This window comes from Edwardsiella tarda ATCC 15947 = NBRC 105688 (assembly GCF_003113495.2).
Taxonomy (GTDB): Bacteria; Pseudomonadota; Gammaproteobacteria; order Enterobacterales; family Enterobacteriaceae; genus Edwardsiella; species Edwardsiella tarda.
The window spans coordinates 2,935,125-2,992,795 of record NZ_CP084506.1 but is presented as its reverse complement, the minus strand read 5'-3'; the positions used below and the strand labels follow the sequence as shown (position 1 = coordinate 2,992,795).

General features: G+C 52.8%; 45 protein-coding genes, 1 tRNA gene, 3 rRNA genes, 2 pseudogenes and 1 other annotated feature (2 of these 52 cut by a window edge). Of the genes and pseudogenes, 31 read left to right on the top strand and 20 right to left on the bottom strand.

The window, feature by feature from the left end:
* Positions 1-319, bottom strand: partial view of a methionine ABC transporter permease MetI gene (locus DCL27_RS13835; protein WP_005281812.1) — the 5' portion only. 335 nt of this gene lie to the left of the window's left edge; only the first 319 of its 654 coding nucleotides appear in the window; the start codon lies at positions 317-319; its stop codon lies beyond the left edge, outside the window.
* Positions 312-1,343 (bottom strand): methionine ABC transporter ATP-binding protein MetN, encoded by a 1,032-nt coding sequence (metN, locus tag DCL27_RS13830; protein ID WP_005281814.1) that lies wholly within the window; start codon positions 1,341-1,343, stop codon positions 312-314. Before metN ends, DCL27_RS13835 begins: the two co-directional genes overlap by 8 nt.
* A gap of 190 nt (positions 1,344-1,533) precedes the next feature.
* On the opposite strand from metN, the gene gmhB reads away from it, so the two are divergent.
* The 5 genes from gmhB to rrf all read left to right on the top strand — a co-directional run bounded on the left by gmhB (position 1,534) and on the right by rrf (position 7,484).
* On the top strand, positions 1,534-2,097 hold the full coding sequence (gene gmhB / locus DCL27_RS13825) for a D-glycero-beta-D-manno-heptose 1,7-bisphosphate 7-phosphatase (protein WP_005281816.1): 564 nt from the start codon (positions 1,534-1,536) through the stop codon (positions 2,095-2,097).
* A 382-nt stretch (positions 2,098-2,479) separates the two neighbouring features.
* Positions 2,480-4,021 (top strand): 16S ribosomal RNA (locus tag DCL27_RS13820).
* A gap of 83 nt (positions 4,022-4,104) precedes the next feature.
* Positions 4,105-4,180 (top strand) — tRNA-Glu (locus DCL27_RS13815).
* A gap of 190 nt (positions 4,181-4,370) precedes the next feature.
* Positions 4,371-7,278, top strand: a 23S ribosomal RNA gene (locus DCL27_RS13810).
* Between the two features lie 90 nt (positions 7,279-7,368).
* Positions 7,369-7,484 (top strand): 5S ribosomal RNA (gene rrf, locus DCL27_RS13805).
* Together the 16S, 23S and 5S rRNA genes with 1 tRNA gene alongside form the textbook arrangement of a ribosomal RNA operon.
* A gap of 82 nt (positions 7,485-7,566) precedes the next feature.
* Here rrf and DCL27_RS13800 read toward each other — a convergent pair.
* The 5 genes from DCL27_RS13800 to trxC all read right to left on the bottom strand — a co-directional run bounded on the left by DCL27_RS13800 (position 7,567) and on the right by trxC (position 14,791).
* Complete coding sequence (locus tag DCL27_RS13800; protein ID WP_035597819.1) at positions 7,567-9,228, bottom strand: mechanosensitive ion channel family protein; 1,662 nt, start codon at positions 9,226-9,228, stop codon at positions 7,567-7,569.
* A gap of 109 nt (positions 9,229-9,337) precedes the next feature.
* Entirely contained in the window at positions 9,338-10,693 is a 1,356-nt protein-coding gene (pssA, locus tag DCL27_RS13795; protein WP_005282390.1) for a CDP-diacylglycerol--serine O-phosphatidyltransferase, read from the bottom strand.
* 133 nt (positions 10,694-10,826) lie between these two features.
* The gene (locus DCL27_RS13790) at positions 10,827-13,499 is read right to left on the bottom strand and encodes a bifunctional acetate--CoA ligase family protein/GNAT family N-acetyltransferase (RefSeq protein WP_035597822.1); all 2,673 of its coding nucleotides are present in this window, start codon (positions 13,497-13,499) and stop codon (positions 10,827-10,829) included.
* Between the two features lie 71 nt (positions 13,500-13,570).
* Positions 13,571-14,263: a tRNA-uridine aminocarboxypropyltransferase gene (locus DCL27_RS13785; protein ID WP_005294789.1), complete on the bottom strand. Its 693-nt coding sequence runs from the start codon at positions 14,261-14,263 to the stop codon at positions 13,571-13,573.
* Positions 14,264-14,359: 96 nt separating this feature from the next.
* Positions 14,360-14,791 carry a thioredoxin TrxC gene (gene trxC, locus DCL27_RS13780; protein WP_005294791.1) on the bottom strand — a complete coding sequence of 144 codons (432 nt, stop codon included), beginning with the start codon at positions 14,789-14,791 and terminating at the stop codon, positions 14,360-14,362.
* Positions 14,792-14,997: 206 nt separating this feature from the next.
* Here trxC and DCL27_RS13775 point away from each other — a divergent pair, with 206 nt between their 5' ends.
* Positions 14,998-16,089, top strand: coding sequence for a tRNA/rRNA methyltransferase (locus DCL27_RS13775; protein ID WP_005294794.1), 1,092 nt, complete (start codon positions 14,998-15,000; stop codon positions 16,087-16,089).
* Between the two features lie 80 nt (positions 16,090-16,169).
* Here the strand turns inward: DCL27_RS13775 and tnpA are convergent, their stop codons facing one another.
* Both tnpA and arcA read right to left on the bottom strand, forming a co-directional pair.
* Complete coding sequence (gene tnpA / locus DCL27_RS13770; RefSeq protein ID WP_109728684.1) at positions 16,170-16,607, bottom strand: IS200/IS605 family transposase; 438 nt, start codon at positions 16,605-16,607, stop codon at positions 16,170-16,172.
* A gap of 179 nt (positions 16,608-16,786) precedes the next feature.
* Positions 16,787-17,503 (bottom strand): two-component system response regulator ArcA, encoded by a 717-nt coding sequence (gene arcA, locus DCL27_RS13765; RefSeq protein ID WP_005282404.1) that lies wholly within the window; start codon positions 17,501-17,503, stop codon positions 16,787-16,789.
* A gap of 102 nt (positions 17,504-17,605) precedes the next feature.
* Between arcA and yjjY the strand changes: the two are divergent.
* The 6 genes and pseudogenes from yjjY to thrC all read left to right on the top strand — a co-directional run bounded on the left by yjjY (position 17,606) and on the right by thrC (position 23,907).
* Positions 17,606-17,748, top strand: a pseudogene (gene yjjY, locus DCL27_RS13760) (YjjY family protein).
* A gap of 403 nt (positions 17,749-18,151) precedes the next feature.
* Positions 18,152-18,868, top strand: coding sequence for a tRNA/rRNA methyltransferase (locus tag DCL27_RS13755; protein ID WP_005282408.1), 717 nt, complete (start codon positions 18,152-18,154; stop codon positions 18,866-18,868).
* 206 nt (positions 18,869-19,074) lie between these two features.
* Complete coding sequence (thrL, locus tag DCL27_RS17800; RefSeq protein WP_071523905.1) at positions 19,075-19,146, top strand: thr operon leader peptide; 72 nt, start codon at positions 19,075-19,077, stop codon at positions 19,144-19,146.
* Positions 19,082-19,204: a sequence feature (Thr leader region), on the top strand. Its footprint overlaps the gene before it by 65 nt.
* Positions 19,205-19,226: 22 nt before the next feature.
* Positions 19,227-21,686, top strand: a complete 2,460-nt coding sequence (gene thrA / locus DCL27_RS13750; protein WP_035598815.1) for a bifunctional aspartate kinase/homoserine dehydrogenase I — start codon at positions 19,227-19,229, stop codon at positions 21,684-21,686.
* 1 nt (position 21,687) lies between these two features.
* Complete coding sequence (thrB, locus tag DCL27_RS13745) at positions 21,688-22,617, top strand: homoserine kinase (RefSeq protein ID WP_005282415.1); 930 nt, start codon at positions 21,688-21,690, stop codon at positions 22,615-22,617.
* A gap of 3 nt (positions 22,618-22,620) precedes the next feature.
* Positions 22,621-23,907 (top strand): threonine synthase, encoded by a 1,287-nt coding sequence (thrC, locus tag DCL27_RS13740; RefSeq protein ID WP_035598818.1) that lies wholly within the window; start codon positions 22,621-22,623, stop codon positions 23,905-23,907.
* A gap of 47 nt (positions 23,908-23,954) precedes the next feature.
* Here thrC and yaaA read toward each other — a convergent pair whose 3' ends face one another.
* Both yaaA and DCL27_RS13730 read right to left on the bottom strand, forming a co-directional pair.
* The gene (gene yaaA, locus DCL27_RS13735) at positions 23,955-24,731 is read right to left on the bottom strand and encodes a peroxide stress protein YaaA (RefSeq protein WP_035598821.1); all 777 of its coding nucleotides are present in this window, start codon (positions 24,729-24,731) and stop codon (positions 23,955-23,957) included.
* A gap of 115 nt (positions 24,732-24,846) precedes the next feature.
* The gene (locus DCL27_RS13730) at positions 24,847-26,280 is read right to left on the bottom strand and encodes an alanine/glycine:cation symporter family protein (protein ID WP_005294798.1); all 1,434 of its coding nucleotides are present in this window, start codon (positions 26,278-26,280) and stop codon (positions 24,847-24,849) included.
* A gap of 431 nt (positions 26,281-26,711) precedes the next feature.
* Between DCL27_RS13730 and tal the strand changes: the two genes are divergently transcribed.
* From tal to DCL27_RS13705, 5 genes are all read left to right on the top strand, one after another.
* Positions 26,712-27,665, top strand: a complete 954-nt coding sequence (tal, locus tag DCL27_RS13725) for a transaldolase (RefSeq protein ID WP_035594308.1) — start codon at positions 26,712-26,714, stop codon at positions 27,663-27,665.
* 128 nt (positions 27,666-27,793) lie between these two features.
* A complete protein-coding gene (gene gabD, locus DCL27_RS13720) occupies positions 27,794-29,242 on the top strand; it encodes an NADP-dependent succinate-semialdehyde dehydrogenase (RefSeq protein WP_035594763.1) in 1,449 nt (482 codons plus the stop codon).
* A 161-nt stretch (positions 29,243-29,403) separates the two neighbouring features.
* Positions 29,404-30,060, top strand: a complete 657-nt coding sequence (locus DCL27_RS13715; protein ID WP_005282440.1) for an HAD-IA family hydrolase — start codon at positions 29,404-29,406, stop codon at positions 30,058-30,060.
* Positions 30,057-30,644 (top strand): molybdopterin adenylyltransferase, encoded by a 588-nt coding sequence (gene mog / locus DCL27_RS13710; protein ID WP_035598824.1) that lies wholly within the window; start codon positions 30,057-30,059, stop codon positions 30,642-30,644. The genes DCL27_RS13715 and mog overlap by 4 nt, the downstream gene beginning before the upstream one ends.
* Positions 30,645-30,764: 120 nt before the next feature.
* Complete coding sequence (locus tag DCL27_RS13705) at positions 30,765-32,075, top strand: MFS transporter (protein ID WP_035598827.1); 1,311 nt, start codon at positions 30,765-30,767, stop codon at positions 32,073-32,075.
* Positions 32,076-32,151: 76 nt separating this feature from the next.
* Here DCL27_RS13705 and satP read toward each other — a convergent pair whose 3' ends face one another.
* Positions 32,152-32,739, bottom strand: a complete 588-nt coding sequence (gene satP, locus DCL27_RS13700) for an acetate uptake transporter (protein ID WP_035598830.1) — start codon at positions 32,737-32,739, stop codon at positions 32,152-32,154.
* A gap of 440 nt (positions 32,740-33,179) precedes the next feature.
* Here satP and DCL27_RS13695 point away from each other — a divergent pair, with 440 nt between their 5' ends.
* On the top strand, positions 33,180-33,494 hold the full coding sequence (locus DCL27_RS13695; protein ID WP_035598833.1) for a zinc ribbon domain-containing protein: 315 nt from the start codon (positions 33,180-33,182) through the stop codon (positions 33,492-33,494).
* 32 nt (positions 33,495-33,526) lie between these two features.
* On the top strand, positions 33,527-33,973 hold the full coding sequence (locus tag DCL27_RS13690) for a lysozyme inhibitor LprI family protein (protein ID WP_109691481.1): 447 nt from the start codon (positions 33,527-33,529) through the stop codon (positions 33,971-33,973).
* 183 nt (positions 33,974-34,156) lie between these two features.
* On the opposite strand, the gene DCL27_RS13685 is transcribed toward DCL27_RS13690, so the two are convergent.
* Entirely contained in the window at positions 34,157-34,762 is a 606-nt protein-coding gene (locus tag DCL27_RS13685; protein ID WP_035601157.1) for a recombinase family protein, read from the bottom strand.
* Positions 34,763-35,280: 518 nt separating this feature from the next.
* Between DCL27_RS13685 and DCL27_RS13680 the strand changes: the two genes are divergently transcribed.
* Together DCL27_RS13680 and DCL27_RS13675 are read left to right on the top strand one after the other, a co-directional pair.
* The gene (locus tag DCL27_RS13680; RefSeq protein WP_071526418.1) at positions 35,281-36,093 is read left to right on the top strand and encodes a hypothetical protein; all 813 of its coding nucleotides are present in this window, start codon (positions 35,281-35,283) and stop codon (positions 36,091-36,093) included.
* Entirely contained in the window at positions 36,093-38,207 is a 2,115-nt protein-coding gene (locus tag DCL27_RS13675; protein WP_035601154.1) for a DNA methyltransferase, read from the top strand. The genes DCL27_RS13680 and DCL27_RS13675 overlap by 1 nt, the downstream gene beginning before the upstream one ends.
* Positions 38,208-38,317: 110 nt before the next feature.
* On the opposite strand, the pseudogene DCL27_RS13670 reads toward DCL27_RS13675, so the two are convergent.
* A pseudogene (locus DCL27_RS13670) lies at positions 38,318-38,572 on the bottom strand (IS1 family transposase); the annotation flags it as partial.
* A 1,070-nt stretch (positions 38,573-39,642) separates the two neighbouring features.
* Here DCL27_RS13670 and DCL27_RS13665 point away from each other — a divergent pair.
* Positions 39,643-40,995, top strand: a complete 1,353-nt coding sequence (locus DCL27_RS13665; protein WP_109691483.1) for a hypothetical protein — start codon at positions 39,643-39,645, stop codon at positions 40,993-40,995.
* Between the two features lie 96 nt (positions 40,996-41,091).
* On the opposite strand, the gene DCL27_RS13660 is transcribed toward DCL27_RS13665, so the two are convergent.
* Positions 41,092-42,864 (bottom strand): recombinase family protein, encoded by a 1,773-nt coding sequence (locus tag DCL27_RS13660; protein WP_170114857.1) that lies wholly within the window; start codon positions 42,862-42,864, stop codon positions 41,092-41,094.
* Between the two features lie 380 nt (positions 42,865-43,244).
* Between DCL27_RS13660 and dnaK the strand changes: the two genes are divergently transcribed.
* The 4 genes from dnaK (at position 43,245) to nhaR (ending at position 48,899) form a co-directional block, all read left to right on the top strand.
* The gene (dnaK, locus tag DCL27_RS13655) at positions 43,245-45,152 is read left to right on the top strand and encodes a molecular chaperone DnaK (RefSeq protein ID WP_005282457.1); all 1,908 of its coding nucleotides are present in this window, start codon (positions 43,245-43,247) and stop codon (positions 45,150-45,152) included.
* A 110-nt stretch (positions 45,153-45,262) separates the two neighbouring features.
* Positions 45,263-46,396: a molecular chaperone DnaJ gene (dnaJ, locus tag DCL27_RS13650; protein ID WP_035596100.1), complete on the top strand. Its 1,134-nt coding sequence runs from the start codon at positions 45,263-45,265 to the stop codon at positions 46,394-46,396.
* Between the two features lie 220 nt (positions 46,397-46,616).
* On the top strand, positions 46,617-47,792 hold the full coding sequence (gene nhaA / locus DCL27_RS13645; RefSeq protein ID WP_228594502.1) for a Na+/H+ antiporter NhaA: 1,176 nt from the start codon (positions 46,617-46,619) through the stop codon (positions 47,790-47,792).
* A gap of 204 nt (positions 47,793-47,996) precedes the next feature.
* A complete protein-coding gene (nhaR, locus tag DCL27_RS13640) occupies positions 47,997-48,899 on the top strand; it encodes a transcriptional activator NhaR (protein ID WP_005294807.1) in 903 nt (300 codons plus the stop codon).
* A 71-nt stretch (positions 48,900-48,970) separates the two neighbouring features.
* On the opposite strand, the gene rpsT is transcribed toward nhaR, so the two are convergent.
* Positions 48,971-49,234, bottom strand: a complete 264-nt coding sequence (rpsT, locus tag DCL27_RS13635) for a 30S ribosomal protein S20 (protein ID WP_005294808.1) — start codon at positions 49,232-49,234, stop codon at positions 48,971-48,973.
* A gap of 391 nt (positions 49,235-49,625) precedes the next feature.
* Between rpsT and ribF the strand changes: the two genes are divergently transcribed.
* From ribF to ispH, 5 genes are read left to right on the top strand one after another with little or no spacing between them, the layout of a single operon-like run.
* Positions 49,626-50,588: a bifunctional riboflavin kinase/FAD synthetase gene (gene ribF / locus DCL27_RS13630; protein WP_005282475.1), complete on the top strand. Its 963-nt coding sequence runs from the start codon at positions 49,626-49,628 to the stop codon at positions 50,586-50,588.
* 24 nt (positions 50,589-50,612) lie between these two features.
* On the top strand, positions 50,613-53,459 hold the full coding sequence (ileS, locus tag DCL27_RS13625; protein WP_228594438.1) for an isoleucine--tRNA ligase: 2,847 nt from the start codon (positions 50,613-50,615) through the stop codon (positions 53,457-53,459).
* Positions 53,459-53,956: a signal peptidase II gene (lspA, locus tag DCL27_RS13620; RefSeq protein WP_035594766.1), complete on the top strand. Its 498-nt coding sequence runs from the start codon at positions 53,459-53,461 to the stop codon at positions 53,954-53,956. Before ileS ends, lspA begins: the two co-directional genes overlap by 1 nt.
* Positions 53,956-54,417, top strand: coding sequence for an FKBP-type peptidyl-prolyl cis-trans isomerase (fkpB, locus tag DCL27_RS13615; RefSeq protein WP_005282484.1), 462 nt, complete (start codon positions 53,956-53,958; stop codon positions 54,415-54,417). The genes lspA and fkpB overlap by 1 nt, the downstream gene beginning before the upstream one ends.
* Positions 54,398-55,351, top strand: coding sequence for a 4-hydroxy-3-methylbut-2-enyl diphosphate reductase (ispH, locus tag DCL27_RS13610; protein WP_005282487.1), 954 nt, complete (start codon positions 54,398-54,400; stop codon positions 55,349-55,351). Before fkpB ends, ispH begins: the two co-directional genes overlap by 20 nt.
* A 137-nt stretch (positions 55,352-55,488) precedes the next feature.
* Here ispH and DCL27_RS13605 read toward each other — a convergent pair whose 3' ends face one another.
* From DCL27_RS13605 to xdhA, 4 genes are all read right to left on the bottom strand, one after another.
* Positions 55,489-56,043 (bottom strand): YbhB/YbcL family Raf kinase inhibitor-like protein, encoded by a 555-nt coding sequence (locus tag DCL27_RS13605; protein WP_035596094.1) that lies wholly within the window; start codon positions 56,041-56,043, stop codon positions 55,489-55,491.
* Between the two features lie 164 nt (positions 56,044-56,207).
* The gene (gene xdhC / locus DCL27_RS13600) at positions 56,208-56,702 is read right to left on the bottom strand and encodes a xanthine dehydrogenase iron sulfur-binding subunit XdhC (RefSeq protein ID WP_035596091.1); all 495 of its coding nucleotides are present in this window, start codon (positions 56,700-56,702) and stop codon (positions 56,208-56,210) included.
* Positions 56,699-57,577, bottom strand: coding sequence for a xanthine dehydrogenase FAD-binding subunit XdhB (gene xdhB, locus DCL27_RS13595; RefSeq protein ID WP_005282495.1), 879 nt, complete (start codon positions 57,575-57,577; stop codon positions 56,699-56,701). The genes xdhC and xdhB overlap by 4 nt, the downstream gene beginning before the upstream one ends.
* A gap of 6 nt (positions 57,578-57,583) precedes the next feature.
* On the bottom strand, positions 57,584-57,671 hold the end of the coding sequence (gene xdhA, locus DCL27_RS13590) for a xanthine dehydrogenase molybdenum-binding subunit XdhA (protein WP_035596088.1). Its footprint extends 2,204 nt past the window's final position; the window shows 88 of its 2,292 coding nt (coding positions 2,205-2,292); its start codon lies off the right edge, out of view — the gene reads right to left on this strand; the stop codon is at positions 57,584-57,586.

Sequence of the window (57,671 nt, the reverse complement as noted above, 5' to 3'; positions counted from 1 at the left end):
TGCGGGCGATGAAGGGAGCCGCACCGATCGTCAGCGGAACCAGTGCCGCCTGTAGTCCGATGGAGGTCCCGACGATCAGGCGCGTGAAGGGGATCATCCATACCAGCAGGATAATAAAGGGGATGGAGCGGAAGATGTTGACCAGTGCCGACAGCAGCTTATATAGCTTGGCATTCTCCAAGATTTGTCCCGGGCGCGAGGTATACAGCAGTACACCAACCGGTAAACCGATGACGAAGCCGAAAAAGCCGGATACTAGGGTCATGACCACGGTTTCCCAGATCCCGCGCACCATTAACCACATCATTGCCTCAGACATAACCCAGTACCTCAACTTTCACGTGATGCTGTTCAAAAAACTCGATGGCGGAACGGGCATCGCCATCGTCGCCGTGCAACTCCGCCAACATGACCCCGAATTTCACTCCGCCGGCATAATCCATCTGCGAGCTGAGAATGCTGATATCGACGTTAAAGCGTCGTACCGCCTGTGAGATCAGCGGGGCGTCGACCGACTGACCGGTAAACTCCAGACGTAGCAGTGGCTGGCTATCGGGACGTCGCTCCGGCGTCATTCGTTCGGCGAAATCATCCGGGATATCCAGGTGCAACGTGGCATGGATGAACTGTTGCGCCAACGGCGTCTTCGGGTGGGAGAAGACTTCGCCGACACTCCCTTGCTCGATCAGCTTGCCCTGGCTGATCACGGCAACCTGATCACAGATGCGCTTCACCACATCCATCTCGTGCGTGATCAGCAGGATGGTGAGCCCTAGGCGGCGATTAATATCCTTCAACAACTCCAGGATGGAGCGAGTCGTGGCCGGGTCGAGCGCACTGGTGGCTTCATCGCACAGCAGTACTTTGGGGTTACTGGCCAGGGCGCGCGCGATGGCAACACGCTGCTTCTGTCCACCGGACAGATTGGCGGGATAAGCATCGTGCTTATCGGCCAGGCCAACCAGCGATAACAACTCACTGACACGGCGCTTGATCTCATCGCGTGGGACGCGATCCAGCTCCAGCGGTAGGGCCACGTTACCGAATACGGTACGCGAAGAGAGCAGATTGAAGTGCTGGAAGATCATGCCGATCTGGCGACGTGCGCGGGTCAGTTGCCCGGTACTCATCGCGGTGAGATCCTGGTTATCGACCAACACCTGGCCCTGCGTCGGGCGCTCTAACAGGTTGACGCAACGGATCAGGGTGCTCTTACCCGCGCCAGAGGAGCCAATGACGCCATAGATCTGGCCAGCGGGGACGTGTAGCGACACATCGTCCAACGCCGTGATATGGCGTTGTCCCTGCTGGAATACTTTGGTGATATGAGAGAGTTTAATCATTTTTATATTTAGGTTTCGTCGTTGCCTGGAGCGTCATCATCAGTGACATGAGTCACGTTATAAATTGAACTGGATGTTAAGGCGTCTAGACGTCTAAGTCAACTAATCAACGACCAGGATGATGCGCTCTTTTTTGGTCTAAAACGTGCGATACTGTGTACCGATTTCAGTTTTGAGGAGTAATACCCAAGTGGCTCAGCAGATCCCTGCCATTTTTCTCGACCGTGATGGCACCATTAATGTCGATCATGGTTATGTACACGATAGCGATAACTTTCAGTTTATTGATGGGGTGATTGAGGCCCTGCGGGAGCTGAAGGCGATGGGGTACGCCCTGGTGCTGGTCACCAATCAGTCAGGCATTGCGCGTGGTATGTTTAGCGAAGAACAGTTTATGCATCTGACCGAGTGGATGGATTGGTCATTGGCCGATCGCGGGGTGGATCTGGATGGTATCTATTATTGCCCGCACCACCCCGAGGGAACGGTGGCGGAGTATCGCCAGCAGTGTGACTGCCGTAAGCCACAGCCGGGGATGCTACTGGATGCACAGCGTTTCCTACATATTGATATGGCGGCCTCATATATGGTTGGCGATAAGCTTGAGGATCTCCAGGCCGCCCAGGCGGCGGGTGTCGGTAGCAAGGTGCTGGTGCGTAGTGGCAAGCCACTGACTGCTGATGGGGAAGCGTTAGCCGATTTGGTGCTGGATAGCCTGGCACAGTTGCCACAGGCGATTAAAGCTCGCCAATAGTCGCTTATTTCTCCGCTTTGGTCGAAAATGGCGCAGGTGATAAAAAAGTTGAAATTAAGACTTGTCACCTCGCGAGAAGTCCCTATAATGCGCCACCACTGACCGGGAACAACGACAACAATGTCGCCCAGTCAGGCAGAGAAAGCAAAAATAAATGCTTGACTCTGCGGGCGAAAAGCGTAATATACGCAGCCCACGCCGACGACAACTTAACGAGTTCTCGCGGCGATGCTCTTTAACAAATTATCAGACAATCTGTGTGGGCACTCGCAAGATTCGTATTAAGCATTCCTCGGAATGCCAAAATATTTAAAGTCTTGAAGAGTGACAGCAGTTAATTCATTACGAATAAACAGTTTAATTTCTTTGAGCATCAAGCTTTTAATTGAAGAGTTTGATCATGGCTCAGATTGAACGCTGGCGGCAGGCTTAACACATGCAAGTCGAGCGGTAGCGGGAGGAAGCTTGCTTCCTCGCCGACGAGCGGCGGACGGGTGAGTAATGTCTGGGGATCTGCCTGATGGAGGGGGATAACTACTGGAAACGGTAGCTAATACCGCATAACGTCGCAAGACCAAAGTGGGGGACCTTCGGGCCTCATGCCATCAGATGAACCCAGATGGGATTAGCTAGTAGGTGAGGTAATGGCTCACCTAGGCGACGATCCCTAGCTGGTCTGAGAGGATGACCAGCCACACTGGAACTGAGACACGGTCCAGACTCCTACGGGAGGCAGCAGTGGGGAATATTGCACAATGGGCGCAAGCCTGATGCAGCCATGCCGCGTGTATGAAGAAGGCCTTCGGGTTGTAAAGTACTTTCAGTAGGGAGGAAGGTGTGCGTGTTAATAGCACGTGCAATTGACGTTACCTACAGAAGAAGCACCGGCTAACTCCGTGCCAGCAGCCGCGGTAATACGGAGGGTGCAAGCGTTAATCGGAATTACTGGGCGTAAAGCGCACGCAGGCGGTTTGTTAAGTTGGATGTGAAATCCCCGGGCTTAACCTGGGAACTGCATCCAAGACTGGCAAGCTAGAGTCTCGTAGAGGGAGGTAGAATTCCAGGTGTAGCGGTGAAATGCGTAGAGATCTGGAGGAATACCGGTGGCGAAGGCGGCCTCCTGGACGAAGACTGACGCTCAGGTGCGAAAGCGTGGGGAGCAAACAGGATTAGATACCCTGGTAGTCCACGCTGTAAACGATGTCGATTTGGAGGTTGTGCCCTTGAGGCGTGGCTTCCGAAGCTAACGCGTTAAATCGACCGCCTGGGGAGTACGGCCGCAAGGTTAAAACTCAAATGAATTGACGGGGGCCCGCACAAGCGGTGGAGCATGTGGTTTAATTCGATGCAACGCGAAGAACCTTACCTACTCTTGACATCCAGCGAATCCTGTAGAGATACGGGAGTGCCTTCGGGAACGCTGAGACAGGTGCTGCATGGCTGTCGTCAGCTCGTGTTGTGAAATGTTGGGTTAAGTCCCGCAACGAGCGCAACCCTTATCCTTTGTTGCCAGCGGTTCGGCCGGGAACTCAAAGGAGACTGCCAGTGATAAACTGGAGGAAGGTGGGGATGACGTCAAGTCATCATGGCCCTTACGAGTAGGGCTACACACGTGCTACAATGGCGTATACAAAGAGAAGCGACCTCGCGAGAGCAAGCGGACCTCATAAAGTACGTCGTAGTCCGGATTGGAGTCTGCAACTCGACTCCATGAAGTCGGAATCGCTAGTAATCGTGGATCAGAATGCCACGGTGAATACGTTCCCGGGCCTTGTACACACCGCCCGTCACACCATGGGAGTGGGTTGCAAAAGAAGTAGGTAGCTTAACCTTCGGGAGGGCGCTTACCACTTTGTGATTCATGACTGGGGTGAAGTCGTAACAAGGTAACCGTAGGGGAACCTGCGGTTGGATCACCTCCTTACCTGAAGATACGAAATATTGTGTAGTGCTCACACAGATTGTCTGATAGATGTTCGAGCAAAGCGTCTGCGAAGTCGACCCAGTGTCCCCTTCGTCTAGAGGCCTAGGACACCGCCCTTTCACGGCGGTAACAGGGGTTCGAATCCCCTAGGGGACGCCATTTGCGGTATCGGGTGAAAGACGGTGCCAACAATATTGCAAAACGGACTTACGAGTCATGTTTGCAATATTTTGCTCTTTAACAATCTGGAACAAGCTGAAAATTCGAAAACAATCGAATTGCTTTTAACAAGTGATTCGAGAGTCTCTCAAATGCTTGCAGCACGAAGTGAAACACCTTCGGGTTGTGAGGTTAAGTGACTAAGCGTACACGGTGGATGCCTAGGCAGTCAGAGGCGATGAAGGACGTGCTAATCTGCGATAAGCGTCGGTGAGCTGATATGAAGCATTATTAGCCGGCGATGTCCGAATGGGGAAACCCAGTGCAATTCGTTGCACTATCGTTAAGTGAATACATAGCTTAACGAGGCGAACCAGGGGAACTGAAACATCTAAGTACCCTGAGGAAAAGAAATCAACCGAGATTCCCCTAGTAGCGGCGAGCGAACGGGGAAGAGCCCAGAACCTGAATCAGTTTGTGCATTAGTGGAAGCGTCTGGAAAGTCGCGCGATACCGGGTGATAGCCCCGTACACGAAGGTGCACAGCTGTGAGTTCGATGAGTAGGGCGGGACACGTGTTATCCTGTCTGAATATGGGGGGACCATCCTCCAAGGCTAAATACTCCTGACTGACCGATAGTGAACCAGTACCGTGAGGGAAAGGCGAAAAGAACCCCGGCGAGGGGAGTGAAATAGAACCTGAAACCGTGTACGTACAAGCAGTGGGAGCATCCTTCGGGGTGTGACTGCGTACCTTTTGTATAATGGGTCAGCGACTTATATTTTGTAGCAAGGTTAACCGAATAGGGGAGCCGTAGGGAAACCGAGTCTTAACTGGGCGTCTAGTTGCAAGGTATAGACCCGAAACCCGGTGATCTAGCCATGGGCAGGTTGAAGGTTGGGTAACACTAACTGGAGGACCGAACCGACTAATGTTGAAAAATTAGCGGATGACTTGTGGCTGGGGGTGAAAGGCCAATCAAACCGGGAGATAGCTGGTTCTCCCCGAAAGCTATTTAGGTAGCGCCTCGTGAACTCATCTTCGGGGGTAGAGCACTGTTTCGGCTAGGGGGTCATCCCGACTTACCAACCCGATGCAAACTACGAATACCGAAGAATGTTATCACGGGAGACACACGGCGGGTGCTAACGTCCGTCGTGAAGAGGGAAACAACCCAGACCGCCAGCTAAGGTCCCAAAGTCATGGTTAAGTGGGAAACGATGTGGGAAGGCATAGACAGCCAGGATGTTGGCTTAGAAGCAGCCATCATTTAAAGAAAGCGTAATAGCTCACTGGTCGAGTCGGCCTGCGCGGAAGATGTAACGGGGCTAAACCATGCACCGAAGCTGCGGCAGCGACACTATGTGTTGTTGGGTAGGGGAGCGTTCTGTAAGCCTGTGAAGGTGGCCTGTGAGGGCTGCTGGAGGTATCAGAAGTGCGAATGCTGACATAAGTAACGATAAAGCGGGTGAAAAGCCCGCTCGCCGGAAGACCAAGGGTTCCTGTCCAACGTTAATCGGGGCAGGGTAAGTCGACCCCTAAGGCGAGGCCGAAAGGCGTAGTCGATGGGAAACAGGTTAATATTCCTGTACTTGGTGTTATTGCGAAGGGGGGACGGAGAAGGCTAGACCGGCCGGGCGACGGTTGTCCCGGTTTAAGCGTGTAGGTGTGATAACCTGGCAAATCCGGTTATCTTTAACACTGAGGCGTGATGACGAGGCACTACGGTGCTGAAGTGGTTAATGCCCTGCTTCCAGGAAAAGCCTCTAAGCTCTAGATAACACTGAATCGTACCCCAAACCGACACAGGTGGTCAGGTAGAGAATACCAAGGCGCTTGAGAGAACTCGGGTGAAGGAACTAGGCAAAATGGTGCCGTAACTTCGGGAGAAGGCACGCTGGCATGTAGGTGAAGTCCCTCGCGGATGGAGCCGAAGCCAGTCGAAGATACCAGCTGGCTGCAACTGTTTAATAAAAACACAGCACTCTGCAAACACGAAAGTGGACGTATAGGGTGTGACGCCTGCCCGGTGCTGGAAGGTTAATTGATGGGGTCAGCCGCAAGGCGAAGCTCTTGATCGAAGCCCCAGTAAACGGCGGCCGTAACTATAACGGTCCCTAAGGTAGCGAAATTCCTTGTCGGGTAAGTTCCGACCTGCACGAATGGCGTAATGATGGCCAGGCTGTCTCCACCCGAGACTCAGTGAAATTGAACTCGCTGTGAAGATGCAGTGTACCCGCGGCAAGACGGAAAGACCCCGTGAACCTTTACTATAGCTTGACACTGAACATTGAACCTTGATGTGTAGGATAGGTGGGAGGCTTTGAAGTGTGGACGCCAGTCTGCATGGAGCCGACCTTGAAATACCACCCTTTAATGTTTGATGTTCTAACCTGGTCCCGTAATCCGGGATAGGGACAGTGTCTGGTGGGTAGTTTGACTGGGGCGGTCTCCTCCCAAAGAGTAACGGAGGAGCACGAAGGTTAGCTAATCCTGGTCGGACATCAGGAGGTTAGTGCAAAGGCATAAGCTAGCTTGACTGCGAGAGTGACGGCTCGAGCAGGTGCGAAAGCAGGTCTTAGTGATCCGGTGGTTCTGAATGGAAGGGCCATCGCTCAACGGATAAAAGGTACTCCGGGGATAACAGGCTGATACCGCCCAAGAGTTCATATCGACGGCGGTGTTTGGCACCTCGATGTCGGCTCATCACATCCTGGGGCTGAAGTAGGTCCCAAGGGTATGGCTGTTCGCCATTTAAAGTGGTACGCGAGCTGGGTTTAGAACGTCGTGAGACAGTTCGGTCCCTATCTGCCGTGGGCGTTGGAAGATTGAGAGGGGCTGCTCCTAGTACGAGAGGACCGGAGTGGACGCACCGCTGGTGTTCGGGTTGTGATGCCAATTGCATTGCCCGGTAGCTACGTGCGGAAGAGATAAGCGCTGAAAGCATCTAAGCGCGAAACTTGCCTCGAGATGAGTCTTCCCTTGGACCTTGAGTCCACTAAAGGAACGTTTAAGACTAAGACGTTGATAGGCTGGGTGTGTAAGCGTAGCGATACGTTGAGCTAACCAGTACTAATGATCCGTGAGGCTTAACCTTACAACACCGAAGGTGTTTTAGAGAGACGAATTTAGCTTGTTCAAGATTGGAACCGATGGCCTGAGAGGGCGGTTGGTGAAACAGAATTTGCCTGGCGGCGATAGCGCGGTGGTCCCACCTGACCCCATGCCGAACTCAGAAGTGAAACGCCGTAGCGCCGATGGTAGTGTGGGGTCTCCCCATGCGAGAGTAGGGAACTGCCAGGCATCAAATAGAGAAAAAGCCCCACGCTGATGCGTGGGGCTTTTTCTTTTTCTATTGTTCCTTATGAAGACCTGCTCTTTGGGCTCATGGGCGATTTGTCGCAGAGGATTTCTCTGCTGATCCCACCTCGTCTGCCGTGGCCGCGTTCGGGGGATACGCCGGCGCGGAAAACCAGGACTCCGGTTTGACCCACACCGCCTCCTTAGGCTGCATCACGAAATGCGGCGACATAATCTGCACGCCAAACTGATTAAACACATCCAGAATATGGCCGTGCAGCGTACTTTTTACCTGCGCTGGTGCTTCACCCGCGGCGATCTCTGTCTGTAGCTCATAACTGACATACCAATCTTGCAGTTCCGTCTGGCGGATGCGCAGTGCCTCCTCATGCAATATCCCCTCCGTACGTTGTACTGCGAGAGTGAGCATTGCCTGCACCTGGCGCCAGGGGACGTCATAACCAATAGTGACACTGGTCGTGATAATGATGCCGCCTTGGCGGGCATGCGTACTGAGGTTGATGATTTTGCCACTAGCGACGACGGCATTGGGAATGGTGACGTCATAGCCTTCCCGCGTTTTCAGCTTAGTCGCCAGGATCCCGATATCGCTGACAAAACCATCGTACTCCCCGATACGGACATAGTCCCCTTGGTGTAAGGCGCGGGAGTAGATCAAGACCAATCCACTCATGACATGGCTGACCAAACCAGCCGAACCGAGCGTGATCATCAGCCCGAAGAAGACGCTAACTCCCTTAAAGGCGAGTGTATCGGCACCGGGGAAGAAGGGATAGGCGAGAGAGAGGGCGAATAACCAGATGATGACACTCAGTAGACGTCGCGTTGCGCCGACAGTATCGGGATAGAGGCCGGGTAACTTGAGGCGGCCAGTCTCGACGCGTAGGAACAGTAGGCGCAGCATGCGTTGAATCAGTAGTGTCAGAATGAAGATAGCGAGTAGTACCAGGAGATTCGGCATGACGTCCCAGAGCGCCTGTAAAAGCAGACTGGCCTCCGCCAGACTCGAATGGTTCAGGGTATAGCTCCAATAACGCGTCATCGGAAATAGCTTTAAGGCCCAGATTAACCAAATGTAGCTGGCGATGCTGCAGACCACGATGAGCAGCATGGTACTAATGCGTCGTTCGATATGGCCGAGATAGGTACGCAGCTTATAGGGGATCCAGCCGCGGTGCTGGATGATCTGTATCGCGAAGTGGCTCCGTAGACGTTTTTGTAGACGACGGGATAGCCAGAGTAGACCAACGAGTAATGCCGTTCCGCCAGCCAACTTAGCGCCGGCGATCATCAGAGCATGGGGCGATCGCTGTTCGATCAAAGCACTGCGTAGTTGTTCCAAGCGGCGTTGCACACGCTCGGCCGCCTGATCCAGCGTCAGATCGTCGCCGATATCCAGATCCTGCTGAGCCAGCAGTAACAGTGGCTTTCCCTGGATTGAAAAGAGGCGGACGGGTTGCCCGTAACGGGTGGCCGCGGTGATCTGAATCGGATACCGTAGATCGGCCGGGGTGATAGCACGGAGATGCTGTGCCGTCTGTTTGACCCGTTCTTCGGGGGTATCAAGGCCGAACTTTGCCTGTAGCATTACCACCGGCTGTTGGAGAATGGTCACGGTACGCGCCTCTTGGGCGGGATCTGGATCCAGGCGCGGTTCTGCGGCGTAGAGTAGGCCGCAGCATAACCAGGCGAATAGTGGTAGGGTAAGGCGGAGTAGCGCGGGCATAGCAACACTCCCCGATGATGGCGGTGGGATGTTGCTAAGTATAAACGAGGACGCGATAGGCGATGGGGCGGGTAAGAAAAAGGCCTCCTGGAGGAGGCCTGGTCATCGCTTATAAGATGCGGCTAATCAGGCGATCGACGCGGATACGGCGTAGACGGCGGATCAGCTTACGTACCTTTAACGGATAGTGCTGGATATTCTCCAGCTCCTCATAGTGGCGCACCACCTGCGTATGGCGGCGGATACATGCCAACTCATCCTGGCGTTGATGCTGGATTTCACCCTGGGGGTCATGGATCAGGATGGCATTCTCTAGATCCAGGCGCCAAGCACGCGGGTTGAGGTTATTACCGGTGATCAGTTGCCAGCGATCGTCAACCCACATGCCTTTCAGATGATAGGTATTGTCGTCATCACGCCACAAACGCACCGTGAGCTGGCCATTATCGACGTAGGGCTGCAAACGGCTGAGGAAGCGGCGCAGGTTTATCTCGTAGAGATAAGGCAGGGCGCCGATGATCTTGAACGGTTCATTCTCTGGGATGAAGAAGTCGTTGGCCTTCTTATCCCCCACGATGATCTCGACCTGCTTTCCCTGGCGTAATAGTGAGATGATGTCACGAACCAGTAACGCAGGTAGATTAAAGTAGGGCGTACAAAGGGTCAGCTTGTGCTCGGTGCTACAGATCAGATGATGAATCGTTCTATTCAGGATGTTTTGTTTACCCAGACCCGCCAACGGGGTCACCGCCAACTCGTCATTACTCGCTTCGGCAGGGATGTGGTAACCACTATCGCGCAGGGTATGACGGAATTGACGAGTTTCATTGCGGATCTCTGGATTTTTCGGACGATCGCAACGATCGAGACGTTGCACCGCGGGATTGCTCAGCAGCGTGGACTGTACAAATTGGCACATGACCCCGGCCAGACGCGGGTTACTGATAAAGTGGTAGCGATCGTAACGGTATTTGTCATGACGATGCAGATAGACATCATTAAGACTGGCGCCGCTGTAGATCACCCGATCATCAATGATAAATCCTTTTAGGTGCAGTACTCCCAAGGCTTCGCGGGTGTTGACCGGGACGCCATAGATCGGCACGATGACATCGGGATTCTCGCGGGCCATGTGGCAGTACCAATCGGCATTGGTGTTGCTGGCCTCGGCACCGATACGGCCCCGTTGGGCACGGTGCCAGTCGACTAGCACGAAGATCTCGAGCTGCGGGCGTTGACGTTTGGCCTGATAGAGCGCGTTCAACACATCCCGGCCACCGTCATCATTTTCCAGATACAGCGCAACCAGGTAGATCCGCTGGGTCGCTTGGCCAATGGCCTCAAGCAACGCCTGGCGGAAATCCGCCGGCGCAAACAGCGTTTCCACCTCGCCGACTTGTTGCGGGAGTTTCGGTAGCTGGGCAAGGTGTTGTTGATGTCTGGCTCGCTTAAATTTGGACAACATCACAGTGCGCTTCTTCTCTTGTCATAGTGCAGCGCGGCAGTCGCACACGCTCAGTTTAACCAACGGAATCGGACGATAATAACACTAGTTTTATCTGGTTGCGTATGTTTTGCCACGATTTGCCGAAATTGTCTCAGCATTTTTCGCTGCCTTGCGCGGCATCCGTCGCCAGCGGTAGAGAAAGATTGACGATTCCGTCCTCCAACAGAATTTCCACCTTAAATCCCACCTTACGGGCCAGTGCGATCATGCCGCGATTGGTTGGCATGGTGATGCCGAGCAGTCGTTGTAGTTGGCGTTGGCGAGCATAGCGGATCAATTTATCCAGCAAAATAAACCCTAACCCGAGGCCATTACGATCGCTGCGAACCAGCACGGCAAACTCCGCCTCGATGTTATCGGGATCGATCAGCGCGCGGGTGACACCGAGGATCGCCTCGCCCTGCGGTGTACTTTGTACGGCAACGAAAGCCATCTCCCGCTCGTAGTCGATCTGGGTCATTTTAGCGAGATCTTCATGAGTAAATTCATTGATCTCGCTGAAGTAGCGGTAATAGAGATCCTCTTTACTGACGCGTTGAATGAACTGCTGCAATAGCGGCTCATCCTCCGGCAGGATCGGCCGTAGCAGGCAAGCACTGCCATCGCGTAGGGTGACGGACTCTTGCAATCGATGCGGATAGGGGCAGATGGCGAGGCGAGCGGGCGGCGTATCGGGCGTGATCAGATGGAGTGTGGCGTCCAACAGGGTAAAGGCCCCGCCACTGGCGAGTAACGGATCGATCTCCAGACGACGAATGACGGGACAGTCGACGATCAGGTTTGACACTTGTACCAGCACCTGGCTTAGGCCGGTGATATCCAGATCGGCTAATGGGGTACCACGGCGGATCTGGCCGTTTTTCTGCGCCTGCACGATCAGGTAGCGCGCCAGATTCATGTTGAGCGGCGGCAGGGCGGCGGCGGCGTCACGTTGGCTATCCCATTGCGCACCACCCTCACCCAGCAGGATCAGCGGGCCGAAGACGGCATCGTGCTCGACACAGATACGCAGCTCCTGCGCGCCGATGCGGTTGGCGCTACTCTGCACCAAGAGACCGAAGATACGGGCCTGGGGATAGGCTTGGCGGGCACGATCGAAGATGGCGTTGGCGGCCTGTTCGACCTCTTGCGCGTTGCGCAGATAGAGCATTACCCCTTGGATCGCCGAGTGATGCGCGATATCCGGTGAGCGTAGCTTGAGGGCGACGGGATAGCCGACTCGCTCGGCGATGTGCACCGCCTCGGCACTGTCGTTGGCAATCCAGCCGGGAAGCGTCTCTAGACCATAACAGGCCAAGATATCGCGGACCTCATGGGTATCGAGGCGGGTGAGGCCGTCGGCCTGAGCCTGGGCTAACAGGCGGTGTGCCAGCGCGCTATTCGCGGGCAATCCTGCCGGTAGCGCGGGGGTTTCCATCAGCTGCTTCTGATTACGCCGGTACTCGACCATATGCATGAAGGCCGTGATGGCGCCCTCCGGTGTACGATAGGTTGGGATGCCCGCCTCGCTAAAGCGTCGGCGCGCCTCCTGCGAGGTACTCTCGCCGCTCCAGTTGGTCATCAGCGTAATATGCTTGGCGCGCGGATGATCGCGTAGTGTCTCGATCAGTGCTTGTGCCGTTTCGGTCGCGGGAGCGGCGGCGCTAGGTGCATGCTGAATCAATAGCGCATCGTAGCAATGACTATCGAGTACCTGCTGTAGCGTGCTGCGGTAACGTGCTGGTGTGGCGTCATCGCGTAGGTCGATGGGGCCCTGTAGATAGGCATCGTCCGGCAGTCCGCCAGACAGCGCGTTGCGTAATGCCTCATCCGTCTCGGCGGGGTGGCCGTTACGCCGTTGTAGTTCGTCCAATGCCATGGCGATCGGTGCCGCGCCATTGCCGATGATCAGGAGTTTCTCGCCGCGTAAGGGGCGCATGTGGCTCAGGGTTTCGACGGCAGAAAACAGCTCATGCGTATTTTGTACGCGTAGCAGGCCAGCGCGTTGAATGGCAGCATCATAGGCGATGTCGAGCCCGGGCGCTTCACCCAGAACGTAGCGTGCCTGTGGCGATCGACCACTCTTGATCACCAGAATCGGCTTATTGCGTGCCGCGCTACGTGCTGCGGACAGAAAGCGTCGGGCGTCGTGCAGATGTTCCAGATAGAGCAGGATAGCGCCGGTCTTCGCATCCCGAGCCAGATAATCCAGCAACTCGTCGACGTCACTATCCAGGCTATCGCCTAATGCCACGAACAGCGAGAAGCCGATCTCACGCTGACGCGCCCAATCGAGGATAGTGTTGGAGACCGCAGCCGACTGAGAGATGAAGGCCAGTCGACCCGGCAAGATTGGGACCGGTGAGAAGCTGGCATTCAGCTTTTGCCACGGGGCTAACACCCCTAGGCTGTTGGGACCTAATAGGCGTACGCCGTGCTGCTGGGCGCACTGCTTCAGCGCCTGTGCCTGGCTCGCCGGTGAGGCGAGTACGATCGCGGCTCGGCAGCCCTTGGCGCCCAACTCGGCGATCAGTGTCAGATTACGTCGGGGGTTGACACACAGGATGGCCAGATCTGGCACCATCGGCAACGCCTCGATCGACGAATAAGCCAGTACACCGCATACCGCCTGATAGCGAGGATTGACGGGCATCACCGGGCCATTGAAGCCCCCCCGCAGCAGGTTCTGCATGACCAGATGGCCGTTGCGGCCAGCCTGATTGGAGGCACCGATGACGGCGATGGATTTGGGACGTAGCAGGGACTCGAGACTGCGCTGACTCATGCCATCCTCCTGAACGGGTAACCCGCTGGTGAGCGTATTAAAACGCACCGGATGGCATGATAGTAGAGGCTTTATTCCGCCTGTGCAGTGTTTCCTGTCGGAGGGTGCGATTTACCTAGCAAATATTGTCGCCGGAAATGGGTGAAGTGTTGTAGTAACCCTTGCGCGGCATCTGCGTCGTCGGCGAGGGCCAACAACGCCGTCGCCACTTCCGCGGTGCAATACTGCTCTGGTCGCTGTGCCTCGCGCAGTAAGTAGCCGGGCGCCTGCGCCATATTGATGGAGAGAACCGGGAAGCCGTCTAGATAAGGGCTCTTACGAAACATCTTACGGGCTTCGGGCCAGGTGCCATCCAGCATGATGAACAGTGGACGGCGTCCCGCCTCGGCGGTGACTTGGGTGACGACGCGCTGTGGTTCGGCATAGCTACCGGGGAAGATGACATAGGGCTGGTAGGCGGGATCGGCGAGCAGAGTCAGGAGGGCCGGATCCGGCTGGGTCCGTGACCAGCCATAGGCCAGGGTATCTGGCAGTACGTCGGCGATAAGGCGTCCCGTGTTACTCGGTTTCAGCGGCTCGGTATCGTACATCATCAGGCAGAAGCGGCTACGTGCCGGGTAGGTCGCCAGGGTCGCACATAGGCAGTGTATCTCAGGCAGTAGACAACGTTGGCAGCGTTGCACACGGCAGCCACGGGCATGAAACGGCCGGGTCGACTGGCGTAGACGCTCGGCCCGTAGGCGCAGTACGGCATTGGGGGACATGATTATCTCGGGAGGATGCGCAAAAGCGCTATTTTAAACAAGCGCCTCCCTTGGGTACAGTGCTAAGCGGCCCGGAGTGTTCCGGGCCGTGTATCATTAGGACTGTTTTGCCAATTGTTCGTCAAGCCAGGCATCGAACGGTGCCTGCGGCATGGCACCGTTGAGCATATCGACCAATTGACCATTACGGTACAGCATGATGGTCGGAATGCTACGGATGCGGAAACGCGTGCTAAGCGCGGGTTGATCTTCGGTGTTCACCTTCACGCAGCGTACCTGTCCGGCCCGCTCGGCGGCGACGGCGGCGAAGATCGGGGCGAAAGCCTGGCATGGACTGCACCACGGTGCCCAGAAGTCGATCAGCACCGGCATCTCGTCTTGCAGGAGCGTGTCCAACGTTTCGGCTTTAGCTTCAATGACCTTGCCATCGAACAACGGATGAGCACAGCGGCCACATTTCGCCTGTTCGTTACAGCGATCATCGGGGATTCGGTTGGTAGTATGGCAGGCAGGACAAACAGTATTCATGATTACCCTCGGAGAGAAAACGGTGAAACGTCGGGCGTCGTCGCCACCGATGTTCCATAGATGTTAATTATTATTCTTCTGAATGTTCGTTATCACAATCAGATTTATTCAATGACTATAATAGACTAGAGCTTTTATCCTAGGCGTATGGTAACGGGTTCTCACATCAGGTAATCTTCGCGCCCTGCGCGTAGGTGGAGAAAGCAATGAACGACTCTTTGAATGGCAAGAACGGTAAGGTAAAAGTGATGTACGTCCGCGATGCGGATACGACGGACGCGCGTTCGTCGCGCCCATCAGGCAAGGGACGTCAGGGACAAGGTGGACGGGGTGAGCGCCCCGAGCGTGGTCGTGGCGATCGTGATCGTGGTGATCGCCCGCGTAATGATCGCTCGCGTAATGAGCGCGGCGGACGTCCGGCACGTGCGGATAAGCCGAGCGGTGAGCGTTCACCGTGGCGAACCGTTGCGCTGGGTGATAGCCCGGATCAGGGAGTGGGAAGCGACCATGGCGGCATCAGCGGCAAAAGCTTTATCGATCCCGAGCAGCTGCGTCGTCAGCGCGCCGAAGAGACGCGTGTATATGGTGAGAATGCCTGTCAGGCGCTCTTTGCTAGCCGCCCGGAGGCGATCGTCCGCGCCTGGTTCTTGCAGTCGGTTACCCCGCGTTTCCGTGATGCATTGCGTTGGATGGCGGCCAATCGTAAGGCTTACCATGTGGTCGATGATGCCGAGCTGACTAAGGCTTCCGGTACCGATCATCATGGCGGCGTCTGCTTCCTGATCAAGAAGCGTCGCTCTCTCGACGCTCAGCAGTATCTGGCCTCACAGGCTGAGCAGGCGGTCGATTGTGTGTTAGCGCTGGAGAATGTCGCAAACCCGCATAACCTGGGCGGTATCATGCGTACCTGTGCCCATTTCGGCATCCGTGGCATCATGGCGCCAGAAAGTGCCGCATTGGAGTCGGGGGCGGCAGTGCGTACCGCCGAAGGGGGCGCCGAGCATGTCCAGGCCATTGATGCGGAGGATTTTGCCGCTACGCTGGATACCTTCCGTCGTGCCGGTTATACCATCGTGACGACGTCGAGCCATAAGGGAACGACGCAATTACATCGCGCGACGTTGCCGGCGAAGATCGTCTTGGTCGTGGGTCATGAAGGGGATGGTCTGTCTGACGGTACGTTGCGTCAAGGTGATTTGAGCATTTCCATCGGCGGCACCGGTAGCGTAGAGAGTCTGAACGTGTCGGTTGCGACCGGGATTATGCTGGCCGAATGGTGGCGGCAGAATGCGCGTTAATCCGCGCGCTCGATAGTAAAAATCCACCTCTTGAAGAGGTGGCTTTAAATGGGGCCCCCTAAAAGGGGGCCTTGTTCGTTTTAATCCTGTAATAACGCCATTTGCTGCTCGTATTCTTGATCTTTCTTATCCTGATGCCTCACGTAGCGTCTGATAATTTCTTCGTTCACTCCAACTGTGTCTGCAAAGTATCCCCTCGCCCAAAAATGATTACCCCACAGCTTCTTTCGTATATGCGGAAACTTGTTGTAGAGACGAATACCTGTGCGCCCTTTCAGGACGCCCATCAGCGTTGAGATCGAGAGTTTCGGTGGGATCATCACGACAAGATGAACATGGTCTGTCTGAACATTCAATTCAAGTACCTCACAATCTTTCATATTGCAAAGTATATAAACTGAGCGATAAAGCTCTTTACCTACCGCCCCTGTTAAAACCTTGTAGCGATACTTTGGCGTCCACACCAAGTGATATTTGCAACGCCAGAATACATGTGCTGAACTTCTATAACTGCTCATGTCAGTGATTTCCTTCTTACTTGTGGTGAGTAAGCTGGAATTTTCTGGCATGGGCTTCCTTCAGGCTATAGCCTCACAGGGACAATCACCACCTCCCGAGGAGGTGGTTTAAAGCTGACAACAAAAAGGCCGGGATAACCCGGCCTTTTTTCTTGCTATATCGCCTCAGGCGTCGTGGATTACTCTTCCAGATCGCCGCAGAAACGGTAGCCTTCGCCATGGATGGTGGCGATGATCTCTGGCGTATCCGGCGTCGACTCGAAGTGCTTACGGATACGACGGATGGTGACGTCTACCGTACGATCGTGCGGCTTCAGTTCACGGCCGGTCATCTTCTTCAGCAGTTCAGCACGAGACTGGATCTTACCCGGGTTCTCGCAGAAGTGCAGCATGGCGCGGAACTCGCTGCGCGGCAGCTTGTACTGTTCACCGTCCGGGCTGACCAAAGAGCGGCTGTTGATGTCCAGCTCCCAACCGTTGAAACGATAGTGCTCGACGCTTTTACGCTCTTCGCTGCCGCTACCCAGGTTCATGGTGCGGGAGAGCAGGTTACGGGCACGGATGGTCAGTTCACGCGGGTTAAACGGTTTAGTGATGTAATCATCGGCACCGATTTCCAGGCCGAGGATCTTATCCACTTCGTTATCGCGACCGGTCAGGAACATCAGTGCGACATTTGCCTGCTCACGCAACTCGCGTGCCAGCAGCAGGCCGTTTTTCCCAGGCAGGTTGATGTCCATGATGACCAGATTGATGTCGAATTCAGACAGAATCTGATGCATCTCGGCACCATCATTGGCTTCATGAACGATATAACCTTCCGCTTCGAAAATACTTTTTAACGTATTGCGAGTGACGAGTTCGTCCTCGACGATCAGAATGTGCGGGGTCTGCATGTTTTGCTACCTAAAATTGCCAACAAAATAGAAAAATAGGGGGTGTACAGCAGTCCGGGAACCCAGATCACCAAATATGGGCGGTTCAACCGCGGGGCTCTAGTGACTAAAGTACGTAAACTCGTTCTTGATGCACTTTCCATCAACGTCAACAACATCGCTAGGTTGGTCAGGGGGTGTCACTCCCTACAGCCCCGGTGGTGCCAAAAGCGGCGCACATCCTAACCCTATTAACAGCAATATAACAGCGCATGCGTCAAATGCCACCTAACAAAACTATCCTTTGTTGACATATATCAAGTCCAATTGTAGCACGTTAACAGATTTGTGAAAAACACTTACAAGTTTGCAAGCTTAATGCCTCTCTCATAGCGATTTCTCCAGCGGGTTCGCCTGGATAGGTCGCGCTTAGCAAACGGAGTTTTTTGCTATTAAATAATAAATAACTTCATGAATATAATAACAATATTGACATATTTTTTGTGAAATTTGCATTTCGATGTTAATGAGTGAGAATTTTTGCAAAGAAGGTTATTTAACAAATGGAAACGTTATTTTTTGTTAAAAATATGTAGTAAAAATGCGGCGTAGAAAAATGGTGTTTGGCGGGGTAGAGTGTGCGCCTCGGTAAAAAAACAGGCACTAAATATGCAAATTCATATTGTACTGGTCGCTCCGGCCAGGGCGGAGAATGTAGGCGCGGCGGCGCGAGCGATGAAAACTATGGGCTTCACTTCGTTACGCATCGTGGATAGTCAGGCGGATCGTGAACCTGCGGCGCGTTGGGTGGCGCACGGGGCTGGCGATATTCTGGATAATGCCTGTCATTTTGCCACCTTGGAGCAGGCATTAGCGGATGTCGAGTTCAGTGTAGCCTCGACGGCGCGCAGTCGCGCCCGTTTCCATTATTACTGCACACCGCCGGAGTTAGTCGGTATCTTGCAGGAAAAGCAGCAGTGGATGGCGAGTTGTGCGTTGGTCTTTGGCCGAGAGGATTCCGGGCTGACCAACGATGAACTGGCGCTGGTGGATTTGTTGACGGGGGTGCCCATGGCCGCCGATTATCCCTCGTTAAATCTGGGGCAGGCCGTGATGGTCTTTTGCTACCAGCTCTCTTCATTGATGCAGGTACACGCGGTCGCGGAGCCGGCGGCGCAAGGAGAGCAGTTGGCTGCTTTACGGGCACGAACGACGCGTCTACTTGAGACGTTAGGCGTCGAGGATGACAGTAAACTGAGCGATTGGCTCGCCCAACGTCTCGGTCTGTTGGCGCAACGGGATACCGCCATGCTGCATCGTTTGCTACATGACATCGAATCTGCTTTGAATAACGGGTTAGCGGCGAAGAAACACGAAAAAGGATAATCCTTGGTTATTTGGTGAGTTGATTGGTGATGTGTGGCGGAGTGCGGCCAATTGGCCATGATTTTATTCTAATAATTATGATTTATTAGTTTTTAAAACTGCCGAAAATAGGCTGCGATCGATGTCACAAAATAGAAATAGGTTGACTCACCGTTGGCTTTGCTTTAACCAATATAGGGCAGACACAGGAATAACTTGGACAGACTATGCGTAACTTCAGCCTGAATATCATCACTACAATTACCACCACCGGTACAACCAGTAACGGGGCGGGCTGACGCATACAGAAAAGTGAAAATGAAAAAGCCCGCACTTCACAGTGCGGGCTTTTTTTTCGGCCAAATTCGGAGAGAGTCAGATGAAAGTATTAAAGTTCGGCGGAACATCGGTCGCCAACGCTCAGCGCGTGATCAGCGTGGCCGACATTCTGGAGAGTAACGCCGCCCAAGGACAGGTCGCCGCCGTGCTGTCTGCTCCGGCCCGCATCACCAACCACTTGGTCGCGCTGATCGATCGCACCATTGCCGGCCAGGATGTACAACCGATCCTAGGCGAAGCCGAGAAGATTTTTACCGATCTGTTGGAGGGCCTGGCTCAGGCGCAGCCGGGATTCGATGCCGCATCGCTGCGTCTGCGGGTGAGCCAAGAATTTGGCCAGATTCGCCAGGTGTTACATGGTATCTCTCTGTTGGGGCAATGCCCGGATAGCGTCAACGCGGCATTGATCTGCCGGGGTGAAAAGCTCTCCATCGCCATCATGGCCGCGCTACTCCAGGCGCGCGGCCGGCGTGTTAGCGTCATCGATCCGGTCAGTAGTCTACTGGCACGCGGTGGTTACCTCGAGTCGAGTGTCGATATTGCCGAATCCAGTCGTCGTATCGCCGCGCTAGGCATCCCGGCGGATAGCGTAGTCTTGATGGCCGGTTTTACCGCCGGCAATGAGCAGGGGGAGCTGGTGGTCTTGGGGCGTAACGGCTCTGACTATTCTGCGGCGGTGTTAGCGGCCTGTTTGCGTGCCGAATGTTGCGAGATCTGGACCGACGTCGACGGCGTGTATACCTGCGATCCCCGCCTGGTGCCGGATGCGCGTTTACTGGATGCCATGTCCTATCAGGAGGCGATGGAGCTTTCCTACTTCGGGGCTAAGGTATTGCACCCGCGAACGATCTCTCCCATCGCCCAGTTTCAGATCCCTTGCCTGATAAAGAATACTGCCAATCCGCAGGCACCCGGTACCCTGATCGGTGCACAGCGGGGTGATGCGGCGTTGCCGGTCAAAGGCATCACCCATCTGAACAATATGGCGATGATCAACGTCTCGGGGCCGGGGATGAAGGGGATGATCGGCATGGCGGCCAGGGTCTTCGCCGTGATGTCGCGCAGTGGCATTTCGGTGGTGCTGATCACCCAATCCTCCTCTGAGTACAGCATTAGTTTCTGTGTTCCGCAGCGTGAGCTGCAACGGGCCTGCCAGGCGCTACAGGAGGAGTTCTATCTGGAGCTGAAAGATGGCCTGTTGGAGCCGCTAGATGTGACGGAGCATCTGGCCATCATCTCCGTGGTCGGCGATGGTATGCGTACCCTACGTGGTATTTCGGCGAAGTTCTTTTCGGCGTTGGCGCGCGCCAATATCAATATCGTGGCCATCGCCCAAGGATCGTCGGAGCGCTCTATCTCCGTAGTGGTCAGTAACGATGTGGCCACCACCGCCGTGCGGGTAACGCACCAGATGCTGTTTAATACCGATCAGGTGATCGAGGTCTTTGTGATCGGCGTCGGCGGTGTCGGTGGGGCGCTGCTGGCACAGATCGAACGCCAGCAAGCCTGGTTGAAGCGTAAACATATCGATCTACGGGTATGCGGCATCGCCAACTCGAAGGCATTGCTGACCAATGTACATGGTATCGACATGGCGCAGTGGCGAGAGTCCCTGGCGCAGGCGTCGGAGCCGTTTAACCTGGGGCGGCTGATCCGTCTGGTCAATGACTACCATTTGCTGAATCCGGTGATCGTCGACTGTACCTCCAGCCAGACGCTCGCCGATCAGTATGCCGACTTCTTGGCTAACGGTTTCCATGTGGTGACGCCCAACAAGAAGGCGAACACTGCCTCGATGGATTACTACCATCTGTTGCGTCAGCGGGCGGCGGGGAGCCGACGTAAGTTCCTGTATGACACGAACGTGGGGGCGGGGCTGCCGGTGATCGAGAATCTACAAAACCTGTTGAGCGCCGGCGATGAGCTCCAGCGCTTCAGCGGCATTCTTTCCGGCTCGCTCTCGTTTATTTTTGGTCGACTGGAGGAGGGGGCATCCTTCTCCCAGGCTACCGCCGAGGCACGTCAATTAGGCTATACCGAACCGGATCCGCGCGATGATCTCTCTGGTATGGATGTGGCGCGCAAGCTGTTGATCCTAGCCCGCGAAGCGGGCTATACCTTGGAGTTGGCGGACATTCGGGTCGAGCCGGTGCTACCCGCGAGCTTCGATGCGAGTGGGGAGGTCGAGGCCTTTTTGTCTAACCTGGCACGTCTGGACGAGGGTTTCGCCGCGCGGGTGGCGGCGGCGCGTGCGCGTGGCTGTGTATTGCGCTATGTCGGCGAGATCGATCAGGGTCGCTGCGTGGTTCGCATCACCGAGGTGGATGGCAACGATGCACTGTATAAGGTGAAAAATGGCGAGAACGCCCTGGCGTTTTATAGCCATTACTATCAGCCGCTGCCGCTGGTCCTACGCGGTTATGGCGCGGGTAATGAGGTGACGGCTGCCGGCGTGTTCGCCGATCTGTTGCGTACGCTGTCATGGAAACTGGGGGTATAACATGGTGACGATCTATGCGCCGGCCTCGATCGGCAACGTTAGCGTCGGCTTCGACGTGCTGGGCGCGGCCGTTACACCGCTGGATGGCAGTCTACTGGGGGACTGTGTTAGCGTCACCGCCAGCGATCGTTTCTCCCTGGCGTGTCGTGGCCGCTTCGTCGCGAGCCTGCCTGCGAACGAGCAAGAGAATATTGTCTATCAGTGTTGGCAGCGTTTTTGCGCCGAGATCGGACACGAGTTGGCCGTCGAAATGGTGTTGGAAAAGAACATGCCGATCGGCTCAGGGTTGGGCTCTAGCGCCTGTTCCGTCGTCGCGGCCTTGGCGGCGTTGAATCGCTTTGCCGGTGACCCCCTCACGCCACACCAGCTATTGACTCTGATGGGGGAGTTGGAGGGCCGAATCTCCGGTAGCGTGCATTACGATAACGTCGCCCCCTGCTATCTGGGTGGGGTGCAATTGATGGTCGAGGCTCAGGGGATCATCAGTCAACCGGTACCCTGTTTCGATGAGTGGCTTTGGGTGATGGCCTATCCGGGGATCAAGGTCTCCACCGCCGAGGCGCGCGCCATTCTACCGCCACACTATCCCCGTGCCGACTGTATCCGCCATGGACGCAATCTGGCCGGTTTTATTCATGCCTGCCATACGCGTCAACCCCAGTTGGCTGCGGCCTTGATGCAGGATGTGATCGCCGAACCTTACCGTAGCGGCCTGCTGCCCGGGTTTCTCGAAGCACGCCAGGCGGCGGAGCACCTTGGTGCGCTGGCATGTGGCATCTCGGGTTCGGGGCCGACGTTGTTCGCCGTGTGCGACGATCAGGCCGTTGCCCAACAGGTGGCGCATTGGTTGGCACAACACTACCTGCAAAATGAGCAGGGATTCGTTCATATTTGCCGTCTGGATACGGCGGGCGCACGACAACTGGGATAAGCCATGAAACTGTACAATCTGAAAGATCATAACGAGCAGGTTAACTTTGCCCAGGCGCTGGTTCAGGGACTGGGCCGTCAGCAGGGGTTATTTTTCCCCCATGCATTGCCGTCGTTTGAGCGGAGTGAGATCGATGCCTTACTGGCCCAAGATTTTGTGACGCGTAGCGCCCATATCTTAGCGGCCTACCTGGGCGATGAGTTTCCGTTCGCAACCTTATTGGCGCGGGTACGCGCCGCCTTTACCTTTCCGGCGCCGGTTGTGCCGGTGAGCGATGACATTGCGACGCTGGAGTTGTTCCATGGCCCGACGCTGGCCTTTAAAGACTTTGGCGGGCGCTTTATGGCGCAGATGCTACAACAGGTGGCGGGGGATCGACCTGTCACCATCTTGACGGCGACCTCGGGCGATACCGGCGCCGCGGTCGCGCATGCCTTCTATGGTCTGGATAACGTACAGGTGGTGATCCTCTACCCGCGCGGGAAGATCAGTCCGTTGCAGGAGAAGCTGTTCTGCACCCTGGGCGGTAATACTCGTACCGTGGCGATCGAGGGCGACTTCGATGATTGCCAGGCGTTGGTCAAGCAGGCGTTTGACGATGCGGCGTTGCGTGAGCAACTGGGGTTGAATTCGGCAAACTCGATCAACATCAGCCGCCTGTTGGCGCAGGTCTGCTACTACTTTGAGGCGGTGGCGCAACTCCCACAGGCGGCGCGCAATCAGTTGGTGATTTCGGTACCGAGCGGCAACTTCGGCGATCTGACCGCGGGCTTACTGGCCCAATCGCTGGGATTGCCGGTGAAGCGTTTCATCGCGGCCACGAATGCTAACGATACGGTTCCTCGTTTCCTGGCCAGCGGCGCTTGGCAGCCACACGACACGGTAGCGACCCTCTCTAACGCCATGGATGTCAGCCGCCCCAACAACTGGCCGCGGGTCGAGGAGTTGTTCCGCCGTCGTGAGTGGCCGCTGGCGGCCTTGGACTATGGGGCGTTGGACGATGCGCAGACCGAGGAGGCGATGCGGGCACTGGCTGCCCAGGGCTATGTCAGTGAGCCCCATGCCGCCATCGCCTATCAGGTATTACGCGCAAACCTACGTCCCGGCGAGTATGGTCTGTTCCTAGGGACCGCGCACCCGGCCAAGTTCGCCGAGTCGGTGGAGCGTATCTTGGATCGCGCTCTGCCGTTACCGGCGGCGTTAGCCGAGCGTGCTGACCTGCCGCTGCTGTCACAGACGTTACCGGCGGAGTTCTCTCACCTACGGGCATTCCTGTTGACCGACGCGTGAGAGGCCGGCCCCCGCAGGTGGCGGGGGCGGCTTTATCGGGGCGGGCGTTAGTGGCGGCGTTGGAACAGCAGTTCGCGTCCCAGTCGGCCCTGGCTCTCCCCGGCGAAAGCGTATCCCTCCAGATCGAACGCCTTTAGCTGCTCGGGATCCTGCAATCGTTGCTTGATGATAAAGCGACTCATCAGTCCGCGCGCCTTCTTGGCGTAGAAACTGATCACCTTAAAGCTGCCATTCTTTTCATCCATAAAGATAGGTTTGATCAATTCGCCCTCCAGGATGCGAGGGTTGATCGCCTTAAAGTATTCGTCCGATGCCAGGTTAATGACGACCCGATCTCCCTGCTGCCGTAGTTGTTGGTTCAGTTGGCGGGTGATCTGGTCACCCCAGTAGGCATACAGATCATTGCCATAGGGGGTATGCAGCCGGGTTCCCATCTCCAGACGATAGGGCATCATCAGATCCAGAGGGCGTAGCAGTCCATAGAGCCCGGAGAGCATACACAGATGCTGCTGAGCGAAGTCGAAGTCTGCCTCGTTGAAGTCTTCGGCTTGGAGTCCGCTATACACGTCGCCTTTAAATGCCAGTATTGCTTGGCGGGCATTCTCCGGGGTGAAATGGGGTTGCCACTCGGCGAAGCGCGCGGCATTCAACCCGGCCAGCTTGTCACTGATCTTCATCAGCGAGGCCAATTGTGCTGGCGTCAGGGTTCGCACCGTCTGCATCAACGTTTCGGCTTGCGCCAACATTAACGGTTGCGTATAGCGTTGTGTGGCGAGTGGGGAGCAGTAGTCCAACGTTTTAGCTGGGGAGATAATCGTCAGCATGGCGGCATCCTACAAGAGAGAAAAGGGTAACTTCGTCTACTTTAGCAAACTGGCGTGCGGGCGGGAAAAATTGCTGTGATAGGGATAAGGGGGAGTGAAACTCCCCCTGAGTGCCTTACTTACGCGCCGGTTTCTCCCAGATCCCCGGTTCAACTTGCTGTTGAATCTCTGGATACTTACTGAGATCCAAGGTCGGCACCAGCCCCAGACGGCGCTGGTGGTTATAGTCGCGGGCCAGCTTAAAGGCGACGCCCGACAGTAACAGGATGGCGATCAGGTTGGTGATCGCCATCAGCGCCATTGAGAGGTCGGCCATCTTCCACACTAACGGCAGCTCCGCCAAGGCACCGAACATCACCATACCCAGCGTACCTAGACGTAGAAAGATCAAACCACTGGGGTGGTTATGTTCCAGGAAGATCAGGTTACTTTCGGCGTAGGCATAGTTGGCGATGATGGAGGTGAAGGCGAAGAAGAAGATCGCCACCGCAATAAAGGTCCCACCCCAGTCCCCGACGGCCGAAGAGAGCGCTCGCTGGGTGAGTTCAATACCGCTGATGGAACCCGGTGCGGCATCCAATACGCCGGAGGAGAGGATGATGGCGGCGGTCGCGCTGCAGATCACCAACGTATCCATAAAGACGCCTAGCATCTGTACATAGCCCTGAGAGGCGGGATGAGGCGGATAGGGGGTGGCGGAGGCGGCGGCGTTGGGGGCTGAGCCCATGCCGGCCTCGTTAGAGAATAACCCGCGCTGGATCCCCTGGGTCATCGCCTGGGAGATGCCATAGCCGACGGCACCGGCAGCCGCTTCTTGCAGGCCGAACGCACTCTTGATCACCAGCATCAGTACCTCTGGCAGACGGGCCAGGTTATGCCCCATCACCCAGAAGGCCAGCAGCAGATAGGCGATGGCCATGACCGGTACGATCAGCTCGGCGGTGCGAGCAATCGAGCGTAGACCGCCGAAGATCACCACGCCGCAGATCACTACCAAAGTCATGCCGACATACTGCGGTGAAATATGGAAGGCGACGGCGGTCGCTTGAGCGATGGAGTTGGCCTGTACGGCGTTGAATACCAAGCCGAAGGCGACCAGCAGGAACAGGGAGAACAGGATCCCCATCCAACGCATGCCGAGCCCCTTCTCCATATAATAGGCCGGGCCGCCACGGAAATTACCCTGATCGTCGCGCGTCTTATAGAGCTGGGCCAAGGTGCTCTCGATGAAAGAGGTGGCCATTCCGATCAGCGCGATGATCCACATCCAGAATATTGCGCCAGGCCCACCGGCGGTCAGTGCGATGGCGACCCCGGTGAGATTTCCGGTGCCGACGCGGGCGGCCAGGCTGGTACACAGTGCCTGAAAGGAGGAGATACCACCGCTGTCGACCTTATTACTGTTTTTCAATACTGAAAACATATGGCCGAAGTGGCGAAACTGAATAAACCCGGTGCGGAACGTGAAATAGAGACCGGCACCGATCAGCAGATAGATCAGTACCGAGCCCCATAGGATGTTGTTGATAAAACTAATGAGATCCGTCAATGCGTAGTCCTCTTTTATTATGTCTTTCCCTGATGACACGAGGCCGCCACTCGTTCGTTGCGCAACGCTGTGCGACACCGTGTCGATAAGGCGGCAAGAATGTAGCATGATTTTTAACAAGCTGGGCAGAATATTCGCGTTAACGCTTGCCCTAGGGTGATTGTCAACAGGGAAACGGTTGCGGTGCAATTTCCTTGATGAATGGGAAAAAACGGCGCATTTACTGGGATGTTTCCTCCATTGCGCAACGCAAACAGCGTGTTATCATCAGACCAGGCACGTCACAAGCTCATGCTCAATTTGTTAGCACCTTCGCCTTTGCGCAAGGCGATGCCCCTGATTACGGCGTGGCGGAGTGGCCATAGATTAAGAGGGGGAGATAACAATTGGCGTATCAAGCTGGTTAATACACCAAAATGGGAACGCTAAAAATGACCGATAAACTGACCTCCCTGCGTCAACTGACTACTGTGGTTGCGGATACCGGCGATATCGCCGCGATGAAGCAGTACCAACCACAGGATGCCACGACAAACCCTTCTCTGATCCTCAATGCCGCGCAGATCCCCGAATACCGTAAACTGATCGATGATGCCATCGCCTGGGCCCGTAGCCAGAGTGGCGATCGCGCCCAGCAGATCGTGGATGCGTCCGATAAACTGGCCGTGAATATTGGCCTAGAAATTCTGAAACTGATCCCGGGTCGTATCTCTACCGAAGTCGATGCGCGTCTCTCTTATGACACCGAAGCCAGCGTGGCCAAGGCGAAGCGCTTGATCAAACTGTATAACGATGCCGGCATCAGCAACGATCGTATCCTGATCAAGCTAGCCTCCACCTGGCAGGGCATCCGTGCCGCCGAGCGTCTGGAGAAAGAGGGCATCAACTGTAACCTGACGCTGCTGTTCTCCTTCGCTCAGGCGCGTGCCTGCGCCGAAGCGGGCGTCTACCTGATTTCTCCGTTTGTTGGCCGTATCCTCGATTGGTATAAGGCGAATAGTGGCAAGAGCGAATTCGCAGCGGCGGAAGATCCGGGCGTCATCTCCGTCACCGAAATCTATAACTATTATAAGCAGCATGGTTATGAGACGGTGGTGATGGGCGCGAGCTTCCGCAACGTCGGTGAGATCCTGGAGTTGGCCGGTTGCGACCGCCTGACCATCTCCCCGTCCCTGCTTAAGGAGCTGTCTGAAAGCACGGGTAGCGTCGAGCGTAAGCTGGCCTATCAGGGGGAGATCAAGGCTCGTCCAGCACGCCTGAGCGAAGCCGAATTCTACTGGCAGCATAACCAAGATCCGATGGCGGTGGAAAAACTGGCCGATGGCATCCGCAAGTTCGCCGTGGATCAGGGTAAACTGGAAAGCATGATCGACGCACTGCTGTAAGTGGGTCTGGTTTACCATCTAACCCCCCGGCCGCGTAAGCGTCCGGGGGGTTATTTTTTTATCGACCGGTTGGGGCGTTCGCTTTCGGGAGCGGGGCGTGGCCGGTATCGCGTAGCGAGGGGAATATGATACAGCTTAATGATAGTGGCCTGTTTCGTCAGCAGGCGCTGATCGACGGTGTCTGGTGTGACGCTGACAGTGGCGACGTCATCAACGTCGTCAACCCGGCGAATGGTGAGAGGCTCGGTAGTGTACCGAAGATGGGGCGTGAGGAGACCCGGCGCGCGATCGATGCCGCCGCCCATGCCCTGCCGGCTTGGCGCGGACATACCGCCAAAGCGCGGGCCCAGATCTTACGCCGTTGGTTTGATCTGATCCTGGCTCACCAGGAGGATCTGGCGCGTCTGATGACCTTGGAGCAGGGTAAACCCCTGGACGAATCGCGTGGTGAGATCGCCTACGCCGCTTCTTTCATCGAGTGGTTTGCCGAGGAGGCGAAACGTGTCTATGGCGATACTATCCCGGCTCCCCAGGCTGATAAGCGTCTGCTGGTATTGAAGCAGCCTATCGGGGTAACGGCAGCGATCACGCCGTGGAACTTCCCGGCGGCGATGATCACCCGCAAGGCGGGACCCGCGTTGGCTGCCGGTTGTACGATGGTGCTGAAGCCGGCCAGTCAGACACCCTATTCCGCCTTGGCATTGGCGGAGCTGGCATTGCGTGCCGGTATTCCACAGGGGGTGTTTAGCGTGGTGACCGGGGCCGCGGGCGAGGTGGGCGGAGAGCTTACCGCCAATCCACAGGTGCGCAAGCTGAGCTTTACCGGCTCGACAGAGATCGGACGACAGTTGATGGCGCAGTGTGCGCATGACATTAAGAAAGTCTCTCTCGAACTGGGCGGCAATGCGCCATTTATCGTGTTCGATGATGCGGATCTGGATCAGGCGGTGGCGGGCGCGTTAGCCAGCAAGTTCCGTAATGCCGGGCAGACCTGTGTCTGTGCCAACCGTCTGTATGTGCAACAGGGGATCTATGCGCGCTTTGCCGAGAAGCTAACCCAGGCGGTGCAGGCATTACGTGTCGGTGATGGCTTGGAGGAGGGGGTAACGGTGGGGCCGCTGATCGACCAACGGGCACGCGCGAAGGTTGAAGAGCATATCGCCGATGCCGTGGCACGCGGCGCCCGCATCGCTTGCGGCGGGGCGGCCGATGCGCGCGGCGGGAACTTCTTCACGCCGACGGTACTATTGGACGTGCCCGCCGATGCCTTGGTGGCGCGTGAGGAGACCTTCGGCCCGCTGGCGCCGTTGTTCCGTTTCCGCGATGAGGATGAGGTGATCGCCTTGGCTAATGCGACAGAGTTTGGCCTGGCTTCCTACTTCTACACCCAAGATCTGGGGCGGGTATTCCGTGTCGGAGAGGCGTTGGAGTATGGCATCGTGGGGGTTAACACGGGCCTTATCTCGAATGAGATGGCGCCTTTCGGCGGCGTGAAGTCGTCGGGGCTGGGTCGCGAAGGCTCGAAGTACGGTATCGACGATTACCTCGAGATGAAATACCTCTGTCTGGGCCTCTAAACGCGCGTGCCGCCGAGACGGCGGCGCGCTGGCAGCTTTCTTTGCCGTTTCACCTTGGGGGAATGGCCGCGATAAATTTTGCCTCTTCGGCGCGATGGCGCTAACGTTTTTCCAGAGCGTCAGTTACGACACAGTACATTGCCGATAGAGGAGTATGCGTCATGTGGAGAAAGCATTTCGCCGCCATCTTTCTGGATATGGATGGCGCGTTGCTCGACAGCGATAGCCATGCCGAACTCGTGTGGGAGCAGTGGGCACAACAGCGGTGCATCGATCGCACGCTATTGCGCCCACGTATCTATAGCCAACGGGTGCAGGAGACACTACGCCAACTGGCTCCGAGCCATAGCGATCGCGCCGAATGTCAACGTCTGGAGCAGGCGCTGTTGGCGGCGGTGCGTCAGCGGCGTAGCGCATTGCGTCAGGACGCGGCGGCATGGTTGGCCGGTTTGAGTGACACCCCCTGGGGTGTGGTCACACAGGCCGGGCAGCAGCGAGCCAGCGAACAGATCGCGCACAGCGGGATGCCGCGTCCGCCACTGGTGGTCGGCGCAGAGCAGGTGAGTTGCGGGCGTCCGGATCCGGAGCCTTACCTTCAAGCCGCCAGCCATTACGGTCTGGACCCGCGTGACTGCCTGGTGATCGAAAGCGACGAAGCGGGGATCCGTGCCGCACAAGCGGCGGGAATGACCGTGATCGCCCTCAGTTACCGTCGCCCGCGTCACTCTTTGCAGCGTGCGGATGTGGTGATCGGCGGCTGGCGTAGTATCATTCTGCATCCACAGCCGGAAGGCATCGTCGTTGAGGTTATTGCATGAATACACTACGCATAGGTTTGGTATCGATCTCTGATAGGGCATCTAACGGTGTCTATCAGGATCAGGGCATTCCAGCACTAGAGGCTTGGCTGGCCGCGGCATTGGCTACCCCTTATAGCTTGGAGACGCGCCTGATCCCGGATGAGCAACGCTTGATCGAGCAGACGCTATGTGAGCTGGTGGATGAGCGGGGTTGCCATTTGGTGTTGACCACCGGAGGTACCGGCCCCGCACGGCGCGACGTGACGCCGGATGCGACGCTGGCGGTCGCCGATCGTGAGATGCCGGGGTTCGGCGAACAGATGCGCCAGATTAGTCTGAACTTCGTCCCGACGGCGATCCTGTCGCGCCAGGTTGGTGTGATCCGCAAGCAGGCGTTGATCATCAATCTGCCGGGGCAGCCTAAGTCGATCCGTGAGACGCTGGAGGGGCTGAAGGATGAATCCGGCCAAACGCGGGTCGCGGGGATCTTCGCCAGCGTGCCATATTGTATTCAACTGTTAGATGGCCCCTATGTGGAGACCCACAGCGAAGTGATAGCAGCATTTCGGCCAAAGAGTGCTCGTCGCGAAATAATCAACTGAAGTTACAGTCATTGCAGGATAAGATTTAGAATGACTGGTATGTATACGGCTAACGTTATATCTCTATTTTTGCAACACAACATTATCAATAAGTGTCAAAAAATAGGGCCGTAACGACATATGGAATTGCATCATCACCGTCAGTTGAATCAGCAGGACTATAAAACGCTGGCGCTGGCCGCCCTGGGCGGGGCGCTGGAGTTTTATGACTTCATCATCTTCGTGTTTTTTGCCGCCGTCGTCGGCGCACTCTTTTTTCCACCGGACATGCCGGAGTGGCTGCGCCTGGTGCAGACCTTCGGTATTTTCGCCGCCGGGTATTTAGCGCGTCCGCTCGGTGGGATCGTCATGGCGCATTTTGGTGACCGGATTGGTCGCAAGCGCATGTTCTCTCTCAGCATTCTGTTGATGGCCTTGCCGACGCTGGCGATGGGGATGCTGCCGACTTATCAAACGCTAGGTATCGCCGCACCGCTGTTACTGTTGCTGATGCGTGTCTTACAGGGCGCCGCCATCGGTGGCGAGGTGCCTGGTGCCTGGGTGTTCGTCGCCGAACATGTCCCGCCGCACCGCATTGGCTTTGCCTGTGGCGTACTGACGGCTGGCCTGACCTTCGGTATCTTACTTGGCTCGCTGGTGGCGACGGGGCTGAATAGTTGGCTGACGTCACAGGCGATCCTCGCCGGTGGTTGGCGAATTCCCTTCTTTCTGGGCGGTGTATTTGGCCTGATGGCGATGTATCTACGCCGTTGGTTGCAGGAGACGCCGGTTTTTCTGGCGATGCAGGCGCGTCGCGCCCTGGCCGAGGAGTTGCCGTTGAAGCGCGTGGTGCGTGACCATCGGCGCTCGGTGGTGATCTCGATGCTGCTGACCTGGCTGCTCTCCGCTGGTATCGTCGTGGTGATCCTGATGACGCCCAGTCTGTTGCAAACACAGTATGGTCTGCCGGCCGCATTGACTCTGCAAGCCAATAGCGTGGCCATTGTCACCCTGACGCTAGGCTGTATTGTGGCGGGGATGTTGGCAGATCGTGTGGGGGCAGGGCGTTTGTTTATTGCCGGTAGCCTGCTGTTGGGGGCGTGTAGCTGGCAATTCTTCAGCCAGTTGTCGCCGCAGATCGAGGCGGGGCAGTTGTTCTGGCGGTACGGTTTGGCCGGTTTTAGTGTCGGTCTGGTCGGCGCGGTGCCGTTTGTGATGGTCTGTGCCTTCCCCGCCGAGGTGCGTTTTAGCGGGATCTCCTTCTCTTATAATCTCGCCTATGCCGTATTCGGCGGTTTGACGCCGATCGCCGTGACGCTGTTACTGGCCCTGACGCCTTTAGCGGCAGGATGGTATGTGTTGGCGCTCTCGTCACTGGGCGTGCTACTAGGCTGTTACTTCCTGCGTGCGCCGCTGCGAGCAGCACCGCATCAATGTGGCGAAGTGCGTTAGTCCACATGGCGCCAGATGTGCCGGGATAAAAAAGGCCTCCTGAGGGAGGCCTTTATGCGTCAGGGATGCGACTGAGTTAGGCGTGCTTAGCGCCGATGGGCAGCACATCACGGCCATACTGCTCGTTGATCACCTCGGCCATCGCCAGGTAGATGGCGCTGGCACCACAGATGATGCCTTCGATGCCGGCGATGTGCAGCACGCTGGCGTTAGCGGTGATGTTGCCGTAGGCCAGCAGGAAGAACAGTACCGTCAGGCTGGCGAAGACAAACTGCAAGACGCGGTTGCCGCGCAGGGTGCCAAAGAACATGAAGAGGGTAAAGATGCCCCACAGCGCCAGATAGGCTCCGAGAGACAGTGCATCGGTTGCGTCGGCCAGGCCCATCTTTGGCAGCGTCAACAGCGCTACCAGGGTCAGCCAGAAGGAGCCATAGGCGGTAAAAGCGGTCAGCCCAAAGGTATTGCCTTTCTTATATTCCAGCAGTCCGGCCAGGATCTGGGCGATACCGCCAAAGAAGATCCCCATAGCCAAAATGACGGAAGTCAGCGGAAAGAGCCCTGCGTTGTGCAGGTTCAGCAAGACGGTAGTCATCCCAAAACCCATCAGACCCAGGGGGCCGGGATTTGCCAACTTGTTGGTGTTTGATATCACTAAAAACCTCATTAAATCATATTGATACTAAAAAATAAAAAAAATTGATTAAAAATGGAACAGCTAAGGCGAGCAGATATTGACATATTATGTTGTTTTTAGCACTAACAAGTAACAATTAGAAATAAATTAACTCATTGGGAAAGCTAGTAATCTTTTTCCCTTACAGTGCAAAGAAGATCTTACTGCCGCATGGTGCTTGAACTCTACATAGCTGTTCATCCTAGTAAAAGAACAAGGCATCAGCAAAATACTACCCAAAGAAATCACCTCTCCCACAGATATGTGAACCTCATCCGATCGATCTATTTTATAGATCGATATTTAATTATCGATCAATATAATTGATCAATGGCGGTACTATTTGGTATGCTGTAGAAATGTACACAACCGTATAACTCTAGGTATCAGTTAGACCTCATCTCAAGATAGAGAAACAAACAAGGAACAAAATGATGACAGACGTGCAACAAACCCTCTGCCCGTATTGTGATGAGCTAGTATCCAGTAAAGCTAAAAAGTGCAAGCACTGTGGCGAAATTTTGGATCAGCAACTTCGAGAAATTGAACAATTGAAACGAGAGAAGAATCAGAATATTATTGTTTCAAACAACAACAACAATAATAATAACAACAACAGCCAAGGATTTAGCAAAAAAAAGTTTCCTTGGATAGCTCATTTAATTCTAACGATTCTCACTGGGGGTCTTTGGGGCTTTATCTGGTTACTTCATTGGATTTTTAGAGATAAAGATACATATTACTAAATTTTTAATGGTGATAATATGGGGAATAATTAATGAAGGGATATGATGTTATGGGAAAAGGCATATTTTTCACATTGTTAATAATGGCAACAAGTAGCATTCCTTTGTATGCTAAAAATATTGGAATTAACATTGATAATACTTTAACAAAGTGCAAGTTATCGGCAGTGTCAACACTAGACATTTCAAGTTGCTATAATACTGCCATTGAGTCATGGGACCAAGAACTCAACATCCAATATAAATTGCTTTTAAAAGGGCAAAATAAAAATGTGCAGAGTGGTTTTCGTAATGCACAAAGAGATTGGATAAAGTATAGAGACTCTGAAATATCAGCGATGCAGGTATTCTACAGACAAGAAACTGGAACAGTTTGGGGTATAGTTATGCTTGAGTCAAAAATGAATATTATTAGAGACAAAGCTATTGATTTATATAGGCTAAGAAACAGTAAAAACCTTGCTGGCGAGAGTGAATAAAAACTCCAGTGTATGGGATGGGATAGATGTCGATATTTTTTCTATGATGCTTCAATTTTAGCCACTCTAAATAAAGCATCCACTCTATCCTATCTATTGGATATTTCAGAGAAAATTAGCCATGCTATATAATCCCACTATATCTAGTCGTTAATATATATTTTATAGGAAAATCAGTGTAGTCTATAAAAATTTGGATACTTTAGCAATTGTAGCTCTTGAGCAACCTATCAGCTCTTGAATTTTACTCCAACTTTTACCATCAGATAGTAGTTCCTTCACTTTGCGATGTAAATTCTCATCAATAGGACGCCCTCGATATTTTTTTTCTCTCTTAGCCTTTTCAATACCTTGTCTTTGCCGTCTACGGCGATCATCATAATCCTTGCGACTGATAGCGGCTAGCATATCCAGCATCATCGAATTCATCGCTTCAAACATCCGAGTGGTGAATTCATCTTTGATATTTAAAAGCTGGTGGCTAGTCGGAAGATCTAATGATACAACCCTGATCCCTTTGGACTCAATGAGTGTTCTGAGACTCTTCCAATCCTCACTACTGAGTCGGCTGATACGATCAATTTGCTCACAAAGTAGAATGTCGCCACGCTCAGCGATCTCTAAGAGTAGGAATAATTGTGGTCGCTGTAGACTTGCTCCAGATTCATTCTCTTTGAAGTATTTCGATACTTTCAATGCATGTGATTGAGCAAAGTTCTCTAATTCGTTTAGTGCTCTATCGACATCTTGTTCCTTTGTCGATGCTCTTAGATAACCCCATACACGCATGATAATTTTCCATTAGTCTATTTTATATGGTTTATTATATTCGGTCTGCTTTAAGTTGTAAAATGAATTTAATGAACCACTTTGAATAGGGAACTGTGCGAGTCTGCTTGAGGTATACCTAAAAACATATTTTTAATAGTTCGTTTTTTATTCAATGCAAGATTTGTAAAAGTTTGGTACTGAGATCTGAGTACACGGCATTTGGTCGGCGAGGTTGAACCTAACCATACGAACGAGATTTCAAATCGTGCAGAAAAAAACTGACGGTATTTTTTCCTGAGTAAAAGATTACTTAAGGTTTTTTACCAAAAATCGGGAGATCTAGGGTTCGATTATTTTGTGAGCTAAAGGCCAGTACTTAAGCAATAAACACATTTATCAGATGAAAAGTTACTTGTACAATCTATGCCACACAAGAGTCCTAGAAATGCATAGTCTCGTCATCCTAAGGCTGATACAATGACGTATACGCATCATTATATTTTTCTTTTTAAATCAATTTATTAGGTGGTTTTATAATGCATATCACTACTGTTTTTGATGTCTTTGAACAATGTGTCCTAGCAGTGCAGGCTGGTGAGTTAATCGAATCAGTTTCAGCAAAAGATAAAGAATTTCACTTTCAAAACTGGTTTCAGCAACGACTTGAGAATATGAGCATTCTCTATGAAGGGAGTGGTCGAAACACTTATCCTGACTTTAGGTTGGTCGAATATACTGAAGGCTTTGAGATCAAGGGATTAGCATGGCCTGGTCGCGAGCGAGACTATGATTCCAATAGCCAAGTACCCACAGGATATCATAATGGTAGACAAATATTCTATGTATTTGGGAGATACCCAGCAGATTTATCTGTATATACGGACTTTGGTAATGGACGTCGACAATATCCTGTAGTGGATTTAGTTATTTGTCATGGCGACTTTCTGAATGCAGATCATAACTACATACATAAAAACAAGAGCGTGAAAGGCTTCGGTACTTATGGGGACATTATGATCAGAGACAGAAAAATGTATGTAGCTCCTACACCTTTCGCTCTTACTGAGGGAACTACTGGGTTAATGACGTTGATATTACCAGATAGTTTTGTATCTGATAGCAGATATCAGCAGGTGGGTGAACTAATTCGTACTGAGGCCGACTCATTAGTTGTTGGTTATAATTTCGACCTCAGAACAAATGAACTAAATTCTGAACGCATCCCAAATCCCAATGCAGGTAATCAACGTAGATTTTATGCATACCGCCTAAATGAGCAATCACCTAAGCCTGTAAGCATGGCTAATGTATCACTTGCAGTTGCAGCTATTAATATGATGGATGAATAATGGATTCTAATATCAACAACATCTCCGAAATTGCAGGTTTATTTACTGCACTAGAGAGCGATTTCCCTAATGTTGAAATTAGCCAAATTGCAGAGCAAGAAAGCTGGAGGAAAGAGATTAACCGTCCCATTTATCATATACATAAATGGTGGGCAACTCGCTTAGGCTCTGTTTTTCGAGCAATTATATTGGGAGCACTTACTCGCCCTAAAACAAACATATGGGGCGAGTTTTATAAAACTCACAATTTAAATGATAAAATTATTTTAGATCCCTTTATGGGAAGTGGTACTACCTTAGGCGAGTCTCTGAAACTTGGAGCAAAAGCTATTGGTTGTGATATCAATCCGGTGAGCACTTTCCAAGTTCGTCAAGCCTTTGCTTCTGTTTCTGAAGAAGAATTACGAAACACCTTTAGTCAATTAGAAAAAACTGTCGCTGAAAATATAAAAAAATACTATCAAACTAAAGACCCTGAAACAAATGAATCAATACCAGTTTTATATTATTTTTGGGTTAAATTAGTTGTTACGCCTGAGGGTGAAGAAATACCACTATTTTCAAAATATGTGTTCTCCCAAGATGCGTATCCGAAAAAAAAACCGATGGCAAAAATACTTTGTCCATCTTGCTGGTCTGTATTGGAAGAGAGATACGATGCAACAGATACAACTTGCATGCATTGTAAACATCATTTCAACCCACAGACTGGTCCAGTCACTGGACAATTTGTAACATCTAAAGATGGGAAAAAGTATAAGATAAAAGAGCTAATTAATAGAGAACCAGATAAAAGTCCAACTCATCGTATGTATGCTATGATTGCACTACGTAAAGATAGTTCAAAGATATATCTATCTGTTAAAGATTACGATCATGCTCTTTATAGTGAGGCTAATGAAAAACTAGCTGAATTAAGTTTGCCACTTCCTAGTTTAGATGTAAGACAAGGGCATAATACTAATCAAGCCTTAGGCTATAATTACAACTCATGGAAAGACTTTTTCAACTCCCGACAGTTGTTATGTTTAGGTATGTTACTTCAAGAAATACTCAAAATTGAAGACATTCCAGTTCAAGAACAAATGTTATGCCTTTTTTCAAGCACCTTAGAATTCAACAATCTCTTTTGTAGTTTCAAAGGAGAAGGTACTGGTGCTGTTAGACATATGTTCTCTAATCATATATTAAAGCCTGAGCGTACACCTCTCGAAAATTCAGTTTGGGGCACAGACCGTAGCAGCGGTACTTTCAGTACGCTTTTTGAATCTCGCTTGCTGAGAGCACGCAGGTACTTAGATAAACCTTTTGAAATTCAGCTCGAACATGACGAATGCGGAAATAAGATTGGTTCAAACAAAATATTATCAAGTAATCCAATCAACGCTACACTCGTCGAAACATGGGATGAATTAGTCGAAGAGCAGCATAGCCTGATGGTTTTGAATGGCGATAGTTCTAAACTTCCCGTACCAGATAAATCCATTGATGCAGTTATTACAGATCCACCTTATTTTGATTATGTGCATTACTCAGAACTAAGTGACTTCTTCTATGCTTGGCTTTCTCCAGTCTTAGGTAACCGCTACCAGTGGTTATCCAAAGCAGATTCATCAGACAATGGGGAGGTCCAGCATAAAGATCCTAGAATCTTTTCGCGACAACTTTCTTCAGTATTTAAAGAATCATGTAGAGTATTGAAGGATGGTGGAATATTGGCGTTTAGTTTTCATCATTCTAAAGCTGAAGGCTGGGCTGCAATCTACGAAGCATTAAATCATGCTGGTTTAGCTGTTGTTGCAGCACACCCAGTTCATGCTGAACTACGTGGTGCAAGTCCCAAATCTCTGGCAAAGAATCCAATTAGTCTTGATGCGATCTTAGTGTGCAGGAAAAAGTCTGAAGTAAGTTCGTATACTGCAAATCGAGATATACTATCTCGTGTTAATTCAATGGCAATTCAGCTTGAGAATGCAGGGATGAAAATCTCCTTAAACGATAAATTTGTTATAGGTGCTGCTTTAACTCTGATAGATAGGGCTCAAGATAACCTGAGCTTTGATGACATGCAGACCGAAGTTGATTCAATTAAATCAGAGCTAAGTATTAACTAATTACCATGGTAATTATATAGATAACAATCACTTCTTCTTTAAAAGTCAGTGCTGGGAATCCAGCACTGAAAAGCGATTGTTTCTGTATCAAAAAAGGGTGGTGCATCCAATTAGTAGAACATGTATTTTTCGATAAAGGCTCCGATAACCTTTTCATGAAGTTCTACAGAACGTGAGAAGCAGATGCTTCTGCGGGTCAGTCTTTTGATTCGGGTTCTCAGCGTCAAGTTGTTACGCTCAATGCATTGGGTGAATATTTTGCCAGTCAGATGCTTATCCTTCGGCACCTCCAGGCCATAGCTGCCCCACTCGTTGCTGGTTATCATGCCGATGTTGAATGGCATGAGCAGTGCCAGTAGCTCCCTCCTCATCACGAGGATGGTCACAGCACAAACTTCCACAGGTAAGTAGTAATGTGTAATTAAGCATTATTAGAACCATATAGTGTTTGGATACATTGAACTAGTGAGGTTGATATTGTGCTGCACAAATAATCGAACCACAGAAGTATTATTAATTGATTTCATTAATGAAATGTAAAATGGAATGAAACGAGCACCATCATTCAAAAGTATTATAGATTTCCATAGTGTCGAGCATCAGTTGGTTTAGGAGAAACGCGTATAGTTGATACAACAAGCGGCATAGCAGGCACGTAGCGGAGGCGGTGAGCCGGAGCAAGTGGTCGTGAGTTGTGAACTCGAAAACACTTTCACGCCGAGTCGTTTTGAGTTTTTCATTATTGGTTTTACTTGAAACAGAGTAATCATTAAAAAAGCAACTCAAAGTAATATGAGCGAGTTTACGAGCGAATTATTACTTTGAGTTGCTTGTTAGTTCAATGGCGACCAGCGAGAGCCATTGGACTGTTCAACTCTGTAATGTAAAAAGCATTACAAGGCTTTTAATGTCGTATCTCTAGAGATACGACATCTCGGTCAATTTTTGTTTGCATTCGCTCGTAAAACTCGCTTTGCTAAACAAAAAATTGAACTCTTTAATTTTTCCTTTATGTCTTGTGTTTAAAAAACAGCCAAGTAGTCATGTATAGCCTTATAGATATAAGGAAAAATGGATATTATGTTTAAAATATGACCAATGATGGTGATTTGGACATATATAATGAGTGTATTTCTTTTAAGGTAATATTCGTTACACACTCGAAATAAAGTTATTTTAGATTATAGAAAGCCAAAATAACTAATAGGTGAAAAGTATGAGTCAGTTACTGATTAGGCTTAGCATATAAAATAAAATCGTTTCATTTTTATTTATAGGAATTAAGTGTTATTCCTGAAACGAAATTTGACAATGTGCTATAATATATATGTAGGTATAAGTTATTTGATCCATGATTCTTTAATCATCAATATCAAGAATATTAACTACAAATAAAACCAAGGAGTAATATTATCACACAAATAGGAGTTATGACATGATCTCATATATTTCAGCCCCTTGCGGAGCAGGGAAAACAAGACATATTATCAATAAAATAAATAATGATAAAGAGTCTACTCGTTACTTATTAATACAAAATACTTTAGATTTGATTCATGAGACTATAGGGAAAATTACTTGCACTTATAAGGTGATCACCTCAGAACAATATACTAATGCATTCGATACATGCGTTGAGTATATGCTAAATAATTCTCACGCGAAAGTAACATTGATTACGGATAAGGTGTTTTATCGATTGCCAATTGCAGCACTAAAAACATTTAAAATTTACATTGACGACTGTGTTGATTTCCATCAATTCGATATGATATCAATTCTCAATGATGAAAACAGATTAGATGTAGCGAGAAAACTTTTTAGTGTGGTTGATGTAAGTGAAAACAAAAATTATGCAGAGTTGGCAATCAATGATGTGATTGATGATTTAGATGGGGCGATTAATGAAAACACCCTTAAAAAATTCAAAAACATGGACCATATATATGGTAATAAATCATTCTATGAAAAATGTAATATTAAAAAAACCAGGTTGCTATCACTAGTCGGTGTTATAGATATCGAGAAATATAAAGAGCTAGATATTACATTTATCGCGAATGATTTCGAAAATTCACTGATGTTTAAGTCTAACCCTCTGGCTTTTAATAAAATGGAAATCGATCTTTTACAAAGGAAAATACCTATTGAGCAGCGGGTAAAAGTTTATTATTTCATTCCAGGATCTACCTATAATGATACATGGCGTAGGTTAAATAGAGATGATTATAAAAAAATTATCCAGTATTTAAATGATAATGTAAAAGATGAATATTACTGGACAAAAAACAGTAATGACAATGTGAAACTAAATGGTAATTTCGTCAAGCCACAACTACGCGGGGTTAATTCGCTTCAACATTACAGCACAGCTGTTTGGTTATGCAGCATGAAACCATCACCACAAGAAATATCAACTATGATGGACTTATACAATATTAGTGCAAGTGATCTCATTCAGGCTAGAGAGCAACAAACATTGCACCAGTTTATTCAACGTGGGTTAATCCGTAATTTCGATAGTAACGACATTATGACTGTGTATTGTATGGATGAGCAGCAAGCTAGAACATTAGCTTCCGAACCTGAATTTATTGATATTAGTTTGAGTTATTTTGATGAAAAGATTGAACCGTTAACACCTGCACAGCGTAGGCGTATTAATAGATTTGTCAATAAAAAGATATCGCTCGATGTTTTTAGAAAATGGCTATTTGGGTATAAAAATGCTGACTTAACCGATTTACAAAAGCAAATTGAACTCAATAAGTTTATGAGTCTTATGTAGAGCCGAGCTATAGTAGTGAGGGGAAAGTTTATAGCATTTATAAAGGCAGGGTGTTATATGCCACAAAATAATTCTGTGGCATTTTTCTGTAAGACTTTAATTAATTAGCTCATACGCACGTATTATAGTGTTTTCCATAATAGTGAATAATACTAAATCTGAACTACTAAGTGATTCTTTAAAAGCAATAATATCTTTTGGCCAGCCGGTATTCGTTGGATTGTTTACCTCGAAAGTGATGAAGTTAGATTCAAACCAAATTGAATCATCATTACGCTTCCGATAAACACCCCATGATGTTACTATTGATTTTTTTAAATTAATAATAAGTAGATGGCTTATTTTATCTGTAAAATACTCTAATTCGCATAGTGCAAAAGTATCACTTAATTTTCCAAGTTTTAATGTCTTTATTATTTTTTTTAGTTCTAGGTTAAGGTTTTGTCGGATGCTAATGTTTTTTCTATTAAATATATTTTGAGTTGTTTTTATATCTACATTTTTAATATTATAATTTACTTTGATAGAGTTGATTTTTGACTCTATTTTAGATTGTTGCTGTTGTTTCTTGCCTAGAAGCCTACTTAATCGCATAATTATTCTATCATCGGCATCGTTTATCTCACTTATTAATTCTGAAATTTCATTCGTAAGATTAACATATTCAAGCCTTAACTTTTCCACATCAGACTTTTCCTTATTGGATATTGAGTATACCTCCTCCCAGTTTATTCCATTTATAAAATTTATAATTGCGGGGTCTATAATGTCAGCATTTAGAGATAAACCAAGTTTACAAGCATCATCTTTGCTTCGGTGTGTTGTGCAACGTAAATATACTACGCCTTTCCCGTTTGGTATTGCGGCTATTGATTTATTACAGAATAGACATTTTATAATGCCATTAAAAAGGTTTTGTTGCTTTTTTGTAGTCCTGTCAATATGGCTGCTTGGATGCCGATTTATCTTGCTTTGAACCGAGTTGAATAAATTTTCTGAGATTATCTTTGGCCAAATTCCTTCAATCTTGTGATAGTTTTCTTTGTTTTTTTTATTTTTGTTTTTTAATACCCCAATAACTCTCTCATCACGTAATAACTGGGATATTTTAATTGTATTCCAGTTTGTTTCATTATGATCTTTAAGTGAAAGCTCTTTTAAGCGTTGAACTATAACAGCATTTCCATGACCTTCATTATACATTTCAAAAATAAAGTTGATAGTTTTAGCTAATTCGTTTGGTTGATACTCTCCATCAACTATGTCTATCCATCTTGGTATATGTTTTTTTGAGTTTATTAATGGTTTTTTACACTCACGATATTCTTTAATTCTTCTATAGAATGATTTTTTTGACATTATTGATTTTCGTTCTGATTCTTGGAACGCTCGTTGTAAACTGATCGAGAGTCCTACGCAGCTATCATTTATAAGTGTAGAAAAACAAGAATTAGTCTCAATCTCAAAAATATTAACTCCATTAAGTAGCATAGTGCTTATACGATGTATCGCAATTATACCCGTAGCTCTTGAGATGCGGTCTATATTTTCTACAATAAGCCAACAGGAGCCTAGCCTCCCCTCAACACACTGTTGATAAAGTAGGCCCAACTTACCATGCTCGAAATTGGCTGATTTGTAAGCACTATATCCTTGATCTGTCAGTTGCGTTACATTTTCCACATCTATATGTGGCAGCTGTGTATTCGCTCTTTGTGATGCTTCATCTATACAACTGTTTGCGTGCTCTAGCCACTGGGTGAGCGTTTCGACTTGTCGTTCAATGCCATGATGTCCATCACTCGTTTGAGTTAATGAACTGACCCTTGCATATAGGTATGCAGGTATGACAGGGGTTGCACCTTTCATATACGTTTCTCCTCCTCCTCCTTCTTCTGGGTGTGTAGTATATGAAAACACCTTGGTGTGCATAAAGCCTCTGTAATAATAGAATGTAGAAACAGGCTAGTGCCTGTAGGTACGTGCGTCGAGCCGCCCAGAACGGCCGCTTTTCTCGAGCGCGCGGCATAATAAAGAGGCATCGGACAAGAAACAATCTCTGCCAATAAAAAATCTATTTTTTTTTGCCCTCTCCCCCTTGATGCGCATCAGAGCGACCCCATCTTAGTAACATCGAAGTTGTTACCCTGTTCGGTAGATGTAGTGAGAACGGTGGTTGAAAGGCGAAAAGTCGCCCCCACTTAAGGTAACAACGAGCTTGAAAACCGAATTTTTAGTGGAGACGTTCGATGGGTAAAATCATTGGTATCGACCTGGGTACAACCAACTCTTGTGTAGCCATCATGGATGGCGGTCAGCCTCGCGTGCTGGAAAACGCCGAAGGTGACCGTACTACACCTTCTATCATCGCTTATACGCAGGATGGCGAAGTGCTGGTAGGCCAGCCGGCCAAACGCCAGGCGGTCACCAACCCGCAGAATACGCTGTTTGCAATCAAACGTTTGATCGGCCGTCGTTTTGAAGACGCCGAAGCACAGCGCGATAAAGACATCATGCCCTATAAGATCGTGCCTGCCGACAACGGTGACGCGTGGGTAGAAGTTAAAGGCCAGAAGATTGCACCGCCGCAGATCTCGGCTGAAGTACTGAAGAAAATGAAGAAAACGGCGGAAGATTTCCTGGGTGAGCCGGTTACCGAAGCCGTCATCACCGTCCCGGCCTATTTTAACGACGCGCAGCGTCAGGCGACCAAAGATGCCGGTCGTATCGCTGGGTTGGATGTAAAACGTATCATCAACGAACCGACGGCAGCTGCACTGGCCTATGGTCTGGATAAGGGTGCTGGCAACCGTACCATCGCGGTCTATGACCTGGGTGGCGGTACCTTCGATATCTCCATCATCGAAATCGATGATGTCGATGGTGAGAAGACCTTTGAAGTACTGGCAACCAACGGGGATACCCACCTGGGTGGGGAAGACTTCGATAGCCGTCTGATCAACTACCTGGTTGACGAGTTTAAGAAAGAGCAGGGTATCGACCTGCGTAACGATCCGCTGGCGATGCAGCGTCTGAAAGAAGCCGCAGAGAAGGCGAAGATCGAACTCTCTTCCGCTCAGCAGACCGATGTGAACCTGCCGTATATCACCGCAGACGCTACCGGTCCGAAACACATGAACATCAAGGTGACCCGTGCCAAACTGGAATCCTTGGTTGAAGATCTGGTCGCGCGCTCCATGGAGCCGCTGAAGGTTGCCCTGAAGGATGCCGGTCTGTCTGTTTCCGACATCGACGACGTGATTCTGGTCGGTGGTCAGACGCGTATGCCGATGGTGCAGAAACAGGTTGCCGATTTCTTCGGTAAAGAACCGCGTAAAGACGTGAACCCGGACGAAGCCGTTGCAATCGGTGCTGCCGTACAGGGTGGTGTCTTGGCCGGTGATGTGAAAGATGTGCTGTTGCTCGACGTTACGCCGCTGTCTCTGGGCATCGAAACCATGGGTGGGGTAATGACCGCTCTGATTTCGAAGAACACCACTATCCCGACCAAGCATAGCCAGGTGTTCTCTACCGCTGAAGACAACCAGTCTGCCGTGACCATTCATGTGCTGCAGGGTGAGCGTAAACGTGCGGCGGATAACAAGTCTCTGGGTCAGTTTAACCTGGATGGTATCCAGCCGGCACCGCGCGGTATGCCGCAGATCGAAGTTACCTTCGATATCGACGCCGACGGTATCCTGCATGTTTCCGCTAAGGATAAGAATAGCGGTCGCGAGCAGAACATCACCATCAAGGCTTCTTCTGGTCTGAGCGAAGATGAGATCAAGCAGATGGTTCGTGACGCCGAGGCTAACGCTGAGGCCGACCGTAAGTTCGAAGAATTGGTACAGGTGCGTAACCAAGCCGATCAGCTGGTACATGGTACCCGTAAGCTGGTTGAAGAAGCAGGTGACAAGCTGCCGGCCTCCGATAAGAGCGCCATTGAAGATGCCTTGAAGGCATTGGAAGCGGCCAGCAAGGGCGAGGATAAGGCGGAGATCGAAGCTAAGATCCAGGCTCTGGTTCAGGCATCTGCTAAGTTGCAAGAACTGGCGCAGCAGCAGGCTCAGTCTGGCGAAGCGCAGGCAGACACCAGCGCCAAGAAAGATGACGACGTGGTCGATGCCGAGTTCGAAGAAGTGAAAGACAAAAAATAATCGCCCTTAAGCGGGCATGGTAACGGCGGTGGCTATCGCCGTTATTCACCGGCACGGGCGTCGAGGAAACTCAACGCCCGTGCCTCTATGTTAGGGGCAAAGTAACCGAGATGGCGAAGAAAGACTACTATGAGATTTTGGGCGTATCCCGTGAAGCGGATGAGCGCGAAATCAAGAAAGCCTATAAACGCCTGGCCATGAAGTATCACCCGGATCGTAATCAGGGGGATAAAGAGGCTGAGGATAAGTTTAAGGAAATCAAAGAAGCTTATGAGATCCTGACCGATGCGCAGAAGCGCGCAGCCTATGATCAGTACGGTCATGCGGCGTTCGAGCAGGGTGGCATGGGCGGTGGAGCCGGCGGTTTCGGCGGTGGTGCTGATTTCAGCGACATCTTCGGCGATGTGTTCGGCGATATCTTTGGTGGTGGTCGTCGTCAGCGCGCGGCTCGTGGCGCAGATCTACGTTACAACATGGATCTGTCCTTGGAGGAGGCGGTGCGCGGCGTCACCAAGGAGATTCGTATTCCGACGCTGGTCGAATGTGATGTTTGCCACGGCAGCGGGGCTAAAAAGGGGAGTGAGCCGATCACCTGCCCGACCTGCCATGGGGCCGGCCAGGTACAGATGCGTCAGGGCTTCTTTACCGTGCAGCAGCCTTGCCCGCACTGCCATGGTCGCGGCACTATCATCAAAGATCCGTGCAATAAGTGTCATGGTCACGGTCGGATTGAAAAGTCCAAGACGCTGTCGGTCAAGATCCCGGCCGGGGTTGATACCGGTGACCGTATTCGCCTGGCGGGCGAGGGTGAGGCCGGGGAGAACGGCGCACCAGCCGGCGACCTGTATGTACAGGTACAGGTGAAGGCGCATCCGATCTTCGAGCGAGAAGACAATAACCTGTTCTGTGAGGTTCCGATCAACTTCGCCATGGCGGCATTGGGTGGGGAGATCGAAGTGCCGACCTTAGATGGTCGCGTCAATTTGAAGATCCCTGCCGAAACCCAGACCGGTAAGATGTTCCGTATGCGGGGTAAAGGGGTGAAATCGGTGCGTGGCGGTGCGCAGGGTGATCTGCTGTGCCGTGTGGTCGTCGAGACGCCGGTCAACCTGAACGAGAAGCAGAAGCAGCTGCTGCGTGAGTTGGAGGAGAGCTTCGGCGGTCCGGCCAGCGATAAGAATAGCCCACGCTCCAAGCGCTTCTTCGATGGCGTGAAGAAATTTTTTGACGATCTGACTCGTTAAATCAGTCAGTTGTCGCATGATACCTCCCCGTACGGCTCGCGCGTACGGGGATTTTTTTATTTAGTGACGTGAATTCAATTCGCTAATGATGTCCCTTTAATGAGTATATTTCATTTTTTTCGAGTTATATGCGAAAAATAAATTACTTTTTTCGAGCTATGAGAGGGAGTATTCTACGACAAGCGTTTTTTTTGTTTAAGTTGCTTGGATGAGTGCAATGATAAAGAGTTTGCAACGTTTTGTCGGCAGTGATGCCTTTGGCGGGGTCATTCTGATCATCGCCGCTGCGTTGGCAATGATCTTAGCCAACACGGAGTGGGCCAGCCACGTCTATCAGGCGTTCCTTAACACGCCGGTCGAGGTGCGGGTAGGTAGCCTGCATATCAATAAAAATATGTTGTTGTGGGTCAATGACGCCCTGATGGCGATCTTCTTCCTGATGATCGGCCTGGAGGTGAAGCGTGAGTTGGTCTGCGGTTCGTTGGCTAGCGCGCGTCAGGCGGCCTTCCCGGTGATCGCGGCCCTTGGCGGCATGGTGGTACCGGCGCTGATCTACCTGCTGTTCAACGGCCAGGATGCCGTGGCCAGTACGGGCTGGGCCATCCCGGCGGCCACCGATATCGCCTTTGCATTAGGGGTACTGGCACTGTTGGGTAATCGCGTCCCATTGGCGCTGAAGGTCTTCCTGTTAGCCTTGGCGATCATCGATGACCTGGGCGCGATCATCATCATTGCACTGTTCTATACCAGCGATCTGTCTATCCTGTCGCTGGCGGTGGCTGGTGCGGCGATCGTGGTATTGGCGTTGTTGAATCTGTTTAACGTCCGTCGTGTCGGACTCTATATCCTGGTGGGCGTGATCCTGTGGACGGCGGTGTTGAAGTCCGGGGTACATGCGACCTTAGCCGGGGTCGTGATTGGCTTCTTTATTCCGCTGAAAGAGCAGAATGGTAAGTCGCCTGCACGTTCCTTGGAGCATGCGTTGCATCCCTGGGTTGCCTACATGATCCTCCCGCTGTTCGCCTTTGCTAACGCCGGTGTCTCATTGGATGGGGTGACCCTCTCGGGCTTGTTCTCGCTGCTGCCGCTCGGGGTGATCGCGGGCCTATTTATCGGTAAGCCATTGGGCATCAGCCTGTTCTGTTGGCTAGCGGTGAAGATGAAGTGGGCCACCTTGCCGCAGGGGACGACCTTCAAGGAGATCATCGCGGTTGGCGTGCTGTGCGGTATCGGCTTCACCATGTCGATCTTCATCGCCTCGTTGGCCTTCGGTGATGCTGACCCCACCCTGGCGGTCTTCTCGCGCCTAGGGATACTGCTGGGCTCGTCGTTGGCGGCGATCGTCGGTTATCTGCTGCTACGGCGCGTTCTACCGGCGCAGAAAGTCAACGCGTGACGGTACGAGTAGGGTGCTGTGTCTAAACTGCGGGGTCGCTTTTGCGACCCCGCTCTCGTATAGGAGGTGATGACGTGTGGTTAGCAATTTATTGATGGCATCATATTACCCAGTGTTATTGCTAGACTTAAGACACCTTTGCTGCCGCCATGCGGCGAGTCGTCTGGCGGTTTAGGGCGGCAACTCATTTAGGAGAGCGCGTCAGTGCGTTTGTCACATATAAATTTCAATCATCTCTATTACTTCTGGCAGGTGTGTAAAGAGGGGTCGGTGGTCGGGGCCGCCGAAGCGCTGTTCCTGACGCCACAGACTATTACTGGCCAGATTAAGGCATTGGAAGAGCGCCTTGGTGGTAAGCTGTTCAAGCGCCAGGGGCGTGGTCTGGTGCCTTCCGAGTTGGGGCAGTTGGTCTTCCGCTATGCGGATCGGATGTTCATGCTGAGCCAAGAGATGCTGGATATTGTGAATTACCGCAAAGAGTCCAGCATGTTGTTCGATGTCGGGGTGGCGGATGCGTTGTCGAAACGCCTGGTGAGTCAGGTGTTGGAGACCGCGGTGGCTGACCACGAGCAGATTCATCTGCGTTGCTTTGAGTCGACGCATGAGTTGCTATTGGAGCAGTTGAGCCAGCATAAGCTGGATATGATCCTATCGGATTGCCCGGTCGATTCTAGCCAGCAGGAAGGCCTGTTCTCCGTTAAGTTGGGTGAGTGTGGTGTCAGCTTCTTCTGCCGTCAACCGTTGCCAGAGATGCCGTTCCCGACCTGCCTCGAGCAGCGTAAGCTGCTGATCCCGGGACGACGTTCGATGCTGGGCCGTAAGTTATTGAACTGGTTTAATAGTCAGGGGCTACAGGTACAGATCCTCGGGGAGTTTGACGATGCGGCGTTGATGAAGGCCTTCGGTCTGTATCATGACGCTATCTTCGTGGCGCCGTCGATCTATGCGCAGGATATGTACGCTAATGCGCAGGATAATATCCGTGAGGTCGGACGCATCGATAACGTGCAGGAGGAGTATTACGTGATCTTCGCCGAGCGCATGATCCAACATCCGGCGGTACAACGGGTGTGCAACAAGGACTTCTCCGCGCTGTTTAGTCGCTAATGCGCAGAAGGCAGGCAATAAAAAAACCGGCCGAAGCCGGTTTTTTTATCACGCTTACAACGTAAGGCAGATTACTGCATTGCGTTGATCTGAGCGGTCAGATTAGCTTTATGACGTGCAGCTTTATTCTTGTGGATCAGGCCTTTGCTTGCCTGACGGTCAACGATCGGCTGCATTTCATTGTAAGCAGCCTGCGCTGCTGCTTTGTCGCCGGTAGCGATAGCTGCGTATACTTTCTTGATGAAAGTACGCATCATGGAACGACGGCTAGCATTGTGCTTGCGACGCTTTTCAGACTGAACGGCGCGTTTCTTAGCTGATTTGATATTAGCCAAGGTCCAACTCCCAAAATATTCTATAGAGGACAATTCAAAGGCCGAGGAATATGCCCTTTCAGCCTTCTTTTGTCAATGGATTTGTGCAAATAAGCGCCGCACATACTGGCGACACCCGTGCGTTTCAATGGCGCCGAATTTTACCAGCTTTGTTGTGTGGAATACAGCGTTTCGCACTATTTTTCCCATTGCGTCGTTCGGCATACGATTTCAGGGAGAAAAAAGGGGGCGCTAAGGCGCGATGTCGCGGGAAAAAGCCGCATTCATGTATTTAATCGTAGCCTTAACTCCGGTATGGTGATTCTATCCCGTTAAACACCTAACAATCGCCGGTTAACCTTAGTCGCTGTACAAGGTATAATCCGTCGATTTTCACTGTTTTGAGCCTGATATGGAGCTAATTCGCGGCATTCATAACCTGCGCGCGCGGCATCGTGGCTGCGTGCTGACCATCGGTAACTTCGACGGCGTGCATCAAGGGCACCGGGCTTTATTGGCGCGATTGCGTCAGGAGGGCGAGCGTCTGGGGCTGCCGGTGATGGTGATGATCTTCGAACCGCAGCCGTTAGAGATGTTTGCGCCACAGAATGCGCCGGCTCGACTGACCCGCCTGCGCGATAAGTGTCGTTACCTGGCCGACGCCGGGGTAGATGCCGTGCTGTGCGTGCGTTTCGACCGCCAGTTCGCCGCCCATTCGGCTCATTATTTTGTGAAACACCTACTGGTCGATCGCCTCGGCGTGAAGTTTCTGATGATTGGCGATGATTTTCGCTTCGGCGCGGGGCGTGAAGGCGATTATCGCCTGTTGCAGGCGGCGGGGAGAACGTATGGATTCACCGTCGCCAACAGTCTCAGTTTCTGTGTCGGCGATCTGCGTGTTAGCAGTACCGCCGTGCGTCAGGCCTTGCGCCATGATGATCTGACATTGGCGGAAACCCTACTGGGCCACCCTTACCGCATCGCCGGTCGGGTGGTGCATGGCGATGCCTTGGGGCGAACGATTGGTTTCCCCACCGCCAATCTGCCGTTGAAACGGTTGGTCGCACCGGTGAAGGGGGTTTACGCTGTCGATGTTTATGGACTGGGTCCCACGCCGCTGCCCGGCGTGGCTAATATCGGAACCCGTCCGACTGTCGCTGGCATACGCCAGCAATTAGAGGTTCATCTGCTCGATGTGACAATGGATCTCTATGGGCGCCACATTGATGTGGTGCTCCGCGCAAAACTGCGCAATGAACAGCGTTTTGATTCGCTTGATGCACTCAAGCGACAAATCGCCCAAGATGTGGTGGCTGCCCGTAAGTTTTTTGGGCTGACAACACCGGTCCAGAGCCTGATGGCTCAATCCCAATAGCCGAAAACGGAACCGAAATCGAAGATGAGTGACTACAAGAATACCCTGAATTTGCCGGAAACAGGGTTCCCGATGCGCGGCGATCTGGCCAAGCGCGAACCTGGCATGCTGCAACACTGGTATGAGCAGGATCTGTACGGGATGATCCGTAATGCTAAGCAAGGCAAGAAAAGCTTCATTCTGCATGATGGCCCTCCGTATGCGAACGGCAGCATTCATATCGGTCACTCAGTCAACAAGATTCTGAAAGATATTATTATCAAGTCCAAGGGGCTTTCCGGTTATGACTCCCCCTACATCCCGGGTTGGGATTGCCATGGTTTGCCGATCGAACTGAAGGTCGAACAACTGATCGGCAAGCCTGGCGAGAAATACAGCGCCGCCGAGTTCCGTGAGCAGTGCCGCGCCTATGCCGCCGAACAGGTGGCCGGGCAGAAGGCGGACTTTATCCGTCTTGGGGTGCTGGGCGACTGGGAGCATCCTTACCTGACCATGGACTATGGTACCGAGGCCAATATTATCCGTGCCTTGGCGCGCATCGTGGATAACGGCCACCTGATGAAAGGGGCAAAACCGGTGCACTGGTGTCCGGATTGCGCCTCCTCGCTGGCGGAAGCCGAAGTCGAGTATTACGACAAAGTATCGCCCTCCATCGATGTGCGCTTCAGCGCCGTGGATAAGGCGTTGGTATTAGAGAAATTCGGTGTGCAACAGGTCGATGGCCCGGTAAATGTGGTCATCTGGACCACGACGCCGTGGGCCCTGCCGGCTAACCGCGCCGTGGCCTTGCATCCGGAGCTGGAGTATCAGCTGGTGCAGATCGACGGTGAATGCCTGATCCTGGCCGCCGAGTTGGTTGAGAGCGTGATGAAGCGCGCCGGTATCACCCACTGGCAGGTGTTGGGCAGTTGCAAAGGTGCTGATCTGGAGCTGCTGCGCTTCCAGCATCCCTTCATGGCGTTCGATGTGCCGATCATCATGGGCGATCATGTCACCCTGGATGCCGGTACCGGTGCCGTACACACCGCGCCGGGCCATGGCCCGGATGACTATGTGGTCGGCCAGAAATACGGCTTGGAGATCGCGAATCCGGTCGGCAGCAACGGCTGCTATCTGCCGGGCACGCATCCCGAGCTGGACGGGCTGTTCGTCTTCAAGGCCAACGACGTGGTAGTGGCGATGCTACAGCGTAGCGGGGCGTTACTGCACGTCGAGAAGTTGACGCATAGCTACCCGTGCTGCTGGCGTCATAAGACACCGATCATCTTCCGCGCCACGCCGCAGTGGTTTATCAGCATGGATCGCCAGGGGCTGCGTCGCCAGTCATTGGCCGAGATCGATCGTATTGAACAGCAGGGGCTGGAGCAGAACAACCTGAGTGGTTGGATCCCGGCGTGGGGCAAGGCGCGCATCGAATCGATGGTCGCCAACCGTCCCGATTGGTGTATCTCGCGTCAGCGGACCTGGGGTGTGCCGATGGCGATGCTGGTGCACAAAGAGACGCAAGAGTTGCATCCGCGCACGACGGAGTTGATGGAAGCGGTCGCTCAGCGTGTCGAGCAGTCGGGTATTCAGGCCTGGTGGGATCTGGATATTCGTGAGCTGTTGGGCGACGAGGCCGATCAGTACGAGAAGGTGCCGGATACGCTGGATGTCTGGTTTGACTCTGGCTCGACCAGTTACTCGGTGGTGGACGCTCGTCCGGAGTTTGGTGGACACAGCCCGGATATGTACCTGGAAGGCTCCGACCAGCACCGTGGTTGGTTCATGTCTTCGTTGATGATCGCCGTGGCGATGAAGGGTAAGGCACCTTACCGTCAGGTCTTGACGCACGGTTTCACCGTCGACGGCCAGGGGCGCAAGATGTCCAAGTCGGTCGGCAACGTGGTCAGCCCGCAGCAGGTGATGAACAAGTTGGGGGGCGATATTCTGCGTCTGTGGGTCGCATCGACCGATTACACCGGCGAGATGGCGGTTTCCGATGAGATCCTCAAACGCTCCGCCGACGCCTATCGTCGCATCCGCAATACTGCGCGCTTCCTGCTGGCCAACCTGAACGGTTTCGACCCGCGTAAAGACATGGTGAAGCCGGAAGAGATGGTGGTTCTGGATCGCTGGGCGGTCGGTTGCGCCAAGCAGGCGCAGGACGAGATCATCGCCGCCTATGAAAACTATGACTTCCACGAAGTCGTGCAGCGTCTGATGCAGTTCTGCTCCGTCGAGATGGGCTCCTTCTATCTGGATATCATCAAGGATCGCCAGTACACCGCCAAGTCTGATTCGGTGGCACGTCGTAGCTGCCAGACCGCGCTGTACCATATTGCCGAGGCGCTGGTGCGTTGGATGGCGCCGATCCTCTCCTTCACCGCCGACGAGATCTGGGGCTATCTGCCGGGTGAGCGTGCACAGTTCGTGTTTACCGAGGAGTGGTACCAGGGGCTGTTTGGTCTGGATGCCGCAGAGCCGATGAACGACGCTTTCTGGGCTGAGCTGCTGAAGGTGCGCGGCGAAGTCAACAAGGTCATCGAGCAGGCGCGTAACGACAAGAAAGTCGGTGGCTCGCTGGAGGCGGCGATCACCCTGTATGCCGATGAGGCGCTGGCGACGCAGCTGGATAGTCTGCAGGACGAACTACGCTTCGTGCTGATCACCTCGGCGGCACGCGTACAGCCGTTGGCGCAGGCTTCTGCTGATGCCGTGGCCAGTGATCTGGCCGGGCTGAAGGTGGGGTTGAGCAAGGCGGCTGGCAGTAAGTGCCCGCGTTGCTGGCACTACTCTGATGCCATCGGTGAGGATGCCGCCCATCCGCAGCTATGCCCGCGTTGTGTCACGAATGTGGCAGGCCAGGGCGAAGAGCGTAAGTTTGCATGATGCGTCGGCCTCTTCTCTCAACCGGACTGCGTTGGCTGTGGGTCGTCGTCGCGGTGCTGATTGTGGATTTGGGCAGTAAGCAGCTTATCCTCCAGCATTTTATGCTGGGGGAAACCCTGCCGCTGTTCCCGTCACTCAACCTGCACTACGCACGTAACTACGGCGCGGCGTTTAGTTTCTTGGCGGATAGCGGCGGTTGGCAACGTTGGTTCTTTGCCGCCATCGCCATCGCCATTTGCCTGGCACTATTGGCGATGATGTACCGTAACGCGGCGAGCGATCGCCTGAACAATATCGCCTATGCGCTGATCATCGGTGGCGCCTTGGGAAACCTGTTCGATCGTTTATGGCACGGCTTCGTGGTCGATATGATCGATTTCTATGTCGGTAACTGGCACTTCGCCACCTTTAACCTGGCCGATACCGCCATCTGTATCGGCGCGGCATTGGTGGTGTTGGAAGGCTTTCTGCCGGCGCGCAACAAGGAAAAATCGTGATGCAACAAGCACCGCGTGCACTCCTGGTGCACTTTACGCTGACGCTGGAGGATGGATCGCTGGCGGAGTCGTCGCGTGAACGCGGCCAGCCGGCGTTATTCCGCTTCGGTGATGGGAGTCTATCTCCGGCGTTGGAGAGCGAGCTCGCCTCTTGTGTCGCGGGCGATCGCCGTTGCTTCACGTTAGCGCCGGCCGATGCTTTCGGCGAGCGTAGCGATGATCTGGTGCAGTTTTTCCCCTTGGGGCAGTTCCGCGACAGTGGCGAGCCGCAGGCAGGGGCGGTGATCCTGTTTACCGCCGCCGATGGGGCTCAGATGCCGGGATTGGTGCGCGAAGTGACCGGCGAGTCGGTCACCGTCGATTTTAACCATCCGCTGGCGGGGATACCGGTGACCTTCGACATCGAGGTGTTGGAGCGCGATCCCGTGCAAGAGGTGAATCATGAACATCCTGCTGGCTAATCCACGCGGCTTTTGTGCCGGCGTGGACCGGGCGATTAGCATCGTGGAGCGGGCGTTGTCGATTTACGGCGCCCCGATCTATGTGCGGCACGAGGTGGTACATAACCGCTTCGTGGTCAATAGCCTGCGTGAGCGTGGCGCGGTGTTTATCGAGGAGATCAGCGAGGTGCCCGATGGCGCGATCTTGATCTTCTCTGCGCATGGCGTCTCTCAGGCGGTGCGTGCCGAAGCTAAGGCGCGGAATCTAACCATGCTGTTCGACGCCACTTGTCCGCTGGTGACCAAGGTACACATGGAGGTCGCGCGTGCCAGCCGGCGCGGCACCGAGGCCATCCTGATCGGTCATGCCGGCCATCCGGAGGTCGAGGGCACGATGGGGCAGTACAGCAATCCGCAAGGGGGGATGTATCTGGTCGAGGCGCCGGAGGATGTCTGGCGCTTGCAGGTCAAGGATGAGCGTAATCTCTGCTTTATGACCCAGACGACGTTGTCGGTTGACGATACCTCGGCGGTGATCGATGCCCTGCGCGCTCGTTTCCCGGCGATCATCGGGCCACGTAAGGATGACATTTGCTATGCCACCACCAACCGCCAAGAGGCGGTGCGCTCGCTGGCCGAGCAGGCGGATGTGGTGCTGGTGGTCGGCTCGAAGAACTCCTCCAACTCTAATCGGTTGGCCGAACTGGCCCGTCGGGCGGGTAAACCCGCCTACCTGATCGACAGCGCGGCAGACATCGATGAGGCGTGGCTGAGCGGTGTCGCCTGCGTCGGCGTGACGGCGGGTGCCTCGGCCCCTGACGTGTTAGTCCGCGAGGTTATCGCGCGTCTTCAGGCGTTAGGGGGCGGCGTGACGCAGGAGATGCTGGGGCGCGAGGAGAATATTGTCTTCGAAGTCCCGCGTGAGCTACGTATCGAGACACAACAGGTCGACTGACGATACGCGTTCGGATCCGTATCAGAGCGGGGTGCCTGGGCACCCCGTTTTTTTTATCGCTTACCCACGCCTTGCCGGCGGCGGTTTTCGCACGCCTCCGGTAAGGCGCGGGCACGTTTAGCGCTGCGCCTCCCGCGTTAACGCATATTGGTCGGCGCGGTCAGGCGCGCTTCACCGATCTTGTGTTGCAGAATAAAGTAGCCGGCATAGGCGGGAGAGGCATGGGCTGGGATGTCGAGTTTTGCCACATTCAGCGCATACACGGTGATCTGGTAGTTATGCGGCTTGGCGCCCGGCGGCGGGCAGGCTCCGCCGAATCCGTTATAGCCGAAGTCGTTACGCAGCTGGATGGCCCCCTTAGGAAGATCCTTGCTGCCCTTCTCGCCGACGTTCAACGCCAGGCTATGGGTTGAGGCCGGAATATCGATCATCACCCAGTGCCACCATCCGCTGCCCGTGGGGGCGTCGGGATCATACATGGTGACGGCGAAACTCTTGGTGCCTGCGGGGATATCGCTCCAGCTTAAGGCGGGTGAGAGGTTCTTTCCGCTGCATCCCCAACCGTTAAAGATCTGGGCATTTTGCAACGACTGACCATTCTCAACCGTCGGGCTGGTGAGTGTCATCGCCTGCGCGCTCATGCTCAACCCACCCGCGATCAGCAAACATAGCAGTGCTTTTTTGGCAAACATACACGGTCTCCCATGGATTATGTGATAGGGCTAGGGTTTGTCACCCTCGCGTCTTGAGCATAGTCGTTGTGTGAAGATCCACCAGTCTCTCGCCGGGATTGGGGGGCGAACGGTGTGGCGTGTCTCCCGCGCAGGCGAGTGGCCGCGCGGGAGGTGTAGGCGGGTTAAGATGAGGATTCGTCCGTCGCCTGCTGGCAGGCGTCAACGGCACGCACGATGGCTTGATAGCCGGTGCAGCGGCACAGGTTGCCGGAGAGGCTGCGACGGATCTCCTCATGGGTCAGTGGGCGGTTACGTGGCTTGGCTAATAGGGCATGGGTCGCCACCACTAACCCTGGGGTACAGAAACCACACTGGACCGCGCCGGCGTCAACATAGGCTTGTTGTACCGGCGACAGCCCCTCCGGTTTACCTAATCCTTCGGCGGTGACGATCTGTTTGCCGTCGGCCCACAACGCCAGATAGAGGCAGCTATCGGTCGCCACCCCATCGATCAGGACGCTACAGGCGCCACACTCGCCGACGCAGCAGCCCTGTTTGACGCTGGTCAAGCCGTGTTCACGCAGCAACTCCAGTAGCGACATGGCTGGCGAGACGCAGAACTGATAGCATTTGCCGTTAATCTGACAGCTGATCTCAACCCACTCTTTGACATTCATACAATCTCTCCTCCCGCACGCTGAACGGCCAGGGTGATGGCCCGCTGCGCCAAGGTACGGATCAGGTGTAAACGGAATTCCTTTTCGGCACGCCAGGATGAACGCGGCGAAACATCGCCCGCGACGGCCTCGCTTACCGCCGCCAGGGTCTGGCGGCTCAGTGGTTGGCCGATGGCACACGCCTCGGCTTGTGGGCAGCGGATCGGTGTCGGCGCTGCGACGCCATAGGCCAGGCGTAGCTCGCTGAAGCGTCCAGCCTCGATGCGGCATAGCGCCGCGCAACCGATGGTGGCGATATCCATGGCGCCACGCATGGCGTACTTGATGTAGGCGCTGCCGCAGTCGCGGTGATCGGCGGGATGGAAGTGGAAGGCCAGTAAGATCTCACCCGGCGTCAAGGCGACCTTGCCTGGACCGGTATGGAAGCCATCGATCGGGCGTAGGATGACGCCGTTGGGCGTGAGGATCTCCAGTTGAGCCTTAAGCGCCACGCTAGGGGCGGCGGAGTCGGCGCTGGTGGCGCCATTACAGATGTTACCGCCGTAGGTGGCAACGTTACGGATCTGTGGCCCGGCGATGGTGGCGGCGGCCTCGGCTAACATCGGCAGCCGTGCCTGGATTAGCGGGTGTTCGATGATTTGAGTAAAGGTTGTGCCGGAGCCGATACGCAGGGTGCCATCCTCCAGCTCACTGATACCGCAGAGCTCGGCCAAGCCGTGGATGTCGACAATGTGGGCATAGTGGGCATTGTGGTGATGCAGCTGGATCAGCACATCGGTGCCGCCGGCTAACAGACGGCTGTCCGGGTTGGCCAGCATCAACTCGCTGGCGTGGCGCGCGCTGGTGGCGCGGAGATAGCGTTGAATATCATACATGAAGCATTACTCCCTGATCAGTCCGGCCTGTACAAACTCGCGATACAGCGTTTTCGGGGTGATCGGCAACGCGTTGATCGCGACGCCGGTCGCC

Excerpts from the sequence above, each read along its gene's own strand:
- metN (WP_005281814.1), bottom strand. The coding sequence starts at position 1,343 with ATGATTAAACTCTCTCATATCACCAAAGTATTCCAGCAGGGACAACGC.
- DCL27_RS13800 (WP_035597819.1), bottom strand. The coding sequence starts at position 9,228 with ATGCCCGCGCTACTCCGCCTTACCCTACCACTATTCGCCTGGTTATGC.
- pssA (WP_005282390.1), bottom strand. The coding sequence starts at position 10,693 with ATGTTGTCCAAATTTAAGCGAGCCAGACATCAACAACACCTTGCCCAG.
- DCL27_RS13790 (WP_035597822.1), bottom strand. The coding sequence starts at position 13,499 with ATGAGTCAGCGCAGTCTCGAGTCCCTGCTACGTCCCAAATCCATCGCC.
- DCL27_RS13785 (WP_005294789.1), bottom strand. The coding sequence starts at position 14,263 with ATGTCCCCCAATGCCGTACTGCGCCTACGGGCCGAGCGTCTACGCCAG.
- trxC (WP_005294791.1), bottom strand. The coding sequence starts at position 14,791 with ATGAATACTGTTTGTCCTGCCTGCCATACTACCAACCGAATCCCCGAT.
- DCL27_RS13775 (WP_005294794.1), top strand. The coding sequence starts at position 14,998 with ATGAACGACTCTTTGAATGGCAAGAACGGTAAGGTAAAAGTGATGTAC.
- tnpA (WP_109728684.1), bottom strand. The coding sequence starts at position 16,607 with ATGAGCAGTTATAGAAGTTCAGCACATGTATTCTGGCGTTGCAAATAT.
- arcA (WP_005282404.1), bottom strand. The coding sequence starts at position 17,503 with ATGCAGACCCCGCACATTCTGATCGTCGAGGACGAACTCGTCACTCGC.
- DCL27_RS13755 (WP_005282408.1), top strand. The coding sequence starts at position 18,152 with ATGCAAATTCATATTGTACTGGTCGCTCCGGCCAGGGCGGAGAATGTA.
- thrA (WP_035598815.1), top strand. The coding sequence starts at position 19,227 with ATGAAAGTATTAAAGTTCGGCGGAACATCGGTCGCCAACGCTCAGCGC.
- thrB (WP_005282415.1), top strand. The coding sequence starts at position 21,688 with ATGGTGACGATCTATGCGCCGGCCTCGATCGGCAACGTTAGCGTCGGC.
- thrC (WP_035598818.1), top strand. The coding sequence starts at position 22,621 with ATGAAACTGTACAATCTGAAAGATCATAACGAGCAGGTTAACTTTGCC.
- yaaA (WP_035598821.1), bottom strand. The coding sequence starts at position 24,731 with ATGCTGACGATTATCTCCCCAGCTAAAACGTTGGACTACTGCTCCCCA.
- tal (WP_035594308.1), top strand. The coding sequence starts at position 26,712 with ATGACCGATAAACTGACCTCCCTGCGTCAACTGACTACTGTGGTTGCG.
- DCL27_RS13715 (WP_005282440.1), top strand. The coding sequence starts at position 29,404 with ATGTGGAGAAAGCATTTCGCCGCCATCTTTCTGGATATGGATGGCGCG.
- mog (WP_035598824.1), top strand. The coding sequence starts at position 30,057 with ATGAATACACTACGCATAGGTTTGGTATCGATCTCTGATAGGGCATCT.
- DCL27_RS13705 (WP_035598827.1), top strand. The coding sequence starts at position 30,765 with ATGGAATTGCATCATCACCGTCAGTTGAATCAGCAGGACTATAAAACG.
- satP (WP_035598830.1), bottom strand. The coding sequence starts at position 32,739 with ATGAGGTTTTTAGTGATATCAAACACCAACAAGTTGGCAAATCCCGGC.
- DCL27_RS13695 (WP_035598833.1), top strand. The coding sequence starts at position 33,180 with ATGATGACAGACGTGCAACAAACCCTCTGCCCGTATTGTGATGAGCTA.
- DCL27_RS13690 (WP_109691481.1), top strand. The coding sequence starts at position 33,527 with ATGAAGGGATATGATGTTATGGGAAAAGGCATATTTTTCACATTGTTA.
- DCL27_RS13685 (WP_035601157.1), bottom strand. The coding sequence starts at position 34,762 with ATGCGTGTATGGGGTTATCTAAGAGCATCGACAAAGGAACAAGATGTC.
- DCL27_RS13680 (WP_071526418.1), top strand. The coding sequence starts at position 35,281 with ATGCATATCACTACTGTTTTTGATGTCTTTGAACAATGTGTCCTAGCA.
- DCL27_RS13675 (WP_035601154.1), top strand. The coding sequence starts at position 36,093 with ATGGATTCTAATATCAACAACATCTCCGAAATTGCAGGTTTATTTACT.
- DCL27_RS13665 (WP_109691483.1), top strand. The coding sequence starts at position 39,643 with ATGATCTCATATATTTCAGCCCCTTGCGGAGCAGGGAAAACAAGACAT.
- DCL27_RS13660 (WP_170114857.1), bottom strand. The coding sequence starts at position 42,864 with ATGAAAGGTGCAACCCCTGTCATACCTGCATACCTATATGCAAGGGTC.
- dnaK (WP_005282457.1), top strand. The coding sequence starts at position 43,245 with ATGGGTAAAATCATTGGTATCGACCTGGGTACAACCAACTCTTGTGTA.
- dnaJ (WP_035596100.1), top strand. The coding sequence starts at position 45,263 with ATGGCGAAGAAAGACTACTATGAGATTTTGGGCGTATCCCGTGAAGCG.
- ribF (WP_005282475.1), top strand. The coding sequence starts at position 49,626 with ATGGAGCTAATTCGCGGCATTCATAACCTGCGCGCGCGGCATCGTGGC.
- ileS (WP_228594438.1), top strand. The coding sequence starts at position 50,613 with ATGAGTGACTACAAGAATACCCTGAATTTGCCGGAAACAGGGTTCCCG.
- lspA (WP_035594766.1), top strand. The coding sequence starts at position 53,459 with ATGCGTCGGCCTCTTCTCTCAACCGGACTGCGTTGGCTGTGGGTCGTC.
- fkpB (WP_005282484.1), top strand. The coding sequence starts at position 53,956 with ATGCAACAAGCACCGCGTGCACTCCTGGTGCACTTTACGCTGACGCTG.
- ispH (WP_005282487.1), top strand. The coding sequence starts at position 54,398 with ATGAACATCCTGCTGGCTAATCCACGCGGCTTTTGTGCCGGCGTGGAC.
- DCL27_RS13605 (WP_035596094.1), bottom strand. The coding sequence starts at position 56,043 with ATGTTTGCCAAAAAAGCACTGCTATGTTTGCTGATCGCGGGTGGGTTG.
- xdhC (WP_035596091.1), bottom strand. The coding sequence starts at position 56,702 with ATGAATGTCAAAGAGTGGGTTGAGATCAGCTGTCAGATTAACGGCAAA.
- xdhB (WP_005282495.1), bottom strand. The coding sequence starts at position 57,577 with ATGTATGATATTCAACGCTATCTCCGCGCCACCAGCGCGCGCCACGCC.